Raw genomic sequence first — 54,477 nt, 5'->3', positions numbered from 1 at the left:
GCAGATGAACGAAAAGGCCGGACTCAATTCATTCTGTGAGGACCTGTTGCAGGAGGTTCTTGTAGGGGCCGGTGATGCGGAAGACGGCGGGTTCAAGGTCGATCAGTTCACGCGCATGGTCGCGGACTACCTTATTGAAGCCGGAGAAGTCGAAGATGTAAACGTCTGCTTCTATAAGTCCCGAGGGATGCAGCTCAACGGCTACAACGTAAATCAGGACGAAGATTGTTTAGACATCTTTGTATCTGTGTTTAACCAGCAGACGCCCCCTGTTACTGTCACAAAAGCTCAGTGCGAAGCCGCTTTCAGGCAGGCGGAAACCTGCCTTCGCAAAGGGTTTACAGGCTTCCACATCACCCTCGAAGAGTCGTCGGAAAGCTACGATGCCTTTCAGAGAATCCATGAGCTCAAGGACAGCCTAGTCAGCTGCAGAATTTTCCTGCTGACGGATGGGATCGTTAATCAGGACGCCTTCCATCCGGAAGAGGGTGGCGATATCTCTGTCACGTTTCATGTGTGGGACGCTGCACGCCTGTATCGCCTTGCCAGTTCCGGGAAGAAATGCGAGCCGATTGAAATTAACTTCCCTGAAGAATTTGGCCAGAACATCCCCTGTCTTTCGCTGGCTGATCCAAAATCAGATTACAAAGGCTATCTTGCCGTTATCCCCGGAGAAATTCTTGCCGGTATCTACGAAAAGTACGGCCCACGTCTTCTTGAACGAAACGTCAGATCTTTTTTGCAGGCCAGGGGCAACGTCAATAAAGGGATCAGAAAAACTATTCTTGAGGAGCCTCATCGCTTCTTTGCCTACAATAATGGTGTTTCGGCAACCGCTGATGATATCGAATTCGACGAAGAAAACGGTTGCTCTATTTCAAAGATCCGTAATTTGCAGATCGTGAACGGCGGTCAGACCACCGCCTCTCTTTACTATACGGCCAGAAAAGACAAAGCTGATCTGCAGGGGATTTTTGTTCAGGCAAAAATATCTGTTATCCCTGAAGAGCATCTTGAGCATATCGTTCCGCTCATCTCACGATTCGCCAACAGCCAGAACAAGGTAAACGATGCGGATTTCTACGCTAATGACCCATTCCACGTAGAAATTGAAGGTCTCTCCCGGACAGTGTGGGCCCCTGCAGTTGATGGCTCCAGCAGACAGTCCAAGTGGTTTTACGAGCGGGCAAGAGGGCAGTATCTTGACGCTAAGGCCAGAGAAGGCACCCCAGCCAGAAAACGGCAGTTTGATGCGATGTACCCCACGCGCCAGAAATTTACAAAGACCGACCTGGCGAAATACGAAAATACCTGGATGCAGCTCCCGCACATCGTCAGTCTGGGAGCGCAAAAGAACTTTAATGACTTCGCCATCAGACTGAAGGAGCGCGGACGCGTTGATGTTGACGCTCGATACTTTGAGCACTTGATCGCCAAAGCCATAATGTTCAGCAGAGCTGATCGGATTGTCCGCAATCAGAATTTTGGTGGATACAAGGCAAACATTGTCACATACACAATAGCTTGGATATCCAATTACACAGCCCAGCGTATTGATCTGGACAGTATCTGGAAGAACCAAGATATATCAGTGGCGCTCCACAATACTATACGTGATGTCTCAACAGCTGTTCAACGCGTTATCGTTAGCCCTCCAAACGGCAAGAACGTGACAGAATGGTGTAAACGTAAAGAGTGCTGGGAGAAAGCTAAAGATCTGAAAATCAGCCCTGATCCTGAACTAGAGCAGGAGCTCATTGACGTATCCAGGAGGGTAAATCAAGCGAAGGGGAATCAGGGCGTAAGTGCTCCCAACCAGCAGGAACAAAGCCTGATCGACCAAGTCACTGCCGTACCGGCTGATATATGGTTTCAGATCTCAAAATGGTCAAAGGAAACTGACAATCTTCAACCATGGCAACGAAGCCTTGCTTTTTCGCTTGGGAAGCTGATGAGCCGATCCGGCAACGTCAGTATCAAGCAGGCAAATCATGGCGCCGTCATTCTCGAAGAAGTGCAGCGCCTTGGTTTCAAAATAAAATAAGAACGCTGACTCGATCTTCATATCAAGTTAGTATAAATATCCAATTTATCTTTCACTACTTATATAGCATTTAAAACAGGAATACGTTTCCTTATTTAACATTAAACGGGAAGGTTAGTTTCAGACTTTCAAAAACTCTGAAAACAACCTCCCCTATTTTATTCGCAAGTAATGGTGGCACGGCATTCCCAACTTGAACGTACTGCTGTACCTTACTGCCTTCAAAGAAGTAGTCATCGGGAAATGTTTGAATTCTTGCAGCTTCCCTTACAGTAAAACTTCTGCACTGACCTGGATCGGGGTGTATGAAGTAATGCCCATCTTTACTGATGTGGCTGGTTATAGTACTTGCTGGATGCTCGGCACGCTGAACCTTGAAACGGTCAATAAATGACTTTCTGTTGTTGTGGGCAGGAAGCAAGCCAACCTTTTCAAGCTCATCAAGATCGATCTGTTCTCTGAACTGCTTCTTGCCTTTCGCATACATTTTCCTGACGGCTATTGCATAGCAGGCTGCAAATACATAACGCCCAAGATCTGTATCCATGTGACCTCTAGGATCGCTGTTCAGAAGCTCATAGTCAGGCCACTTTCCGCGACACCAAGTGTTGAGATGTGTTTCAGAGAAACTTTTCGGTGGTGCCTCAACCCATGCGTAACCATTGTTGAAATCGCTGTGCCTCTGAGCCTTGTGAGCAGATTCAAGAATATCTTTGATATCACCGTATAGCTCTGCTCTGTCATTGTCATTGCAACTCATGCACTCATCTATGATTACGCTTATTCTTGATTTTATCGCCTCAGTTTGTTCCGACAAGGCTCGCTGCCATTTGGGACTGTTTTCTTTATCATTCCTTACATGCAAGGGGCGCTTTCTTTCCGGCGTGAACAGTCCCGTAAGGTAACTTCGGTGAGGGGGAATATCACTTATTGCCTCTAATACATCTGTCTTCTTTGACTTTTCCATTTTTATCTGAGAAAGAAGGTCTTTAAGATCTATTTTTCCGATCAGGTCCTTCCTTATTCCCAAAAGAATAACCCGTTCTCTGTGCTGTGGAACGCCATAGTCTGAAGCCTTGATCACAAAGTCTTTTGGATCCAGATTTTCCAATTCTTCAGGACTGCCATTGAAATGACATTTTTCAGCGTCAACCAAAGAACAAATCATATATTGCTTGTCCGAAGTAGGCTGATAATCTGTCCTTGTACTTTTATCAATGGCCTCATGTGGGGAATGCAGATCTTGTACAATCCTCTTCCATACCAGCTCAACATCCCCATTTTCATTTTCAAACTTGGCGGATAGCATGCCCTTTACGTTTTCCATGACGAAAATGGCGGGGCTGGTCCTATCCAGAATTTTCAGATACTCGAGGTATAGCCAGCTTCGGGGATCGTCCATGAGAGTCCACTTCTCACCGGCCGTGCGGATATTATTAACAACGTTGCCTTTTGTCCTTCTGATCCGTCCGACGTTCGAATAGGCCTGGCAAGGCGGTCCACCTATCAAAACAGCATGATTCACACCCTCATGAGATTTTTCATGCTCACTCAATCTGGCACTCAGAGGGCGAAAAAGGATAGTTTCTTCGTCGTTACTGCCACCTAGTTCGATGCACCTGGCTTCTTGAATTGCATGCCATAACGCTTCAAGTATCTCCCGCTTTTCCTTTCCATAGTTTATTGAGTAACAAAAGACCTCCCATTCTTCAGCAAACTCTCGAAGAAGTAAGGCATCCAGTGCAGTTAAACGACCTTCCGAGTCTCTGATCTTCTCCAGCTCAGCGAAGGAATCACAACTCGGGGAAAGTTCCAGTAAACGTCCAAGCAGCATTGCAGGCTCTCTAACCAACCCCTTGTCCTTTGCCTTGACATAGTCCACGTAAACTCTGGGGAGCTGTTTGTGCTTTCTGCCATAAGTGAACCAACGAAGAAAGGCGCGCAATTTTAGAGTTGCACAGGCTGACTCGTCCTTCTCCGCAGACATGACGATCTTGAAAGGGTAGGTCTCCTCGCCCTCGGTCTGGAACGAAGAAAATCCTTCCGCGAGGCCGCCAGGACCGGCAAAAATATCGATGACGGGGATCTGCTGATGCAATCGAGTTACCTACTATATGCTTGCAGCCAGGCGTCTCAGATAGACGCCCGACAAATGATGGTCCAGGATAACGAGATGACTGACGTGCTGTCCAGACAAGAACGCTCAAGACTGATGTCAAAAGTCAAGGGACGTCACACCAAACCGGAGATGATAGTCCGCAAGGCTCTTCACGCAAGAGGATTCAGGTACCGCCTGCACGATAGGAGGATTTTTGGTCACCCGGACCTTCTCCTGCCCAAATACCATGCAGCCGTTTTCGTACACGGCTGCTTTTGGCATCACCATGAGAGGTGTAAGTTTGCTTATATGCCTAAATCCAAAGTCGATTTCTGGCAGGCAAAATTTGTGGCCAATAGAGAAAGAGACCTCAAGGTACAAGCAAGGTTGCTCACCGAAGGCTGGCGTGTACTTGTTATCTGGGAGTGTGCGCTGAAAGATGCCGGACAGCTGGAGGCGTCACTCTTGAGGATTGAGCATTGGCTCAAATCGAAAAGTCTGTACGAAGAGATAGCCTGACGCCAAACGTATAGCCAATGTAGGTAATTGATAGCTCACGATACCCTAGGCGCAAATGAGATCCGTGTCTGTCAGCTTGCCGACTGTGCCAGCAGACAGCCAATCACGCCTAGCCTCAGTTATCTTTACTCTCAAAAGCCCGGCAATGCCGGGCTTTTTTATTGCGCGTCAATCTCAACTCTTTTGCATGTAATCGAGGGTGAGGTTGGAGAGCAGTTTTACCCCCAATTTCATGCCGGCGTCGTCCACATAAAAATCCGGGGTGTGGTGGGAGGGGGCTTTGTCCTCGGGTACGTCCAGGGATTTGCCGCCGACGAACAGGAACAGGCCCGGAACTTTTTCCTGGTAGAACGAAAAGTCCTCGGCGCCGGTTACGGCCTGGGCTTCTTTGACGTGGCCTTCCCCTGCGGTGCGGCTTAAGGTGGGCAGCATCTTGGCCATCAGCGCCGGGTCGTTGTAGGTGATGGGGTAGGAGTCGCCATAGGGCATGGTCAGGGTAGCGGTGGCGCCCATGCTGTCGGCAATGCCTTTGACCTTACGGGCCATGGCTTCATACACCAGCTCTCGCGCCTTGGGGTTGAGGGTGCGCACTGTTCCGGCCAAGTCTACCTCGGCAGGGATGATGTTGGTGCGGTTACCGCCTTTGATCATGCCCACGCTCACCACGGCGCCATTGTCGATGACTTTCACTTCACGGCTGACGATGGTCTGCAGCGCCATCACCATTTGCGCCGAGGTCACCACAGGGTCGACGCTCATCCAGGGGTAGGCGCCATGGGATTGCTTGCCGTGCACCTCGATTTTGAACGGGTCCACCGCCGCCATCACCCCGCCGGCGCGGTATTTGACGGTGCCGATATCGGTCTGGGAATTGATGTGCAGGCCGAATACCACGTCCACGTCGGGGTTCTTCAGTACCCCTTCTTTGACCATCAGCTTGGCGCCGCCCTCTTCACCCACCGGCGCACCTTCTTCGGCGGGCTGGAAGATAAATTTCACCTTGCCCTTAAGCTCGCCCTTCATGGCCACCAGCACCTTGGCGGCGCCCATCAGCATGGCGATATGGGTGTCGTGGCCGCAGGCATGCATCACCGGCACCGCTTCACCGTTGTATTCGCCGGTGACTTCGGAGCGGTACGGCAGGTTGTTCACTTCCTTGACCGGCAGGGCGTCCATGTCGGCGCGAAGGGCCACCACCGGGCCTGGCTTGCCGCTGTCCAGCACCGCCACTACCCCGGTTTTGGCAACGCCGGTTTGCACCTCAAGGCCCAGGCTTTTCAGGTACTTGGCCACATAAGCGGCGGTTTTAAATTCGCGGTTGGACAATTCCGGGTGCTGGTGGAAATGGTGGCGCCACTCCACTACCTGGGACTGAACCTGGTCGGCCAGTTGGTCTACGGAGTTCGCCCAAACGCTGCTGCTGGCCAGCAAGCTGAGTGCAAAAATGCCTTTTGATTTCATTATGTTGTGACCTCTATGCCTGGAAGTGCTGTTCCCAGGCTACTACAGCTTTTCAGGCCCAGCTAACAGGACAGGCCCAAATGCCAGTCCCAAGGGGATAAGCGGTTTGAGATGACAAGCACCATTTCAGGGATCCTCGAAGTGCTATTCCCTTGGCGCGGCCCCTGTGTGACTTTTCCGCAACAATTTAAAAAAACTCAAGGAGCGAGTGATGACCAAAAGCATCATCGCGGCAGTGGGCCGAGGTGGCACCAACCGCAGGGACGACGTCCTGACCGTGCAAACCCTGCTTAACCGCCAGAAGACACCGACCTTCTCGGTACAGTTGAAAGAAGACGGCATGATGGGCCCCAAAACCCTGGCCGCCATAGAGCAATTCCAGCGAACCGTGGTCCATTTGCCGAGGCCGGACGGCCGGGTCGACCGCAACGGCAAGACCCTGGCCGCCTTGAACCGCCAAGCCAGCACCCCAACCAACCCTTCGGCCACCCAGCTGCCGGCCATCAGCCCCCAGACGCCCCTGACCGAGGCCGACTTTGCCGAAGCGGCCAAGGCTTTGGGCGTTGAGGTCGCAGCGGTCAAGGCGGTGGCCCAGGTGGAGAGCCAAGGGGATGCCTTCTTGGCGTCCGGCAAGCCCAAGATACTGTTCGAGGCCCATAAGTTTTCCCGCTTTACCCAGCACCGCTACGACGGCAGCCATCCGTCTATCTCCAGCCGCCACTGGAGCCGGGCCCTCTATAAAGGGGGCGAGAAGGAATACGACCGCCTGAAAGACGCCATGGCCCTTGACCGGGAGGCCGCCTTGAAATCCGCGTCCTGGGGGCGCTTCCAAATCATGGGCTTTAACTACCAGTTGGCAGGGTTCAACTCGGTGGAAGAAATGGTCAAGGCCATGTTTGCTTCAGAAGCAAAACAATTGGCGGCTTTCCTGGCCTTCATCGAAAGTGCCGGCCTGGGCAAGTACCTCAAGACCAAAGATTGGGCCAAGTTTGCCGAGGGCTACAATGGGTCCGGCTACAAGGCCAACCATTACGACACCAAGCTCAAAGACGCTTACCAAAACAGTTTGTAGACGCGAGGATTGACCATGAAATGGGCCTTTGCCACCCTGCTTGCAGCCACCAGCCTGAGCGCCTGCGCCCAGGCACCCAAAACGGATGAGACCGTCTTTTTCAGCTGCAGCCAGCCCAATCAGATCCGCCTGGCCGGCAAGGCCGACGGTTCAGCCTTGACCCTGACCCTGGATGGCAAACTGCTGGCCGACAGTGGCTTTAGCCTGGACGAGTACCATCGCTTTCAAACCCAAAGCTATACGGTCATGGCCGACAAGGGCAGCGACCACTTCGAGCTTTACAGCCAGTACGAGGCAGACATGGCCCCAGCGGTAGACGAAAAGGGCCTGCTGATCCGCCGCCAAGGCCAGCCAGACCAGACCATTGTCTGCACCGACGCCCAAAGCCAGCTAGCCGAGCTGGTGGACAAACTGCCGGCAGCGGCCCAACCCTGAGCCCATGCGCCCTTGCTTCCCAGGCCTTGGTATTTAAAATCAAGGCCTTGGGAACCCACCTTTGCAAGGATTTCGCATGAGCGACCTTATTCGCCCCTCTTTAACCCTGCCCAACGGCGAACAGAAACTGCTGCTGCACTCCTGTTGCGCTCCCTGCTCGGGGGAGGTGATGGAAGCCATACAGGCCGCCGGTATCGACTACACCATCTTCTTCTACAACCCCAATATCCATCCCGAACGTGAGTACCTGCTGCGCAAGGAAGAGAACATCCACTTTGCCCAGCAGCACAATGTGCCCTTCGTTGACGCCGACTACGACACCGACAACTGGTTCGAGCGGGCCCGGGGCATGGAATGGGAACCGGAGCGGGGGGTGCGCTGCACCATGTGTTTCGACATGCGCTTTGAGCGCACCGCCCTTTATGCCCATGAACACGGCTTTAAGGTTATCTCCAGCTCCCTGGGGATTTCCCGCTGGAAGAACATGCAGCAGATCAACGACTGCGGCCACAGGGCTGCGGCCCCCTACCCCGGCATGGCTTACTGGGATTACAACTGGCGCAAAGGAGGCGGTAGCGCCCGCATGGTGGAGATCGCCAAGCGCGAGCGCTTCTATCAGCAGGAATACTGCGGCTGCGTTTATTCCCTGCGCGACACCAACCAGCACCGTAAGGCCCAAGGGCGGGGCATCATCAAGCTGGGGGTGCAGTATTACGGGGATGACGACTAACCCCCGGCGCAGCACAAAAAAAGGGGCCGTCAGGCCCCTTTTTGTTACCAGTTCAAGCTGTAGCTCAATGCGTAGGTACGGCCTCTGCCCTCGTAGCTGAACAGCGCCGGGTTGGACAGGTTGGCGTAAAGGATCTGCGCCCGCTGGCTCCACAGGGTTTCGTAGTCTTCGTTCAACAGGTTCTGCACCCCAAAACGCAGCTCCCCAGCCGGCAGCTGGTAGCCGACACCCAGGTTCAATACGTCGTAGCCTTCCAGGTGCTGGCCCTGGGCATTGTAATTGGCCAGGAACTGCCAGTTCAGGTCGACCCAGGTCTTGTCGCCGCGCCAGCCGCCGTAAAGGGTGGCGCTGTTGGGGCTGGCGGTGCTGGCAGTCAGCTTCTGCCAGTCGCTGCCGGCCTTGGTTTCGCTCTTGAGTACATGGAAGCTGGCCCCGCTGTAATAGCCCTGGTCGAACTGGTAGTCGGCCTTGGCTTCCAGGCCGTAGATGCGGGTTTTGTCGTCGTTGACCTTGACCGCCAGGTTGGTGCGGTCATAGCTGATGGTCTTGTCGGACTGGGAATAGTAGGCCGCCACTTGCAGGTCCAGGCCGCCATCGGACAGGCGCCAGCCCAGTTCCATGGAGTCGGTCTTGATGCCCTTGAGCTTGTTGTCCGCCACCGACACCCCTTGCAGCAGCACCGGGCCGGAGCCGCTCTGGTCGTAGACGCCGTTGCCGTAGTATTTGGCCGGGTCGGGCAGGTCAAAGCCTTCGGAGTAGTTGGCCCACAGCTGTTGGCCGGCGGCCAGTTGGTAAACCAGGCCCAGGTTGCCGGTCCACACGTCGTAGTCGGCCTTGCCGCCGGGTACGGCGTCGGCCTGGGCCTGCATGCCAAGCTGCTGATAGACCCCCAGATCCCCCAGGTACTGCTGCAGGATGGGCACTATGCTGCCCACCTTGTTTTCGATGTTCTGGAAGCGCAGGCCGCCGTTGAGCTTGAGGTTGTCGGTCAGGGCCCATTGGGCCTGGGCGAAGGCGGCCAGGCTGCGGTTGTCGATATCCGGGTAGCGCTTGAGGGTGCGCTCCAGCTGGTAGTCAAGGCCGCCGGAAGCCAGGGCGGCACTGGCGCTGTAGATACGCTGGTTGGCGGTGAAGGACTCCTTCTCCGCATCCACCCCGTAGGTCAGGCGCAGGTTCTGCCAGTCGGACAGCATCACCAGCTTGGCACCCTGGATATCGGTGTCCTGCTGGGAGGCGCCGATCATCGGCAGGGTCTGGCCGAAAGGCCGGTAGGTGCTGGGGAAGGGGAAGAAGCGGATGGCTTCGCTGCGGTCATAGAGCTGCACCATCAGCTGCTGGCCCAGCAGATCGCTGTTGTTGTAGGTCAGGTTGAACTGGTGGCGACGGGTCTGGGGCTGCTTGTCCAGGGACAGGCCCTTGCGTGGTTCGATAACGGACGGGTCACTCAAGCCGGCCAGGTTGGGGCCAAGGTATACGCCGTAGTCGCTGTCCTGCTCGTTGTCGTAGTACTGGCCGGTAAAGCTCAGTTGCTGATGCTCGGCCAGTTGCCATTCCAGTTTGCCCATCAGGTCCAGGGCGTCGCTGAACTGGCTGGAGTTCTGGGTGATGTCTGGCAGCACCAGGTCGCCGTCGGCGTTGTAGAGACCGCCGATTTTCTCGTAGGCCACCGCCAGCCGGCCCTTGAGGCTGTCGGTGCCGCCGCTGATGGACTGGGCCAGCTTCCACTGGTAGTCGTCGGAGGTTTCGAAGCCGCTTTGAACGCTGACCTGGCTTTCCAGGGCCAGCTCCTGGCTGTCGGCAGACTTGGTGATGATGTTGATAATGCCGCCGGTGGCGCCGCCACCGTAAATGGCTGTGGCCCCGGACAGCACCTCGATGCGGGCGATGTTAAAGGGGTCGATGGATTCAAACTGGCGGCTGATACCCCGGGTGGAGTTGAGGGAGACCCCGTCAATCATCACCAGCACGCCACGGCCCCGCATGTTCTGGGCGTAGTTGGTGCGGCTCTGGCTACCGGCATCCAGGCTGGGGATCAACCGGGCCAGGGCGTCTTTGAGGTCACTGCCGGTGTCTATCTTGGCCCGCAAGTCGTCGCCGCTTATCACCCAGACGGTGGCAGCAATGTCGCTGATCTGTTGGGGTGCCCGGCTGGCCGTAACCACCAGGGTCTCGGTGCTGTTGTCGTCAGCCAGGGCCGGCATGGCAAGGGCCAGCGCCAAAGGCGCCAGGGCGAAGGACTTGGGAGAGGTCATTGTCACATCCTGTCAGGAAAAGGGATGCCATCCGGCATCGTCGGTTCGCAATTGCGAATTATTATCAATACTAAAACAGGAAATGCAACTGCTGCGCCCTATGGTGGTAACATAGGGCCATTGTCAGCCAACCCTGAGCCAGCATGCGACGCGGTAACCTCTTTATCCTTTCCGCCCCCAGTGGGGCCGGTAAATCCAGCCTGATTAAGGCCCTGCTCGAGCAGCATGGCCAGGACGGCAGCCTGGCGGTGTCTGTTTCCCACACCACCCGTCAGACCCGCCCCGGTGAAGAGAACGGCGTTCATTACCACTTTGTGGCGGTGGAAGAATTCAAGGCGCTGATCGCCAAGGAAGCCTTCTTCGAGTGGGCCGAGGTGTTCGGCAACTTTTACGGCACCTCCCGCCTGGCGGTGGAAGAGCAGCTGGCCAAGGGCATAGACGTCTTCCTGGATATCGACTGGCAGGGCGCCCGCCAGGTGCGGGAGATGATGCCAGACGCCATCGGCATCTTTATCCTGCCCCCCAGCCGCCAAGAGCTGGAGCGCCGCCTCATTGGCCGTGGCCAGGACAGCAGCGACACCATAGCCCACCGCATGAGCGAGGCGGTGTCGGAGATGTCCCACTACGACGAATACCAGTATTTGCTGGTCAACGACGACTTTGACGACACCCTGGATAAACTGCGCGCCGTGGTGTTGTCGGCCCGCCAGCGGCTGGCCAGCCAGCAGCAGGCCCATAGCGCACTGCTGGACGCCTTATTGGCGGTTAAGTAAACTAGCAGGCTACCTTCGAAAGACCTGTTTTTGCCTGATGGGAGTAATGCATGGCTCGTGTAACTGTTGAAGACGCCGTCGAACAAGTCGGTAACCGTTTTGACCTGGTGCTGCTGGCCGCCCGCCGCGCCCGCCAGATCGCCACTCAGGGTAAAGACGCCCTGGTCGCCCCCGAGAACGACAAGGCCACCGTTATCGCCCTGCGTGAAATCGAAAAAGGCCTGATCGACGTTGCCAAACTGGACGCCGAAGACGCCCGTATGCAAAAAGAGCAGGAAGCTGCCGAGCTGGCCGCTGTTTCCGCCATCGCCAACGGCGGTCTGGAATAAGCCACAAAGCAAGGGGTGGCCGTGTATCTGTTTGAGGGCTTGAAAGCGCGCCTGACCAGCTATCTGGATCAGGAGCAGGTGGAACTCATCAGGCAGGCCTATGTGCTGGCCCGGGACGCCCATGAAGGGCAGGCCCGATCCTCAGGTGAGCCCTACATCACCCACCCCGTTGCGGTGACCGGCATCCTGGCGGACATGCGTCTCGACCACGAGACCCTCTGTGCCGCCCTGATGCACGACACCATAGAGGACACCCCGGTCACCAAGGCCCAGATCGCCGAGCAATTTGGCGACGCCGTGGCCGAACTGGTGGAAGGGGTGTCCAAGCTCGACAAGATCCAGTTCAACTCCAAGGAAGAGGCCCAGGCGGAGAACTTCCGCAAGATGATCATGGCCATGACCCAGGATATCCGGGTCATCCTCATCAAGCTGGCCGACCGCACCCACAATATGCGTACCCTGGGCGCCCTGCGTCCGGACAAAAAGCGCCGTATTGCCAGGGAAACCCTGGAGATCTACGCACCACTGGCCAACCGCCTGGGTATCCACAACATCAAGAACGAGTTGGAGGAACTGGGCTTCGAGGCCCTGCACCCCATGCGCCAGCGGGTATTGCGCGAGTCGGTCAAGCGCGCCACCGGCAACCGCAAGCAGCTTATCGACAATATCAAGGACGCCATCGGCGGCCGCCTCGACGAGCAACATATCCCGGGTCAGGTCAAAGGCCGGGAAAAGCACCTCTACTCCCTGTACAACAAGATGCGTAACAAGGAACTACAGTTCCACGAGGTGATGGACATCATCGCCTTTCGCATCATCGTCAAGGATCTCGACACCTGCTACCGGGTGCTGGGGGCCATGCACAACCTGTACAAACCCAAGCCCGGCCGCTTCAAAGACTACATCGCCATTCCCAAGGCCAACGGTTACCAGTCCCTGCACACCACCCTGGTGGGCCCCCACGGGGTGCCCATCGAGATCCAGGTGCGCACCGACGACATGGACCTGATGGCAGACCGGGGTGTGGCGGCCCACTGGCTGTACAAGAAAGACGGCGAGAATTCCGGCACCACGGCCCAGGTCAGGGCCCGCCGCTGGATGCAAAGCCTGCTGGATTTGCAGCAAAGTGCCGGCAACTCCTTCGAATTTATCGAAAACGTCAAAAGCGACCTGTTCCCGGACGAGATCTACGTCTTCACCCCGGACGGCCGCATCCTGGAACTGCCGGCCGGCGCCACCCCGGTGGACTTTGCCTACGCCGTGCATACCGACGTGGGCCACGGCTGTGTCGGCGCCCGGGTGGACCGCCAGCCCTATCCCCTGTCCATGCCGCTGGAAAACGGCCAGACGGTGGAGGTGATCACCAGCCCCGGCGCCCGCCCCAACGCTGCCTGGCTCAACTTCGTGGTGACCAGCCGCGCGCGGGCCAAAATTCGCTCCCACCTCAAGCTGCTCAAGTCCGAAGAGGCCATCCTCCTCGGCAAGCGCCTGCTCAACCACGCCCTGGGCGGGGTTAAGCTCGACGAACTGCCCAAAGACAAGCTGCAGGCGGTGCTGGAAAGCACCCACAGCGCCAGCCTCGACGAACTGCTGGCCAATATCGGCCTTGGCAATGCCATGAGCATAGTGGTGGCTCGCCGCCTGCAAGACTTGGAAGACGACGGTGCCAAGAAGCCGGGCGCCACCGGGCGCAACAAGCTGCCGATCCGTGGCGCCGAAGGCATGCTGGTGACCTTTGCCCGCTGCTGCCGCCCCATTCCCGGGGACGCCATAGTGGCCCATATGAGCCCCGGCAAGGGCCTGGTAGTGCACCAGGAGTCCTGCGGCAATATCAGCGGCTGGCAGTCCGATCCGGTGCGCTTTATCCCGGTGCAGTGGGAAGAAGGTATAGACGGGGAATTCATCACCGAAGTGCGGGTGGACATCCTCAACCACCAGGGCGCCCTGGCCACCCTGACCTCGGCCATTTCCAGCGCCGGTGCCAGCATCCAGAACCTCAACACCGAGGAACGGGACAGCCGTCTCTACTCCATCTACGTGCAGCTCACCACCCATAACAGGGTGCACCTGGCCCATGTGATACGCCGTATCCGTAAGGTACCGGAAGTGGTGCGTATCGCCAGGGCCAAGCGCGCATGAGCCCGGAACGTTTCGAACGCATCAAGCAGGTGCTGGCCCTGCGCCAGCCGGACCTGACCCTGTGCATGGACCAGGTCCACAAGGGCCATAACCTCAGCGCCGCCGTGCGCACCGCCGACGCCGTGGGTATCCACGAGGTGCACGGCGTCTTCCCGGAAACCGGGGTGAGAATGCGCCCCCACACCGCCGGCGGCAGCCTCAACTGGGTCAAGGTGCATCGCCACCGGACCATCCAGGACGCGGTAGCGGCCTTGCGGGCCCAGGGCATGCAGATAGTGGTGACCAACCTCTCCGAGCAGGCCAAAGACTTTCGCGACATCGACTACACCAAGCCCACGGCGCTGCTGGTGGGCCAGGAACTGCAAGGCATCAGCCAGGAAGCCCTGGACCTGGCCGACCACCAGGTGGTGATCCCCATGCTGGGCATGGTGCAGTCCCTGAACGTGTCGGTGGCCAGCGCCCTTATCCTCTACGAGGCCCAGCGCCAGAGGCAATTGGCCGGCCTTTACCAGCATTGCCGCCTGCCCGAAGTGGAGCAGCAGCGGCTGCTGTTCGAGCGGGGCTACCCCCAGCTGGCCCAGCAGTGCAAACGCAAAGGACTGCCCTACCCCTCTATCGATGCAGCGGGAGGCGTCCAGGCCAGCGACCAGTGGTGGCAGCAGATGCGCACCAGTGGCGACCTGCACCCGGAGCCCTAAATGGCGGCTCCGGACCTCGGCCTTGTTACCCCCATCAGCGCCCTCAAGGGGGTCGGCCCCAAGGTGGCGGAAAAGCTTGAACGCCTGGGCCTGAAGACGGTCCCCGATCTCTGGTTCCACCTGCCGCTGCGCTATGAAGACCGCACCCGCCTCTGCCCTATTGCCGATCTGCTGCCAGGCATGCATATCGGGGTGCTGGCCGAAGTGGTCAAGGCGGAAGTGGTGTTTGGCCGCCGCCGGATGATGGTGGTGACGGTGGCAGACGGTACCGGCTCCGCCACCCTGCGCTTTTTCAACTTTTCCGCCGCCCAGAAGAACAGTTTCAGCCCGGGCAAATGGGTCCGAGCCTTTGGGGAGATCCGCACCGGCAAGGTGCGCCTGGAGATCATCCACCCCGAGTACAAGCTCACCGACGAAGGGGTAACCCCCGAGCTGGAAGAGAGTCTGACCCCCGTCTACCCCACCACCGAAGGGCTGCGCCAGCAGACCTTGCGCGGCATCGTCGAGCAGGGCCTCGACTACCTGCCCGCCACCTTGCAAGAGCTGCTGCCGCCGCTCCTTAACCCCCACCGCTTGCCCCTGGCCGAGGCCCTGCGCCTGGTGCACAGGCCGCCGCCGGACGTGCCCCTTGGGGACCTGGAAGCCGGCAGCCACCCGGCCCAGCAACGGCTGGTGCTGGAAGAGCTGCTGGCCCAGCAATTGTCGCTACTGAAATTGCGCGCCCACCACCAGCACCACCAGGCGGTGGCCATGGACGGCAAAGGGGACTTGGAAGCACGCTTCCTGGCCGCCCTGCCCTACAACCCCACCGGCGCCCAAGACAGGGTGGTGGCCGACATTCACCGGGACCTGGCCCAGCCCAGGCCGATGATGCGGCTGGTGCAAGGGGACGTGGGCGCCGGCAAGACCCTGGTGGCAGCGCTGGCGGCGCTGCGGGCCATCAGCAACGGCTACCAGGTGGCGCTGATGGCCCCCACCGAAATTTTGGCCGAGCAGCATGCCCTTAACTTCAGCCAGTGGCTTGAGCCCCTGGGTATCCGGGTCAGCTGGCTGGCCGGTAAGCTCAAGGCCAAAGCCCGGGCCCAGGCCCTTGCCGATCTGGCCAGCGGCGCCAGCCAACTGGCGGTGGGCACCCATGCCCTGTTCCAAAACGACGTGGACTTTGCCAACCTGGCGCTGGTGATCATCGACGAGCAGCACCGTTTCGGGGTGCACCAGCGGCTGACCCTTAGGGAAAAGGGCCGCCAGGGCGAGCATTACCCCCATCAGCTGATCATGACCGCCACCCCCATTCCCCGCACCCTGGCCATGGCCGCCTATGCCGATTTGGACAGTTCCATCATCGACGAGCTGCCGCCGGGCCGCACCCCGGTCACCACGGTGGCGGTGCCGGACGGCCGCCGCGACCAGGTAATAGCCCGGGTGCGCGACGCCTGCCTGGAAGGGCGCCAAGCCTATTGGGTCTGCACCCTGGTGGAAGAGTCAGAGGTATTGGAAGCCCAGGCCGCCGAGGCCACCGCCCAGGCCCTCAAAGAAGCCTTGCCGCAGCTAAAGGTGGGCTTGGTCCATGGCCGCATGAAGCCGGCCGACAAGCAGCAGGTGATGGCCGCCTTCAAGGCCGGAGAGCTCAACCTGCTGGTGGCCACCACTGTTATCGAGGTAGGGGTAGACGTGCCCAATGCCTCCTTGATGATCATCGAAAACCCCGAACGCCTGGGCCTGGCCCAGCTGCACCAGCTGCGCGGCCGGGTGGGCCGTGGCAGCACCGCATCCCACTGCGTGCTGCTCTACCACGCGCCGCTCTCCCCCACCGCCACTGCCCGGCTGGGGGTGCTGCGGGACTCCAACGACGGCTTTGTCATCGCCCAGCGGGACTTGGAGATTCGTGGCCCAGGTGAACTGCTTGGCACCCGCCAGACCGGGGTGGCGGAGCTGCGTATCGCCGACCTGGTACGGGACGCCCACCTGCTGCCCAAGGTGCAACACGCCGCCCAGCAACTGCTGCGCGGCCACCCCGACCAGGCCGAGGCCCTGTGCCAGCGCTGGCTGGCTGGCCGAGAAGGCTACGCCAACGCCTGATCCATAAAAAAAGCCCCTTGCGGGGCTTTGTTGTTGAGCGCCGTTACTCGCCCTTGTACTGCCAGAGTTTGTCCAGGCAGGCCTGGTTGGTGCAGGCCTTGGGCATGTCGCCGCTCTTGGCCTGTTGGCCCTGGCTCCACAGCAACAAACGGCCGTCCTTGTCGTCCAGCACCTGCTGTTGGTAGAACTCTTGCAGGTCGGCCAGGGTCAGGACCTGCACCGCCGCCACCAACTGTTGGCGCCAGTCGAAAGGCCGGCCATTACCCAAGTAGCTCCAGTAACGATCGGTCTTGTCACCCAGCTGCTTGTCGGCCTGGTTGATGCTGTTGATAAGCCCTGCTTTTTGCTCGTCCAGTTGGGCCGGGGTCATGGCCGCCAGGGTAGCGGTAAAGTCCTTGCTGAAACTGTCCATGTGCTGGCGCAGGGCGAAGGGGTCGGCCACCGGTGATTGCACCAGCAGGAACAGGGCTGGACTGCGGCCCAGGCTGCTATAACCGGCCTGCACTACATAACCCAACTGCTGCTCGGTCCGCAGCTTGCCAAAGAAGGGGGCGCTGAGGATCTGGCCCATCAGGGCGTACCTGGCCTGGCTGGTCGCGTCCTGCTGGTGGCCCTTGTAGATCATCGCCAGCACTGCGTCGTGATGGTCGATATCCAGCTTAAGCCCCAGCTCCTTGCCTGCCGGCAGCTGAGCTAGGTGCATCAGGGGTTTGTCGATACGCTTGGCTTCACGCAGCAGCAGGTTTTCCAGGGACTTGCCCCAACTGGCCACCTCGGCGTCGGTGAGGTTGCCGATGGCCATGGCCCGCAGGTTCAGCTGGTCCGGGTAGTGGGCCACAAAGCCTTGGAACTGGCGGAAGCTGACCTTTTCCAGGGCATCGGCCTTGCTGTCGGCGTCATAGGATTCACGCACCAGGGTGCTGCCCAGCCGCGCCATCACCTGGTTGACTGGCCATTCCTGGTGCAGGTTACGCCAGTTGCGCACCAGGGCGTCCCGGTACTGGTTGAACTTGGCCTGGGTCAGGCCCGGCAAGTGCAGGGCGGTCCAGATCTTGTCTTCCAACAACGGCTGCTTTTCGTCATAGCCGGACAGGCTATAGCTCAGCCCCAAGCTGGTGGCGGACAGGCCGAAATAGAGCCCCGCCTGGCTGGCCGGATAGGCCTCAGACTCCAGAGCTTCGTTGATAAGATCCGCGTAAAGGCTGTTCATGGCGCTTTCGGTCGCCCCCGCCATGGGCCTGGTCAGGCTGACCCGTTTTTCTACCTTGGGCACCCTGAACTCAGGGTCTTGCAGAGCCCAGATGCTCAGCCCCTGCTCCTCCACCACTTTTTTAGGCAAGGGGTGGTTTTCGGCCAGGGCCTTTAGCCGGGGATCCTCGGCCAGGTAGGGGTTGTCCGGCGGCAGCGCCAGGTCGGCCTGGGCCGAGGCCCACTTGTCCTTGAGTTCAGGGCTCAAGGCGCTGACCTTGTAGGGCGCCTGATAACGGGGTTCCACCTTGTCGGTGTTGGCACCGGGCAGCACCACCAACTGGCGCAGGTTATCCGGGGTCAGGCGGGCCAGATAGCCTTGGATGAGCTCTGGCTCAAAGTCCTGGTAAAGGAAACCTGCATCCATCAGGTGCAGCGGCGGCACCTGCTGCAGGTTGCTGGCCAGGTAGTTGGCCAGGCTCAGGGCGCTGGCCTTCTCTTGGAAGCGAAAATCCAGGTTGCCGGCCTTGCGCAGCTCGTCGAAGTAGGCCTCGGTCACCCCCTGGGCCTGAAGTTTGTGGATATAGGCAAAGGTGGCCTGGGTGATGTCATCCAGGTGCTCGGCGCCGGCTTCGGTGAGGTTGAAGTCCAGGTTGAATAGCTCATAGTCGTCGGGCCCGTAATGGTAGGCCGACAAGCTGTCCACCCAGCCTTTGCCCTTCAGCTCGCTATAAAGGGCACCGGGGGCGGCGTTGGACAACATATTGGCGATGTAGTCCAAGGGCTTGGCCAGGAAGTGGGCCTGGCTGTTTGGCACCGGGAACTGCAACGACAAGGTACGCTGATCTTTAAGGGGCGCCTGGTCGATACGCACACCCAGCTGGCTTGGCAGATAGGGGGCGGCGGTGGGCTGCACCGGGTTGGCCTTGCCCTTGGGAATGGCCGCGAAGTACTGGCGGGCATAGGCTTCCAGGCTGTCCAGGTCTTCCTTGCCTACCAGGGCCAGGGTCATGTTGCCGGCATGGTAGTACTTGTCGTGGAAGGCCTTAAGGTCGGCCCAGACCTTGTCACCTGGGCGGTCGGCCAGGGTCTCAAGATCCCCTACCGAAAACTGGGACGCCGGGTTGGCCGGGTTGGCGGTGGCCTTGAGCACCTCATTGATACGGCGGCCATCGTCCTGCTTTTTCAGCTCGAATTCCGAATAGACCGCGTGCTTCTCGCGGTCCACATAAGCCGGATCCAGGCTAGGGGCGATAAAGAACTGGGCGAAACGGTCCAGGGCCGGGGCGAACTGGTCGGGGGCTATGTTGAAGAAGAAGGTGGTATCCACCTGGCCTGTGCCGGCGTTGGAGCTGCCGCCGTGGGTCTCGATGAACTGGCGGTACTCATCTACCTTGGGATACTTGTCGGTGGAGATAAACAGCATGTGCTCCAGAAAGTGCGCCAGGCCCTGGCGATCCTTGGGGTCGGCGGTGTGGCCCACATGGACCACCAGCGACGCCGCCGCCTTGTCTGCGTCCGGGTCGGACGCCAGCACCACTTTCAGGCCGTTATCCAGGGCCAGGTAGCGATAGTGGAGGCTGTCAGCCGGGCTGGTGATGATGGTGCCAGGAGCCGGCTGGGGAGCCGATACCTGCTGGCAACCGGCCAAGGCCAGGCCCAACGCCAGCACCAGGGTAGAGGTGCGCAACAACATGAGGAGTCCCTTTCAATGCAAAAACCCTATGACCATGCCACAGCGGCAAAGGTCCATCCATGGGTAGATTTGTAAAGAAATGCCTGCGATGCAGTCTTTCTCTTTGAAACCGGGAGCCAGCCATGAACCCCACCATAGACCTGATTTGCCAACACACCTCCATCCGCTAGTCCACCGCCGAGCTCCTAGCTCCTGACCAGTTGGCCGCCGAGTCTTTGGGGCTGGGTGGGGTCTCTGTCGGCGGCCTTCGCAACCAGCCCAGTCAGGTGGTGGCACTGCTGGACCTGCCACAACATGTGGCGCCACTTTTCGACATGTATCTTCACCATCCCAATCAGCAGCCCAGCCTGCGCCCGCGCCTGCCTCAAGCCTTGGTGGCCCATGAGAACCAGTACAAAAAGTCGCCAGACGATGCGTTACTCGCTCAATATGACGCCCAGGTGCGTCGCTATTATCAGGAGCGAACCGGCGGTAACAAAGAGACTTCCTGGAGTGAGCAAATTGCTGACACCTTGAAAAAGGAATCCAGACCACACATTCGCTCTTTTCTGGAATCTCAAGGGTTTATCCAGAAATAAGCATGGCGTATTGTTGGGCCTTTGTTATTGCTATGGCCACGGGAGGCCATCGACGGAATAGTGCAAGAGCCCATGGAAGGGTGATGCCGACACAACAAATATGACATTGGCGAAGCCCTGTTTGGCATGAAAGACATTCTCCACATCACCGTTAGCGGCAACAACGGCACCCGCCATCTTGCCTTAACCGTTGAGCGCAGGAAGGCCCTGTTGGCCGCCCTGGCCGGGTTTGTCGTGTTCCTGCTGTTGATGTTCGGCTACATCCGTTTTTTGCAGTGGCAGGCTGATGACGCCGGTACGCGTCTGGCCAAGAACCGCGAAGAACTGGCGACACTGGCCGACGACCTGACCGCTGCCCGAGAAGCCTTTGAACAGGTGGAAGAGCAGCGCCTGCTCCTGGAAACCAGCATCGCCCGCAAGACCGAAGAACTGTCGGCGGCGACCGAACGCCTGGACAACCTCGAAGACAAGCTGGGCTCGGGCATGCCCACCTCGCTTGACGGAGGGGATCTGGCGCACCGACTGGACCTGGCGTCTATCGCCATGAGCAGCCGGGAGGTCACCCTGAACCTGATCCCCAACGGCCATCCGTTGGAATACGCCTATATCAGTTCGGGATTTGGCAAGCGCAAGCATCCGGTCAAGGGCCGGGTCATCGAGCATGCCGGCCTGGACCTGGTGGCCCACAGGGGAACCCCTGTACACGCCACCGCAGACGGGGTGGTGGAACTGGTCAGCCGACGCAAGACGGGCTATGGCAACATGATCTTGGTTAGCCATGCCTTTGGTTTTAAATCTCGTTACGCCCACCTCAAAAGCATCGAGGTGAAACGTGGCGCCTTTGTCCACAAAGGAGACGTTATTGCCTATTCGGGCAATACCGGGACCAGCACCGGCCCTCATCTGCACTATGAGGTCACCTATGCGGGCTTCCCGTTGAATCCCAAGCCTTTTGTGGACTGGCAGCTGGACAACTACGAACAGCTATTTGACTCGGAGAACCAAGTGCCATGGCCATCTTTACTAGCGACAATCGAAAGCCTCAGGACCCTATGGCAACCACCGTTATCGCAGCAGGAACCGTACTCAGTGGCGAGCTTGAGCTCGCCTGCAACCTCCACCTCGACGGACACATCCAAGGAATCGTCCGAGCCGACCAAGCCGTTCGTATTGGCCGAGACGGCCAAGTAAGCGGTGAGATTAAGGCCGAAAGCCTGACCGTAGCCGGCAAAATCGACGGTACCATCCAGGCCAAACTGGTGGAGATCGTCGAGGGCGGCCTTATCGAAGGCACCGTCTACTGCGAAGAGCTCATCATCGGTAAGGGCGGCCGTTTCTTCGGCGAGTCCAAGCCCCTGAAGACCAACATCACCCCGCTCAAATCCGAGACCAAAGACAAGGCCCCGGAAGCCAAGAGCGAGCCGGTCGCGGCCAAGGGTTAAGTCTCAGGTTGGCAGCAGGCCTTTTCCTCGGCCTGCTGCCCCTTCATCTCCTGTTCTTCTTCGGCTTTACACTGGCTGCCGGCCTCCCTCCTCGGCAGCAGGTAGCCTTGCTGTTCCAACAAACCTTTGAAGATGCCGTTAATGGTGTCTAGCAACATTGCTCTGCCCCCTCTATTGGATGCCTCCAGTTTACTGTTTCCCAAAAACTTGATTAGATGGGCAGCAGTCACAGCACTGTTTACCAAAGGAAGGTAATGCATGAGCCTGACCGAGCGTCTGGCCGACATGGCCGTGTTCGCCAGCGTGGTGGACGCCGGCAGCTTCAGCCTGGCCGCAGGCAATCTGGGGCTGTCCAAGGGTGCTGTCAGCAAGGCGGTAAGCCGCCTGGAGGGGCACCTCAAGCTCAAGCTGCTCCATCGCACCACCCGCCAGCTGCGCCTTACCGCAGAGGGGCAAACCTGTTACGACTACTGCCGACAGATACTGCAAAGCGCCAGCGCCGCCGAAGAACACCTGGGCGAGCTGCGCTGCGAACCCCAAGGGCTGGTGCGGATCAGCGCCCCTGTCACCTACGGCAGCCTGCAGGTGGCGCCGCTACTGCCCGAATTGATGGCTCGGCACCCCAAACTGCAACTGGACCTGTCCCTGGACGACCGCCAGGTGGATCTGGTGGCAGAACAGGTGGACATCGCCGTGCGCGGCGGCCCGCTGGCCAGTTCTTCCCTCATTGCCCGGCCCTTGGCGCCGCTCCATATCCGGCTGCTGGCCACCCCGGACTACTTCGCCCGCCACGGCCGCCCCCAGCACCCTGAAGACCTGGGCCGTTGTCGCAACCGCTTCCCCTGCCTGACCTACAGCAGCCGCCCCGGCGACCAGCAATGGCGCTTTTACAAGGGCCAGCAGCACCTGGATGTGAACGTGGCCAGCCGCCTGGCCATGAACAACAACCTGGCCCTGCGCCACTGCCTGATGGCAGGCCTGGGCTTGGCCTACTTGCCCACCTATTCCCTGGCCGAAGAGCTGGCCCAAGGGCAGCTGGAAACGGTATTGGAAGATTTCATGCCCCAGCCTTATCCGGTAAACCTGGTCTATGCCGAGCGGCGTCACCTCAGCACCGCCATAAAGGCCACCCTGGACTTTCTGCAAGACAAGTTGAGCCAGGCAACAAGCTGAATAGAAAAGAAAAAGCGGGGACAAAGGCCTGCTGGCAGCTTAAGGTGGAAACAAGGAGGCAAGATGCTCAACCGCTATTTTCCCGAAGGACTGGCCCTACTTTACGCCCTGCTATTCCTGGCCCTGGGTTGGCAGGTGGCTGACCGCACCGTCTGGTACGCCGAAGTCACGCCCTTGTTGGCCACCTATGCCCTGCTATTGCTGACCGCCAAGGCTTTTCGGTTCTCCAACCTGTCCTACCTGTGTTTCTTCGTACCCCTGCTCTGGCACGCCATAGGCGCCCATTACACCTTTTCCCTGGTACCCCTGGACTGGCTGACTGGCCCCCTGGGCCTGGACCGTAACCCCTATGACCGCATAGGCCACTTCCTGGTAGGCCTGTTTGCGGTGCCCATAGTGGAGCTGCTGCTGCGCCGGCGCCTGTGCGGCCCCTGGCTGGCAGCCCTGTTCGCCTTCTTTGCCATCAGCACAGTGGCAGCGCTCTATGAGGTTATCGAGTGGGCCTATGCAGCCCTGGAGGGGGGAGATGCGGGAATAAGCTTCCTGGGTGCCCAAGGAGACCCCTGGGACGCCCAGAAAGACATGCTGGCCGACATGTTGGGAGCCGCCCTTACTTTGCTGCTTTACCTGGCGAGCGGGACTTACCGTCGATCTGTGCCTTGAGCCTGGCCAACTGGGCCCCTTGCACCTGGTCGACGATGGCGGCCAGCTTTTCCAGGCCACCGGCGGCGTAGCCTGCCACCTGGTAGTGCAGGCTAATAAGGGTCTTGCCGCCGGCAACCGGCTCAAAGCGCCAGGCCATGCCGCCGGTCAATCCCATCATCTGCAAGGGCCCCAGGCCGCCGACCATCCTCAGTTCCTTGCCCGGGTCCACGTAGGTCACCTGCATGTGCAGGGCTTGGCGCTTGCCGTTAGTTTCGCAAAAGCAGCCGCCCACCCGGGGTTCCAGGGTCATCTTGCCGGCGTCGCCGAACCAGCTGTGGTCGCTGTCCCACCACTGGCCTATGGCCAGGAATTGCTCATAGGCCAGCTGCGGAGAGGCCGATATCTGGGCCTCCTGGCGCAGGGCAAAGCCGGTGGCGCTGCTGCTGACAACCTGTGCCTGGGCGCTCGCCCCCAGGCACAGCAGTAAGCCAAGCCAGGCTTTCACTGGCCGCTACCCTTGCTGAGGTAATCCAGGGCCAGGCCGGACAGGGCCCTGACGCCGTTTTCCAAGGCGCTTTCGTTGACCACGAAATAGGGGGAATGGTTGGGGGCCACGTCCGCCAGGGGCTTGCCTTCGGGGGCTACCCCCAGGAAGAAGAACACCCCAGGCACCTGCTGCTGGAAGTAGGAAAAGTCCTCGGCGCCGGTAATGGGCTTGAGGCTGCCCACACCTTTGTCTCCGGCCGCCCAGGCCAGGCTTTGGCCGGCCCAGTCGGTGAGCTTGGCGTCGTTCCAGGTGACGGCGGCGCCGCTGGACACCTCCAGGGTGGCGCTGGCGCCGGACGCCTCGGCCACGTGTTTGACGGTACGCTCCATCCGTTCAATCAAATCGCTGCGCATCTGTTCGTCGAAGGTGCGGATGGTCCCCACCAGCTTGACCTCGTCGGGGATGATGTTAAAGCGGATGCCCCCTTTGACCTGGCCAATGGACACCACCACCGGCGCCTTGGTCACGTCCACCTGCCGCGACGGCAGCAGTTCGATGGCCTCGATCATCGAGCCGGCCACCGTTACCGGATCCACCCCGCGCCAGGGGCTGGAGCCGTGGGTCTGCTGGCCCTTGATGGTGACCTCGAAGCGGTCGGAGGCGGCCATGGTGCCCTCGGGGCGCACGAAGATCTTGCCGGCTTCCATGGGCCAGACGTGCAGGCCGAAGATGGCGTCGGGTTTGGGATCCTTGAACACCCCTTCCTTGAGCATCAGGGCGGCACCCCCTTCTTCACCGGGAGGAGCCCCTTCCTCGGCGGGCTGGAACAGGAAGATGACGGTGCCGGGTATATCCTTGCGCAGCTTGGCCAAAGCCTCGGCGGCTCCCATCAGCATGGCGGTGTGGGCGTCATGGCCGCAGGCATGCATTACTCCCACTTCCTCACCGGCAAAAAGGGCTTTGACCTTGGACGCATAGGGCAGGCCGGTTTTCTCGGCCACCGGCAGGGCGTCCATATCGGCCCGCAGCGCCACCACGGGGCCGGGCTTGCCGCCCTTGAGGATACCCACCACACCGTGGTGGGCGATGCCGGTACGCACTTCCAATCCCAGTTTCTTCAGGTGGGCCGCCACCAGCTGGCTGGTGCGCACTTCACTGTTAGACAGTTCCGGGTGCTGGTGAATGTCCCGGCGCCAGTCGATGACCTTGGGCATCAACTGGTGGATTTGGTTACCAAGGTCGGCCTTGAGATCCTGGGCCTGGCTGGGGGCGGCAAGGGCCGCCAGCAGGGCCAGGGAAATAACAGAGCTGCGCATGGTCATCCTCGTAACAAAAAGGTTAATGCCAGAGTTGTAGCACAGCTGCATTTTTACACCTAGGGCGTGTCTGCGGACGGTGGCTCTGGCGCGTTGGAGCCATGTTGGCGCCGGTACTGGGTGGGGGTGCAGCCGCTGAGGCGGCGAAAGGCGGTGTTGAAGGTGGACTTGGCATTGAAACCCACCTCATAGCAGATGCGGGCCACCGGGGTGTCGGTGCCGGCCAGGGCCTGCTGGGCCGCCTGCACCCGGTATTGGTTGACCCAGTCGTAGAAATGGGCCCCAGAGCACTGGTTGATGGCGGCGGACGCCTGGTGACTGGTCATGCCGCACAGGGCCGCCAATTTCCCCAGCGACAGTTCGTTGTTCCGAAAGGCGCCCTTAGCCAGGGCCTGTTCCAGGTCGGCAAACAACAGGGCCAGGCCCTCGTCCTCCTGGGGCACTGCCAGGGTAACGGCCTTGCCGGGGGCGGCGGCCTTGGGGGCCATGGCGGTGGGCAGCTGGGCATGGCTTAACACCAGGTACAGCAAATAGGCGCTGACCGGGGCCAGGGTATAGGCCACCGACAGGTCCAGGCCCGCCAGCTCACTGAGGAGGATGCGCCCGGTGAGAGAGGCAGCCACCAGCAGCTGTACCCCTTGCAGCTTGGCCAGCCAACTGCCCAGGCGGGACTTTCGGCCCCGGTACCCCTGGCGATGTTGGAGCAGCCAATAGCCGAGGCACAGGGCGGCAATAATGGCCAGGTACTGATTGCCGTAGGGGGTGATCAGGGTCCACTGGTCCTCCCCCAGGCGAGCCTTGAGCATCCAGGCCACCTTTTCGCCCCCCGGCAGGCTCCAGTAAGGCAGGTCCAGCAGCGCCACCAGCAGCGCCGGGCTGGCGTGCAGCAATAAGCGGCGACGGGGTCTGGCCAAGTTGCGCCCCTGCAACGCCTGGATATAGCCGTACAGGCACAGCGGCAGCAGTACCACCAAGGGGTCGATGAGTTTGAGGAAAAACGGCCAATGGGTGAACAGGTCGGTGGCGTGGTAGAGAAATTCCAGGGACTGGAGCACTACCAGGAAGGCCAGCCCCACCAGCCAGGCCGAGGTCAAACGGGTATGGGCACGGTTCACCATCCAGCTCAGGGTGGCGAAGAACAGGACCCCGCTCAGGCAGAGCCCGATCAGCGCTGCTGCGCCTGTTGCGTAATTCATTTTGCTGCTGCACCCCTCTGTGGGAGGTTCGAATGGTTCGAAGCGAACCTTTATTTTCTTTTATTACAGTATTTTATAAGAAAAGGCCGGGTCCATCGACATGTACGACAAACCCCGCGCCGCACCCTTAAATAGGAGGGCTATTCCACCCATAACGACAATAAGCGAGATCTTCCATGCAGCGACATACCAGCCTCATGGCCCTGGGGGCATTGAGTTGCCTCTGGCTGGCCGGTTGCGGCGACAGCAGCGACGACAATAATCCGCCCCTGCCCAGCCAGCGTTTCCAAGCCAACATCACCTACACCAGCCACGGTGTGCCCCATATCCAGGCCACGGATTATGCGGGCCTGGGCTACGGCATCGGCTACGCCCAGGCCAGGGACAACCTCTGTACCCTGTCCGAACAGCTGATGAAACTCAAGGCGCAAAAGACCCGTTACTTCGGCGCCGGCAGCGGCCAGGCCAACCTGTTGTCGGACATCGGCTACCAGGCCCTGGACTACGAGGCCCAGGCCCAGTCCCTTTATGCCAATCTCTCCGCCGACGCCAAGGCGCTGATGGAAGGCTACGCCGCCGGCTTCAACCGCAGCCTGGATGAACGCCAAGGCCCTGAGCAGTATCCCTCGCCCTGCCGTGGCGCCGACTGGGTAACCGCCATCAGCGCCCAAGACCTGCTGGCTTACCAGCTGGATCTGGCCGGCATGGCCAGCGCCCGCAGCTTCCTGCCGGCCATCGCCGCCGCCCAGCCTCCTGAAAGCGGCGCCACCGCCCTTAATGCCCAACTTGACGCCAGCCAGGTCTTTACCGCCGAAGGTATCGGCAGTAACGGCTGGGCCCTGGGCCAGGACAAAATGGCCGACGCCAAGTCCGGCCTGCTGGGCAACCCCCACTTTCCCTGGGACGGGGAGCTGCGCTTTTTCGAGCAGCACCTGACCATTCCCGGCGAGCTGGATGTCACCGGGGTCGGCATGATCGGCCTGCCGGTGGTGGTGATCGGCTTTAACCAGCACCTGGGCTGGACCCACACAGTGTCCCAGTCCAAGCGCTTTACCCTCTACCAGTTGGAGCTGGACCCGCAAAACCCGCTGCGCTACAAGTTCGACGACCAGTACCTGGACATGACCAGCAAGACCCTGACGGTCACCGTCAAGCAGGCGGACGGTTCTCTGGTGGAGGTGCCCCGCACCGTCTATTTCAGCCGCTTCGGGCCCGTGGTAGACCTGTCGTCCCTGTCCCCGGCCCTGGGCTGGACCCAGGCCAGCGCCATCAGCTTCCGTGACGCCAACGCCGGCAATATCCGCATGCTCGAGCAGTGGCTGGCCATGGACAAGGCACAAAGCCGCGACGCCTTCTTCGGCGCCTTTGCCGACCACCAGGGCCTGCCCTGGGTCAACACCCTGATGGTGGCCGACGACGGCAGCGCCTCCTACATGGACGGCACCCAGGTGCCCCAGCTGGGCGCCCAGGCCGAAGGCTATTGGGCCGCCGCCTCCCAAAGCCCACAGCTGGCCCCCATCTGGCAGGACGGCGCCGGTTCGGTGTTGTTGCCGGGCAACAGCGCCGCCTATGACTGGGTCGACAGCGGCGACGCCGGTGCCCCTGGCCTGGTGCCATTTAGCAAGGCGCCCCAGGCAACCCGTCAGGACTACCTGTTCAATGCCAACTCCAGCCACTGGCTGGCCAACCTGGACGCCCCCCTGGAAGGCTACAGCCTGATGTACGGCCCGGAGCGCACTGTGCGCAGCCCCCGCACCCGCTACAACGCCCAGCTGATCTCCGGCACCGGCGAAGTGAACCTGGCCGGCAGCGACGGCCGCTTCAGCCTGGCCGAACTGCAAAGGGTGCTGACCCACAACAGCTCTCTCTTTGCCGGCAGCTTCCGTAACGCCCTGGTCAGCCGTTGCAGCCAGTACCCCAGCATCCAGGTGGACGGTAGCCCCTTCGACCTGACCCCGGCCTGCACCGCCCTGGCCAACTGGGACGGCACCTACAACCTCGACAGCACCGGCGCCCAGGTGATGCGTGAGTTCCTGGCCGCCTTCAGGGTGTCCGGCCACCGCACCCTGGCCGACAGCCTCTTTGCCGAGCCCTTCGACCCGGCCCGCGCCGCCTTTACCCCGGCCGGCCTGGCCCCCATGCCGAGCCTGGACCCCAACGAGGACCCGGTGCTGCAAGCTCTGGCGGCCGCCGCCAAGCGCCTCAACGGCGCCGGTATCGCCCTGGACGCGCCCCTGAGGGACCTGCAATACGTGCTGAAGGCCACCGGCAAGGCCGCCATCCCGGTAACCGGCGCCAACGCCTATGAAGGGGTCTTCAACATGGCCGAAACCAAGGTGCCGTCCCGCTCCACCTCGGACCTGGCCATAAACCTGGTGGGCAGCCCCAGGGCCGACTCGCCCCTGACCAGCCTGGACGAAGACGGCAGCGGCGCCACCGAGCGTTACCGCATCAACTACGGCTCCAGTTTCGTGATGGCCCTGGCCTTCGGCGAGCAAGGCCCCCAGGCCCAGATGTTCCTGAGCTACAGCCAGGCCCATGACCCCGAGTCGCCGTTTTTCGACGACCAGACCCAGGCCTACAGCCAGCTGGCCTGGCGGCCCATGCTGTTCAGCGCCGACCAGGTGGCGGCCGAGGCCGTGGAAACCCTGGATATCAGCGGCAACTGACGCTGCCCCAAGCCGCCCAAGGGCGGCTTTTTCTTGTCTCTTTGCGGCAAAACACCTTTGAAAACAGTTTGTCGCTACTTCATTACCGCTCATCGCGGGCATTTGGTCACAGTTTGGCAACATTTGCCTTTCACCTGGATAACCTGGCGCATAGAGTGCGTGCGACGGCCAGGCTTTCACCCCATAAGAAGGGCCGCCCGTCTCCCCCAACAAACACCAATACGGGTATCGCATATGACTTTCCGCCAATCCAAGCTGCTGTGGAGCATCCAGGCTGCGCTGCTGGCTACCAGCTCCCTGGCCTTTGCTGCCGACAACACCGAAGACGACGATGACGCCAAACTGGAAAAAATCCTGGTGACCGCGCAAAAGCGGGTGGAAAACGCCCAGGAAGTGCCGGTGTCCATCACCGCCCTCAAGGGTGACGCCCTCCAGGCCCTGGCCGCCGCCGGCCAGGACGTGCGTTTCATGTCGGCCCGGGTGCCCAGCCTGACCATAGAGTCTTCCTTCGGTCGTACCTTCCCGCGCTTTTATATCCGCGGCCTGGGTAATACCGACTTCGACCTTAACGCCTCCCAGCCGGTGTCGCTGATCTTCGACGACGTGGTGCAGGAAAACCCCATCCTCAAAGGCTTCCCGGTGTTCGACACCGACCGGGTGGAAGTGCTGCGCGGGCCCCAAGGGTCCTTGTTTGGCCGCAACACCACCGCCGGTATCGTCAAGTTCGACTCCAAAAAGCCCAGCCAGGCCTTTGACGGCTACCTGAGCGCCTCCTACGGCACCTACGACACCATCAACCTGGAAGGGGCCGTAGGCGGCGCCCTCACCGACACCCTGTCGGCGCGGCTGTCGCTGCTGGACCAGCGCCGGGACGACTGGGTGGATAACAAGGCTCCCGGCTTTGAAAAAAATGATCAGCTGGAGGGCTACCACGACCAGGCCGGCCGCCTGCAACTGCTGTGGGAACCCAGCGAGGATTTCAGCGCCCTGTTCAACGCCCACTTCCGGGAGCTGGACGGCACCCCCAGGGTGTTCAGGGCCAACATCGTCAAGGTCGGCAGTGATGACTTCGTGGACGGCTTCGACCGCGACACCGTCTACCAGGACGCAGCCGCCCGTGCCACCCAGGATCTGTCCAGCCGCGGCGGCAGCATCAAGCTCGAATACAACCTGGGGGACTACACCCTAACCTCTATCACCGGCTACGAGAGTGCCGAGGTGTTCTCCCGGGGCGATATCGATGGCGGCTATGGCGCCTCTTACCTGCCCACCATGGGCCCGGGCTTTATCCCCTTTACCTCCGAGTCCGCCGACGGCCTGCCCGACCACAGCCAATGGACCCAGGAGCTGCGCCTGTCCAGCAACGAGCTGGGGGCCCTGGACTACCAGCTAGGGTTGTTCTATTTCGACGAGTCCTTGAATATCGACAGCTTCAACTATGACGGTAACGGCGTCGAAAATGGCTACGCCTACCAGGAACAGGACGCCAAGTCCTGGGCGGTATTCGGCTCCGCCGATTACGACCTCAGTGACGACTTCAAGGTCATCGCCGGCCTGCGTTACAGCCACGACAAGAAGGATTACGTGGCACAGCGGCTGCTGTCACCGAACTCGGCAGACGGTGTCGGCCCCACAGCGCGCCTCCATGCCAACCCCTCCGACTCCCAGTTGAGCTGGGATCTGAGCGGTGTCTACAGCCTAAATGACGACATCAACTTCTACGGCCGCCTGGCCAAGGGTTACCGGGCACCGTCCATCCAGGGCCGCTTGCTGTTTGGCGATGAGATCACCGTGGCCGACTCCGAAACCCTGCACAGCATCGAATTCGGGGTCAAAGCCGACGTGCTGGACAACAGGGGCAGGGTCAACTTCGCCACCTTCTACTACCAGGTGGACGACCAGCAGCTGACCGCCGTCGGCGGCGGCGCCAACTTCAACCGCATCATCAACGCCGACAAGTCGGTGGGTTACGGCTTCGAGCTGGACAGCCAGTTTGCGGTGACCCGTAACCTGCTGCTCACCGCCGGGGTCAGCTACAACAACACCGAGATCCAAGACGACGATCTGGCCATCGACGCCTGCCACAGCGGCTGTACCGTCACCGATCCCCTGAACAGCGACGGCCTGGCGCTGATCGACGGCAACGCCCTGCCCCATGCCCCCAAGTGGATTGCCAATATCACCGCCAGCTACAGCTACCCCCTGGCCCAAGGGGAACTGTTCGTCTACACCGACTGGGCCTACCGCTCCAAGATCTCCTTCTTCCTCTATGAGTCCCGGGAATACCAGGACAAATACCTGCTGGAAGGGGGCCTGCGGGCCGGCTACCGCTGGAGCAGCGGCGACAGAGACTACGAAGTGGCGGCCTACGGGCGCAATATCACCAACGACGAGAGCCGTACCGGTGGTATCGACTTCAACAACCTGACCGGCTTCGTCAACGACCCGCGCATCGTCGGTGTCGAATTCAAAGCCAGCTTCTTCTAAGGCCAATCCATGAAAAAGCCCCGCCGATGCGGGGCTTTTTATTGGCCCTTTTGCAGGGCGTCGAAATAGTGCACCAGCTCGTCCATAAAGCGGCGGCTGCGCTGCGGCAGGTAGTCGCGGCTGGGGTATAGCAGCTGGATATCGGCGCCGCCGTCCACGCCCTTTTTCTCAAAATCCAGGGCGCAGTCGTCCAGCACCGTTACCAGGCGGCCGGCGGCGAGGTCGGCGGCCACGTCCCAGTAAGATTTCATGGCAATACCGGCCCCTTCCACGGCCCAGCGCCGCACCAGGGCGCCGTCGCTGGCCAGGCGCGCCGGGGTGATGGGCACCGACACCGGGCCGCCAGGGCTGTTGAAGTGCCAGGTGGCCAGGGGCTCGGCGCTACGCACCATCACCAGGCAACGATGCTGGCGAAGGTCGTCCGGGTGGCGGGGGGTGCCCTGTGTTGCCAGGTAGGCCGGGGCCGCGCACAGCACCCGGCGGCTGCGGGCCAGGCGGCGGCTGATAAGACGGCTGTCGCCCGGCAGGCCATAGCGGACACCGAGATCAAAGCCGTCTTCGATGATGTTGACCAGGCCATCCCCCAGGTGCAGATAAACGCTGACCCCAGGGTGGCGCTGCTGAAAGCGGTCCAGCAGCGGCGCAATGTGCTGCTGGCCAAGGTCGGCGGTGGTGGTCACCCGCAGCTGGCCGCTCAGGGCCTGGCTGGCGCTCACCAGCCGCGACTCGGTTTCGTCGATGGCGTCTAGCACCCGCACACAGTCTTCAAAAAAGCGCCGCCCCTCGTCGGTGAGGGTAATGCGGCGGGTGGAGCGGATCAGCAGCCGCACCCCGTAGCGGTCTTCCAGGCCTTTGATGCGGGCGCTCATGCTGGCAGGGGACAAGCCCACTTCCCGGCCGGCTGCTGCCAAGCCCTTGTTTTTTACCACCCTCACGAAGAGGTCCATATCGCCAAGCTTGTCCATACTCTTTAGCTTTTCTGAAGATTGATTTCATATTGGCGCCAATTGTTCAGGTCAGCAACAGAACTTAGCCTGTGGGCAACACCATTTTTGGAGCCCATCATGAGCCTATCCACGCTGTTTACACCGCTCGACAAAAGGGCGCTACGTCTGCCCAGTCGTATTGTCATGGCCCCCATGACCCGTGCCCGCTCGGCCCAACCGGGGGACATTCCCACCGCCCTGATGGCCCAATACTATGCCCAGCGGGCCTCCGCCGGGCTGATAGTGACCGAGGCCTCGCAAATCTCGCCCCAGGGTAAGGGCTATTCCTTTACCCCCGGTATTTACAGCCAGGCGCAAATTGCCGGCTGGCAACTGGTTACCCGCGCCGTGCATGAGGCCGGTGGCCGCATCTTCTTGCAGCTGTGGCATGTGGGGCGGATGTCCCACGGTTCGCTGCACCCGGACGGCAAGCCGGTGGCGCCGTCGGCCATCGCGCCGCAATCCCAGGTGTGGATAGTGGGGGACGATGGCGAGGGCCGGATGCTGGACTGCCCCGAGCCTCGGGCCCTTGGCACCGATGAGGTGGCGCAGGTGGTGGCCGATTACCGCCAGGCCGCTTTGAATGCCATAGAAGCCGGCTTTGACGGCGTCGAGGTACACGGCGGCAACGGCTATCTGGTGGACCAGTTCCTGCGGCGCAGCTCCAACCACCGCCAGGACCAATACGGTGGCCCCTTGGAAAACCGCATCCGCTTTGCCCGGGAAGTGGTTGAAGCCATCAGCGGCGCCATAGGCCCGGAGCGCACCGCCATCCGCCTGGCGCCCTTTATCACCCAAAGGGGCATGGACGACCCAGAGGCTATCGACGCCATCCTGGCCCTGGGCCACGCCTTCGACAAGCTGGGCATCGCCTACATGCACCTGGCAGAAGCCGACTGGGACGACGCTCCTACCGTCTCTGAAGATTTTCGCCACGCCTTTCGCGCCGCCTTCAGTGGCCCGGTGATTGTGGCCGGTAACTACAGCGCCGAGTCGGGCGCCGCCTTGATAGAAAGCGGCTTGGTGGATCTGGTGGCCTTTGGCCGCAAGTTCATCGCCAACCCCGACTTGCCAGCCAGGCTCCAGCAAGGCCAGCCCCTGGCCGAGGTAACAGATCCCAGCACGCTGTTTGGCGGTGACGCCAGGGGTTACACCGATTACCCGGCCCTGGGTACCGGTAACCTTGAGGGCACCCATCATGGCCGGTAAAGCCCTGGCGCTGGCATCCCTTGCCGCCTTGGCTCTCTCCTCTGGGGCCCTGGCTGCCGAGGAACTAGTCAAGCCACAGCAACTGATGGTGGACAGCAGCCTGCCCAAAGCGGTGGCAGACGCAGCAGTGCTGGCGGCGCGGCGCTACGACACCTTCTGGGCCACCGGCGACAAAACCTTGGCCCTTAAAACCCTGGCCCCTGATTTTATGGACCGCACCCTGCCCCCACACCGGGCGCAGGGCATAGCCGGGCCCTTGGCCGCCTCGCAAGGGTTTCGCCAGGCTGTGCCTGACCTAAACTGCACCGTCGAGCAGATGCTGGTAGTGGCAGACCGGGTGGTGGCGCACCTTCACTTTACCGGCCATTTCTCCGGCCAGTTCAACGGGGTGCAGGGTAAAGGCCAAGCCATTGATTTTATTGCTACCGATATCTACCGGGTGGCAGATGGCGTTATCAAAGAGAACTGGCATATCGAGGACAACCTCACCCTCCTGACCCAGATGGAGGTGGTGAAGTGGTGCAAAGCCCCGCTGATGCGGGGCTTTTTTATTGCCGGTACTGCTTGATCTGCTGGCTCAAAAAGTCTTTCAAGGCCACCACCGCCGGGGTGATGGAGAGCCGGTGCGGGCATACCAGGTAAAGGGGGGTCGGCTCGGTGGGCCAGCCTTCCAGCAAGGGTTTGAGGCGGCCGGCGGCGATGTCGGCGCTGACATCCAAGGCCGATTTATAGGCGATGCCCTGGCCGCTGATGGCCCAGCGGCGCACACACTCGGCGTCGTCACTGACCCTGTTGCCGCTGACCTTGACCTTGTCGCTGCCAAACAGCCATTGCTCGTACACCCTGTCTCCCAGCACAAAGCGCAGGCAGTTGTGATCTTTGAGCTCGGCCGGGTTCTGGGGGGCGCCATGGCGGGCAATGTAGGCCGGCGAGGCCACCAGCAGGCGCTTATTGCTGGTATCCAAGGGCAGCGCCACCAGGCTGGAGTCTTCCGGCACCCCGTAACGCAACGCCACGTCTACCGGTTGGCGAAACAAGTCGCTGATGCGGTCACTGACCCTGAGCCGCAGCTTAAGGGCCGGGTGGCGGGCCATAAAGGCGTCGAGCCAGCCCAGCAGCAGGTTGCGGCCCAGATCGGAGGGCATGGACAGGGTTAATTCCCCCGCCACCTGTTGGCGGCCACGGCTCAGCTCTTGCTGGCCTTGCTGCAAGGCCGCCAGGGCCGCCTTGGCATGCACCAGATAATGGGAGCCCTCCGGGGTGGGCCGCAGGCTGCGGGTCGAGCGCACTAAAAGTCGCAGGCCAAGGGCATCTTCCAGCCGTTTGACGGCGGCGCTGGCCACCGCCGGGGTGATGTCCAGCTCCCGCGCTGCCGCCGACAAGCTGCCTTGCTCGGCGGCCAGTACCAGCACTTGCAGGTCGTCCAATCGCACCATGATTTTCAAATTCCAGGCGAAACTGTTACCGAGTTTACCCGCTTTTTTAAGAAAAACCCCTTAGGCATGCTGGGGACACTTACCGCCACAGGAACCTACCCCATGAAAGCCATTGCCTTTACCCAAAGCCTGCCCATCAGCGATGCCAACGCCCTGCAAGAGATGGAGCTGCCAATGCCCGCCCCCGGCCCCCATGATATTCGGGTGGCCGTCAGCGCCGTGTCGGTTAACCCGGTGGACGTAAAAGTGCGCGCCGGCGCGCAGCCAGAGCCCGGCGAGCCGCGCATCCTCGGTTTTGACGCCGTGGGCGTGGTCGATGCCATCGGTAGCCGGGTCACGCGCTTTAAAGCCGGTGACCGGGTCTGGTACGCCGGCGACATCACCCGCCCCGGCTCCAATGCCGAGTTTCAGCTGGTGGACGAGCGCATTGCCGCCCTCGCCCCCCAAAATCTTGGTGACGGCGAAGCCGCAGCCATGCCCCTGACCGCCATTACCGCCTGGGAGCTGCTGTTTGACCGCCTGGAGCTTGATAAGCGCGACACCCTGGGCAAAACCCTGCTGGTGGTCGGCGCGGCCGGCGGCGTGGGCTCGATTTTGGTGCAGCTGGCCAAGACCCTTACCGGGCTCACCGTGATTGGCACCGCCTCGCGGCCGCAAAGCCAAGAGTGGGTGTTGTCGCTGGGGGCCGACGCCGTTATCGACCACCGCCAGCCCCTGGACCAAGCCCTGCAAGCCGCCGGCTTCGAGCAGGTGGATTTTGTGGTGAGCCTTAACCAGACCGACCATCACTTCGACGCCATCATCGAGGCCCTCAAACCCCAGGGTAAGCTGGCGCTTATTGACGACCCCGAGCTGATTGACGTGCGCAAGCTCAAGCGCAAAAGCCTGTCGCTGCACTGGGAACTGATGTTTACCCGCCCCATGTTTGCAACCGATGACCTACAAAGGCAGCACCAGCTGCTGACCCAGGTGGCCGCCATGGTGGATAAAGGCCAGTTGCAGACCACCCTGGCCGAGGTTTTGGGTACCATCAGTGCCACAAACCTTAAAAAGGCCCACGCCCTTATCGAAAGCAACGCCACTATCGGCAAGCTGGTCCTGGCCGGTTTTGGCGACTGACCCCACAGGGCCTGTTCCTTGAGCATTCAGCCGTGGCCCAGGTCCGTGGCAGCTATAAAAAAGCCCGCGCCAGCGGGCTTTGCCGTTATACCGCCTGGCCGGCGGCCCAGCCCGAGCTCCAGGCCCACTGGAAGTTGTAGCCCCCCAGCCAGCCGGTCACGTCCATCACTTCGCCGATAAAGTAGAGGCCGGGTACGTCCTTGGCTTCAAAGGTCTTGGAAGACAGCTGGTCGGTATCCACCCCTCCCAGGGTCACTTCGGCGGTGCGGTAGCCTTCGGTGCCGTTGGGATGGACCCGGAATTGCGCCAGGGCGCTGACCAGCTTTTTCATACGCCCGGCATCCAGGGCTTTTAGCGGTAAATCCCCTTCTATCGCCCCATGTTCGGCGAGGATCTCCACCAACCGCTTGGGCAGTAGCCGGGCCAGGGCCGTTTTCAGGGCCTGGTTGGGGTGTTTGGCCGCCATCTGGCCAAGGGCCTGCTCCAGATCCAGGTCCGGCAGCAGGTTGAGGGTGACGTCTTGCCCCGGCTGCCAGAAACTGGAGATCTGCAAGATGGCCGGGCCCGACAGGCCCCTGTGGGTAAAGAGCAGGGCTTCCTTGAACAGGGTGCCGTCCTCGCTGCGGGCCGACACCGGCAGGGACACCCCGGCCAGGTCCACAAAGCGGTCCAGGTCGGGCTTGTCCAGGGTAAAGGGCACCAGGCCGGCCCGGGTGGGCAGTACCTTGAGGCCAAATTGCTGGGCTATCTGGTAGCCAAGGGGAGTGGCGCACAGCTTGGGCATGGACAGGCCGCCACAGGCCACCACCAGGCTTTCACAACTGATGGCCTCGCCGTTGGCCTTGAGGCTGAAACCGCTGGCGGTCTTGGCGATATCGCTGACCTGGCTTTTCAGCCGCACCGTAACCCCGGCCCAGTCGCACTCGGTGAGCAGCAGCTGCACTATGTCCTTGGCCGAGTCGTCGCAAAACAGCTGGCCCAAGGTCTTTTCGTGATAGGCGATGCCGTGGCGGTCCACCAGCTCGATAAAATCGTGCTGGCTAAAACGGGCCAGGGCTGATTTCACGAAGTGGGGGTTGCGGCACAGGTAGTTGGCCGGGCTGGCATGGAGGTTGGTGAAGTTACAGCGGCCACCGCCGCTGATCAGGATCTTCTTGCCCGCCTGTTTGGCATGATCCAGCACCAGTACCTTGCGGCCCCGGTAACCGGCCTGGGCGGCGCACATCAAACCGGCGGCGCCGGCGCCAATGATCACAACGTCAAACTGGGCCATGGGCTCCCCTCTCATTCAGGGGCGCTAGTCTACACAAGCCGGGGCCATAAAAAACCACCTCTTGGAGGTGGTTTTTTCGACAGGTCCAGTGCTTGAGACCTTAGGCGCTGAGCTGGGCGACGGCGGCTTCCAGTTCGGCAGCCACTTGGGCATTGGTCACCTGGCCGGTGGCCATGTCGAAGTTGTCGAAGAAGCTGGGTACCGACACCGCTGCCTTGACGTTGCCACCGAAGAAAGGGGCAGAGGCCTGGGCTGCCGCCAGCACCGACTTGGCGCCACCCGGGCCGGGGGACGTGGCCAGGTAAAGAGCCGGTTTTTCCTGGAACAGGTTGCGCTCGATACGGGTGGCCCAGTCAAAGAGGTTCTTGTAGGCGGCCGGGTAGTGACCATTGTGCTCGGCGTAGGAGATCACGAAGGCGTCGGCCTGGGCCAGATCGGCCAGGAATTGCTTGGCCCCTTCGGCCTGGCCAATTTCCTTTTCCAGGTCCTGGCTGAACATGGGCACGTCATAGTCGCGGATATCCAACACCTTGACCTCGGCGTTTGCGACTAGACCGGCAGTGTAGGTGGCCAGGGCTTTGTTGATGGAAGCGGCGCTGTTGCTGGCACCGAAGGCAATGATTTTCATGGTAGTGACTCGCTAAGCTGTCTGAGATAGTCCTAAGCTATCGTTCTGAAACGGCCACGACAATGGCAAAAAAGCCTTTAATACGTTCGATTTTATGAAATAAAAGACCGGCCAGCTGGCCGGTCTTTTCATCAGGATTGGGCGGGTGCTCCGGCCCCTGGGTCCGGCCGGCCAATCCCCTCCGGCAGGGACTCGATGTGCAGGGTTTGGGTTGGGAAGGCACAGTCCGCCCCCAGTTCGTGGATGATGTTGATGATTTTCAGCATCACGTCCTGTTTCACCTGGTGGTACTCGGCCCAGACCGTGGTCTTGGTAAAGGTGTAGATAAAAAAATCCAGGCTGGAGGGGCCAAAGGCGTTGAAGTTCACCATCAGCGTCCGGTTCTGGTCGATATCCGGGTGCTGTTGCAGCATCTCCTTCACTTTCGCCACCACTTCGCCCATTTTACCGGCATCCTGGTAACGGATACCTATGGTCTCGTTGATGCGGCGGTTGAGCATCCTTGAGGGGTTTTCCACCGAGATCTGGGTAAACACCGAGTTGGGCACGTACAGGGGCCGCTGGTCGAAGGTGCGGATCTGGGTTACCCGAAAGCCGATGCGCTCCACTGTGCCTTCGATTTGCCGGTCGGGGCTGCGGATCCAGTCCCCCACCTTGAACGGCTTGTCGAAGTAGACCACCAGGGACCCGAAGAAGTTGGCCAGCAGATCCTTGGCGGCCATACCCACCACCAGGCCGCCGACGCCGCCCAGGGCCAGGATACCGGAGATGTTGACCCCCAGGCTCTGGAACACCGTCAGCAGGAAGATGACGATGATGGTGGCCTTGAGCAGCTTGCCCACCGCCTGCACCGTGGTGACGTCGCGGCCACGGTGCACGAACTCCTTCTCGCCGCCGTTGGTCAGGCGCCAGGCACTCCAGGCCAGCAGGCACTCCATCAGCACCTGACGCAGGGTCGGCAGGTACTGGGCCAGCTCGGAATCGATACGGCTGGCCACGGTCTCGGCGACCATGGACACACCCACCAGCAGGATCAGCCAGTTGATGGGCCCATTGAGGCTGTCCCAGAGCATGTCGTCCCAGGTGGAGGCGGAGCGGTTGACCAGCCCCAGCAGGCGCTTGGCCAAAATCCGCCATAGCAGGGTAACCAGCAGGGTCAGGGTGATGATCACCAGCACATCCACCAGCCAGCCTTCGCCTAGCCACTGGGTCATGGCGCCATAGAGGCTGCGCCACCAGGATTGCAATTGAGCCATCAGAGTGCCGCCAGTACCACTTCGGCCTTGGAGCCTTCAAAGGTCTTGGGAGGCTCGACGTTAAGCAGGGTGACGGTGCCGTCTTCCACCACCATGGCGTAGCGGCGGGAACGGATACCGCCGAAGGCGCCGGTGTCCATGTCCAGGCCAAGAGCCTGGGTGAAGCTGGCGTCGCCGTCGCCCCACATGGCGATGGCCTCCGCGTTTTGGGCCTTGCCCCAGGCGTCCATCACGAAAGCGTCGTTCACCGACAGGCAGACGATGGCGTCCACGCCCTTGGCCTGGAACTGGTCCGCCAGCACCACGTAACCGGGCAGGTGGGCTTCGGAACAGGTGGGGGTAAAGGCACCTGGTACCGCAAACAGCACCACTTTTTTGCCGGCGAAGAAGGCCTGGGTCTGCACCTCGACGGTTTGGCCGTCGACGCGTTGCTGCACGCCGGCAGCGGGGATCTTGTCACCTACCTGGATCATGGGTTTCTCCTTAACATGAAATTGAGTCCAGCCTACCCCAGGCCCCACCTGGCTGCCAGCGCGGCGCCCATGTCATTCAGTCGGCACCGCCATTGCCATTTGCCAAGCGCAACATTGCAATTACAATTGCAACATAAATATTAAGAGTCCACCGGATGGCTTCGTTCCTGTCACGTCTGCGCCTCGGCCTATGGCTTATCGCCCTGCCTTTGCTGCTGGGGGTTCTTTGCTATCTGTGCTGGCGGCCCACCACCCTGTTTGAGATCTGGTTGGCAGGGCACTGGCCCACCTTAGGCGCGGCCTTGGCCGATTTACGCCACCAACTGGCCCTACCCTGGTTGCCCCTGCTCAGCCCCAGCCTGGCGGATTTCTGCTGGGCCTTTGCCCTGGCCGCCACCTTGGTGCTGCTGGGCCAGCACCGCCCCTGGCTCGCGCTGCTGGTGGCCGCCAGCGCCGAACTGGCGCAAAGGCCGGGCTGGCTGCCCGGCACCTTTGACTGGCTGGACCTGGCCGCCCTGCTGTTGGCGGTGCTGCTGGCACACCCCCTATCCCTGTACCTGATGGAGCTATCCCATGAACCTATGGAAAACCCTGGCATCCCTGTGCGCTAGCGCGCTCTTCGTCCTGTTGGCGGCCGGCTCGGCCAGCGAGCCCGCCGTTTACGACACCACCAACTGGGCCCCGGTGAAAGTGCCCGGCGGTGTGGTGGCCAACCGGGATCTGAAGATCGTCGCCGAAGACGGCAGCTTCACCCTGGAAGGAGGCAAGCGCTTTACCACCCCCTTTGACATCTACGGCTGGAAAAACAGCACCGCCTTTGCCAGCGACGACAAGCTGTTGGAAAACTACAACAACGCCCTGGCCAATGGCGCCCGCAAGGTCCGTATCTACCAGCAGGGCCTGAGCGAACCCCTGTATGGGGTGCTGCTGTTCAACCAGGGTATCGCCAGTGCCCACGGCCCCGGCGCCCGCTCCTACATGGTGCAGGTTCCCGAAGACAAGCTGGCGGCGGCCCGCAACGGCGTCACCTCGGTGGCCTTCGAGCGTATGTACTGGACCGCCTCCTGGAGCAGCGGCTCCAAGAGCGAAAAACACTGGTACGGCTGGGCCCTGTGGATATCCGCCTACCCCTTCTGAGGACAAGCCATGAAGCCATTGCATTTGGCCCTGGCCAGCCTATTGCTGGCCGGGGCGGCCCAGGCCGAGCCCAAGCTTCGCATCGGCAAGCACTGGTTTGCCATTCCCAGCAGCTGCGTCCCTTCCCGCAGCCTTGGCGCCCGGCAGGATGAAAGGGGCTTTGGGGCCAGCGAGGACAAACGGGGGTTTGGCAGCGGTGCCGATCAGCGGGACCTGGGTGCCAACAGCGACCAGCGGGCCTTTGGCAGCGGCGCCGACAAAAGGGCCTTCGGAGACGACGCGGACAAACGGGGTTTTGGCGCCGACACCGCTGACCGCGCCTTTGGCGACGACGCCGGCAAACGGGGCTTTGGCAGCGAAGCGGACAAGCGGGAACTGGGCAGCGAGGCGGATAAAAGAGGCTTTGGCAGCGCCGCCGATGGCCGCGCCCTTGGCAGCGATGCCGACCAACGCGCCTTGGGCAGCGACGCCGACCAGCGCGGCTTCGGCGCCGACCAACAGGTACTCAAATGTGAAAAGCTCAAGGACGACAGCGGCTTTTACCTGATCGCCGTCAGCCCCCAGGCCGAGGTGGCCCTGGCCTCCCCCCTCAATGGCGAAGTGCGTTGGGACGGCAGCCGCTGGCTGGTGTTGACCGACGATCTGAGCCTGAACCTCAAATAGGGTAGATATCGAAGCGGTTCTTCTTGGTAGGCACCGAGGAGGCCGGCTTCACCCCCGCCAAAGGCTCGGCATAGTCGGGCCTTTTTACCACCACCTTGTACTTGGCAGCGGCTTTGGCGGCCGCCAGCAGGGCGTCGGCATCGAGATCCGCTCCCACCAGGGTCTGGAAGATGCGCATCTCCTTTTTCACCAGGGCCGACTTTTCCCGGTGCGGGTACATGGGGTCCAGGTAAACCACGTCCGCCTGCAAGGCCGGCAACAACTCCACGGAAGGACCATGATGCAAGGTCATGCGCCCGATGATGTCGGCCACCTCGCTGTCTTTGGCCCGTTCCAGGCCATCCGCCAGCAGCGCCGCCACCGCCGGGTGGCGCTCCACCAGGGTCACGGTGCAGCCCAGGGTGGCCAGCACGAAGGCGTCCCGCCCCAGGCCGGCGGTGCCGTCGATCACCGAGGGGTTGGCACCCTTCTTCAGGCCCACCGCCTTGGCGATGGCCTGGCCCCGGCCACCCCCGAACTTGCGCCGGTGCGCCGCCGCCCCCTCCACAAAGTCGACAAAGATGGCCCCCAGCTTGGGTTCGTCGGTTTTACGCAGTTCCAGGCGGGCCTCGGTTAGCACCAGCACACAGGGAGCGTCGCCAAGGTCGCGGCCAAAGCCGTAGCGCTGGCGCAGCTGCTCGGCGTGGGGCTCACGTTCAGGACTCTCGCAGATAAGGGGCACGGCCATGGTCTTCTCCTACTGGGCCGGGCAAGTCTACTGCCCTGCCCGCCTGGCCACAACGGGATCAATCAATAAATAAACCATTAGCTTTACAAAGCTAGCAAAGCACGCCAAATTAAATAAAGTAATCACTATAGAAAGTGAGCGGCGCCATGACAGCACCCGACCTTGAGCACCAGAGCATTACTGTGCCTGACCTCAACGCGACCCTGGATACCCTGCTAGCGCTGCAGGTGACAGAGGGCCTGAGGCTGGAGCAGATCCAAAACATCGACCACGACCCGGCCCAGCGCCCCTGTTATTACTGAGGCCAAGCCAAGGAGTGCCCATGAACCTCAACCAAGTCACCCTGCCGGTCCGCGATCTTGCCCAAGCCAACCGTTTCTACCTGGCCCTTGGCTTTACCCAGATCGTCGACAGCCCCCATTACGCCCGCTTCGCCTGCCCCCAGGGAGAGGCCAGTTTTTCACTGGTGGAGCACAGCACGCCCTGCGCCAATGGCGCCGTCATCTATTTTGAATGCGTGGTTCTGGATGCCCAGGTGGCACAGCTGAAAGCCAAGGGCATCGCCTTTGAACAAGACCCTGAAGACAAACCCTACCTGTGGCGAGAAGCGGTATTGCAGGACCCATCCGGTAACAGGATCAAACTGTTCTGGGCCGGCGACAACCGGCTCAATCCCCCCTGGCGGGTCAATATCCAAGGCCCGCAATAGCCTGCCCTGCTAGCGAAAAGGAGCGTCAATGAACACCATCACCCTGCTGGGCAGTGCCCGAGGCAACGGCTACACCGCCACCCTGGCCGAAGCCATCGGCTTTCGCGTCCTGAACCTAAATGACTACCTGATCCGCCCCTTCGACTACAGGGGCAACGGTACCGGCGACGATTTCCTGCCGCTGATGGACAAACTCTTGCAGTACGACCGTATCCTGCTGGCCAGCCCTTTGTACTGGTACAGCATGAGCGGCCAGATGAAAGTCTTTTTGGACCGTATCACCGACCTGCTGACCCATCACAAAACCATGGGGCGTCGGTTAAGAGGCAAGGCGGCCGGGGTGATCGCCAGCGGCGGTGCCCAGGTGCCGCCGCCCTGCTTTGAAGAGCCCTTCCGGCTGACCTTCGGCTACCTGGGCATGGACTACCAGGGCATGAGCTACCTGGACACCAGCCAGGGGCTGGATGACGCGGTGTTGGCCAAGGTGGCCGCCAACCACCCCTTCAGGGACGACTATGCCTTGGCCAGCAGCGGGAACTGGGCAAAGGCGACGCCGGCATGACCGGTGCGCATAAAGTTGCGGATATTGCCGTGGTCGCTGCCATCGGGGTTACCCAGCACCTCGTCACGGTAGTAATGGCCGAACAGGGCCAGGGTCTGGTCCTTGTCCAACGCAAGGTACTGACCAAGGGCCAGCAGTTTGCATGAACCGTTGTTCTGGCCAGCGGCGTTTTGCAGCTCACCGTTTGCAAAGGCGGTGGCGGTAAAGCTGAACTGGGCATCCACCAGGGCGATGACATCGGCAAAGTCGATGTGGCCGGGGTCCTGTTCCAGGGCCCTTTTCAGGTCATCCAAAGACGTAAAAGACATGTGCGGTTCCTCAAGGGAGCAGGCCCTTAATTGGGCCTGTTGTCCCCCACCGAAAAGCCGATGGTTTGGCTGATTTCGTTAAAGCTGCGGCCCGACTCGCCCTGCCAGGCGTTGAATGCGTCTTGGATGGCGGCCAGGGATCTTTGGCTGCCGGCGCTGCCGTCGAAGATGGCGCAGTGCTTGAGGTAGTGCTCCACGTCTTGGCTCAGCAGGAAGCAGTCCAATCCCACCCGACGCAATGCCACAGGGCCGGTATTGCCCCCCAGGCGGCTGCCGTGTTTTTTCAGGTACTGCCACAGGCCCACCAGGTTGTCCTTGGGCCAGGCCCGAAGCCAGTTGGCGGCGCTGCCGTGCTGTTCGGCCAGGTCCGCCAGCATTTGGGCGTTCTGGCGTATGGTCATCACTTTGGTGGCGTTGCGGATAATGCGTGGGTCCTGGGATTTTTGCTCCCAGACCTCATCCGGTAGCAGTAGCATTTTCTCGATATCGAAACCGAAGAACACCGCCTCGAAGTCCGGCCATTTCTGCTCCACCACCCGCCAGACAAAGCCGCTCTGGAAAATCTGCTTGGTAAAAGCCGCCAGCAGCCGGTCATCGGTCAGGTCAGCCAGGTCGCCAAAGTGAGCCGGTGGCCGCAGCAGGGCTTCAAGGGCGGCGTCGCCGCCCTTACGCGCCGCCGCCCGGGCCCAGATCTTTTGAAAGGGCTCACGCATCAGGCAGCGATCCCACTGTGGCGCAGCAGCGGCTCCACCGACGGCTCGCGGCCACGAAAGGCCTTGAACAGGGCCATGGGTTCCTTGGCGCCCCCTTGGCTGAGGATGCAGTCCAGGAAGGCCTGGCCGGTCTGGGCGTTAAATACCCCTTCTTCCTCGAAGCGACCGAAGGCGTCGGCGCTCAGCACCTCGGCCCATTTGTAGGAGTAGTAACCCGCCGCATAGCCGCCAGCAAAGATGTGGCTAAAGCCGTGCTGGAAGCGGTTGTAGGCCGGGGGCTTGCTGACCGCCACCTGGGCGCGCACCTGGTCCAGCACGGCCTGGATATGGGCGCCCTGGGCCGGGTCGAATTCCTTGTGCAGGCGAAAATCGAACAGGGCAAATTCCAGCTGCCGCAGCATCTGCATAGCGCTTTGGAAATTTCGGGCCGCCAGCAGGTTGTCCAGCAGGGCCTGGGGCAGGGGTTCGCCGCTGTCCACGTGGCCGGAGATGATGGCCAGGGCCTCGGGGGCCCAGCACCAGTTTTCCAGGAACTGGCTGGGCAGCTCGACGGCGTCCCAGGGCACGCCGTTGATACCGGCTACCTCGGCCACCTCGATACGGGTCAGCATGTGGTGCAGGCCATGGCCGAACTCGTGGAACAGGGTGATCACCTCGTCGTGGGTGAACAGGGCCGGCTTGCCCCCCACCGGGCGGGAGAAGTTACAGGTGAGGTAGGCCACCGGCTTTTGGCGAGAGCCGTCCGGCAGGTGGCGGCTGCCCCGGCAGTCGTCCATCCAGGCGCCGCCCCTTTTGCCTTCACGGGCGTACAGGTCCAGGTAGAAGCTGCCCAGGTGCTGGCCGCCCTTGTGGATCTCGAAAAAGCGCACTTCCGGGTGGTAGAGATCCAGGCCCTTGCGCTCCTGGATGTCGATACCGAACAGCTTGTGCACCACGGCGAACAAGCCGGGCACCACTTTGGTCTCGGGGAAGTAGGGTTTGAGCTTCTCGTCGCTGACCGCGTAGCGGGCTTCCTTGAGCTGTTCGGCGTAGAAGGCTTGGTCCCAGGACTGGAAGTCGTCACAGCCCTTGGCGGCGGCAAAGCGCTTGAGTTCGTCCAGGTCGGCCTGGCCCTGGGCCTGGGAGCGGCGGGCCAGATCCCCCAAAAAGCCCAGCACCTGGTCGGTGCTTTCGGCCATTTTGGTGGCCAGGCTCAGTTCGGCATAGTTGCCAAAACCCAGCAGTTGGGCCAGCTCATGGCGCAGGGCCAGGGTTTCGTCCATCAGGGCGCTGTTGTCGAACTGCGGGTCCCCCTGGTCGGAGGCGCGGGTGCAGTAGGCCTGGTACATCTCTTCACGCAGGGCACGGTCCTGGGCGTAGGTCATCACCGCCAGGTAGACGGGGATGTCCAGGGTCAGCAGCCAGCCGTCCTTACCCTTACCCTGGGCAATCTCCGCCAGCATGGCTTTGGCATCCTCCGGCAGGCCGGCCAGGGCCGCTTCCTCGGTGACGTGCTTTTGCCAGGCTTGGGTGGCGTCCAGCAGGTTGTTGGAATATTTGGAGCCCAGCTCCGACAGCCGGCTTTTGATCTCGCCGAAGCGGGCTTTTTGCTGCGCCGGCAGATCGACACCGGACAGGTGGAAGTCGCGCAGGGTGTTGTTGATGGCCTTTTGCTGGGCCTCGGTGAGGACGGCAAAGGCGGGGCTGTCCGCCAGCTTCTTGTAAGCGGCAAAGAGGCCCTGATGCTGGCCGACCCAGGTGGAGAACTCGCTGAGCAGCGGCAGGCAGGACTCGTAGGCGGCGCGCCACTGGGGGTTGCTCATCACCGAATTGAGGTGGGACACCGGCGACCAGGCCTTGGCCAGGCGGTCGTTGGTTTCTTCCAGGGGCTCAATCAGGCTCTGCCAGCTGGGTTCGGCGGTGCTGGCCACTACGGTTTCCACGGCCTGGCGGCAATCGGCCAGCAGTACTTCTATGGCGGGCTTGATGTGCTCGGCCTTGATGGCACTGAAAGGGGGGAGGACGGCGTTGTCCAGCAGCGGGTTCGACATGATGATTTCTCTTGCTCCTAATCCTGTGAAGATTGGGCCAGGGCCGAGGAAATCAAGGTCAAGGGGGCGCAGGTCCCCCTTAGAGTTTCTCGAAATCCTTCTTCAGCTGGAATTCGCTGTCGGTGACGATACGTTCCAGTGCCGCCACCCGCGCCTTCAGCTCGGCCAGTTCCTGGTCCAGTTTGGGATCTGCCTTGGGGGTGGCATGCCGGTGCTGCATCCAGGCTTTGACAAGCCCGGCCGCCAGGCTGGCCACCACGACTACGGTAATAAAGGTAAAGACGTTCATCCGTGCCTCCTTAAAGGGTTGGAGCCTACTTTACCTCAGTTTAAAAAAACCATGACAAATCGACATAAATCTTTACGCTTTCACCGGCGTGCGCATGGTGACGAATTCCTCGGCGGCGGTGGGGTGGATGCCGATGGTGGCGTCGAACACCGCCTTGGTGGCGCCGGCCTTGAGGGCCACCGCAAAGCCTTGGGTGATCTCCCCGGCCTCGGCCCCCACCATGTGCAGGCCCAGCACCCGGTCTGAGGCCTTGTCCACCACCAGCTTCATCAGGGTGCGTTCCTGGCTGCCCGACAGGGTGTGCTTAAGGGCCCGGAATTCGGACTTGAAAATCACCACTTCCCCGTACTTGGCCCGGGCCTCGGCTTCGGTGAGGCCGACGGTACCGATATTGGGGTGGGTGAAGACGGCGGTGGGGATGTGTTCATAGTCCATGGTGCGGCTGGCGTCCCCAAACAGCTGGTTGACCAGGGTCATGGCTTCGGCCAGGGCCACCGGAGTCAGCTGGAAGCGGTCTATCACGTCCCCCAGGGCATAGATGCTGGGCACGCTGGTCTGGAAGCGTTCATCCACCTTGATGGCACCGGCGTCGTTGAGGGCCACACCGGCCGCCTCCAGGCCCAGGTTCTGGGTGCGGGGCACCCGGCCCGTGGCAAAGAGCACCTGGTCTACTTCCAGCTGCTCGCCGTCTTCCAGCTGCAGCAGCAGGCCGGTGGTGGTTTTCTCGATGGCGGTGACATTGTTGTTGAAGCGGAACTCGATGCCGTCTTTGGCCATCTCGCTGGTGACGAAACTGCGCACGTCCTGATCAAAGCCCCGCAGCAGTTGGTCGCGGCGGTAGATCTGCACCACCTGGCTGCCCAGGCCCTTGAAGATGGAGGCAAATTCGGAGGCGATATAGCCGCCCCCCACTACCGCCAGGCGCTGGGGAAAGCTGGCCAGGTCGAAGATCTCGTTAGAGGTGATGGCGTGTTCCTTGCCGGCGATGTCCGGCACGAAGGGCCAGCCACCCACAGCTACCAGGATGCGCTCGGCACTGATGTCGGTGCCGGCCACGGTCACGGTGTGAGCACCTTTGATGGTGGCAAAGTCGCGGTAAACGGTGACCTTGGCGCCGTCCATCAGGCCGTCGTAGATGCCGTTGAGGCGGCTTATTTCCTTGGCTCTGTTGGCCTTGAGCTGTTGCCAGTCAAAGCCCGGGCGCTCGGATTGCCAGCCAAAGCCCCTGGCCTCTTCAAAACCGTGGCCGTACTCGGCGGCATAGGCATAGAGCTTCTTGGGGATACAGCCCAGGTTGACGCAGGTACCGCCCATGGCACTGCCTTCGGCCACGGCCACCCGCGCACCGGTGGCCGCCGCCATGCGGCTGGCCCTGACACCGCCAGAGCCGGCGCCGATAACGAAAAGGTCGTATTGGTACTGAGACATTTGCTGCTCCCCTGGGCCGGCCTTACCGGCTTGCTGTGCGTCTAAGGGCCCATTATGCCCAAAGCCACCAGCCTTGGCTGCCTTTGCCTTAGATTGCGTTAATCGCTACCATCTGCGCTCCGCCACCAGGAGTCGTTGTAGATGGACAAGGACGTAAGTTTCCGGCCGAGCCGCAGGCCCAGGTTCGATAATTCTGAACTCACCAAGACTGGCTTCTGGGTAGGGCAGGTCTTCATGCTGATCGCCACCGTCATGGGGGTCTACCTGGCGGCCCAGCAAGGGCTGGCCCAGGCCATTGCCTTCGACGATCTCGACGACCAGCAGAACAACTATTACCTGCGCCGCTCCCTGCACGACGAACTGGCCGACAACATCCAGGTGATCCGCGATTACACCGCCACCCTGGAGAAGGAAAAGCCCTACCACCTGGACCGCTACCACCCGCAGCTGCAGTTCTACGTGTGGGACGCCATGCGCTACAACCCCAATACCTTGCAGACCCCCAGCCAGTTCCTGTCCGGGGTGCGCCGCTATTATGCCGAGATCCAGGACATCATCAGCAAGGGTGAGCAGCGTACCTACGGCGTCCATTTCTACATCAACCTGCTCAGGGAAAAGACCGACGCCGTCGAAAAGAGCACCCTCAAGGACATGGCTGACGACATAGGTCAGCTCAAGCTGGACCTGAAAAAAGCCGGTGTGGACGTAGACTGATGACCCTCAAAGCCTGCCCCCATTGCCGCACCCAGTCCCTGCAACCCACCCGTTATCATGGCGAAGAAGTGGATCTGTGCCGCCTCTGTGGCGGCCTTTGGTTTGAAAAAGGCGAACTGGACCAGGCCCTGGCCGCCGCCGACGACGACTACGAACAGGTGGAGGTGGAAAGCCACCTGGGCAGCCACCTGGGCCGTACCGAGCTGCCTTGCCCCGACTGCGGCAAGGCCATGGACAGGTATCATCTGCTGCCCGGCTATGAAGTGGAAGTGGAGGCCTGCACCCAGGGCCACGGCCTGTGGATAGAAAAGCACGAACTGGCCGAAACCCACAACGCCAGCCAGCTGCACCAGCATTTGCAGTCCCTTAACGCCAAACTCAGTTGGAAAAGCTGGGTGTTCCAGTTCCTGACCCAGATGCCGGTGGAATACAACATCAAGCCCAAGACCCGGCCTTGGGTGACTTGGCTGCTGGTGCTGGTCAACTCGCTGCTCTTTGTTGCCGGCATCTATTCTCCCGATGTGGCGGAGTTGCTCTACGGCGAAGCCTTGATCCCCAACGAAATAAGCCACGGCGAGCACTTGAGCGCCCTGGTCAGCAGCCAGTTCCTGCACGGTAGCTGGCTGCACCTGCTGGGCAACATGTATTTCCTGTGGTTGACCGGCGACAACCTGGAGGATGCCCTGGGCCATTGGCGCTTCTTGGGCCTATACCTGTTGTGTGGCCTGGTGGCCGCCCTGGCCCAGGCTGGTATAGAGCCCGATTCCAGCATTCCGGTCATTGGCGCCTCAGGGGCCATAGCCGGCCTCTTCGGCATGTACCTGCTGTGGTTCCGTCATGCCAGCCTGACCTTCATGCTGGTGATTTTCCAGAAGAAGCTGCCACCCTGGGGCTTTTTCCTGATCTGGGTAGGCATCAATGTCTTTGGCATGGCCACCGGCAGCCAGGGCGTGGCCTACATGGCCCACCTGGGTGGTTTGGCCTGCGGCCTGCTGCTGGGCTGGAGCCTTTATGGCTGGGTCCGTAAGCGCTACCCGGTACTGGCTGCCTTGGCTCACCCCAAGTTGATGATCAATCGCTGATAAAAAAGCCGGGCATTGCCCGGCTTTTTTCAAGGTGCCAACTGGGGCTGGGGGCCAGGGCTGCTCGCCAGCCTGGCCAGCAACAGGGTTCTGTCTTTTGCCTCATAACGGCTGACCTGGGCCTGGCGCAGGTCCAGCTTCTGCCCCGTTTCACGCTCCAGCAAACGGCTGATGCCTTCCAGGCTGGGGTCATCCATTTTCAGTACCCTGGGGCCTGTGGCGGCGGTGCCGGGCAGGTAAATAGTGCCGTGATAAAAATCGACCCCGAAGGCCACCAGGCCCGGGATCAGAAACAGCAGCAGGCCGGCAGCGTCAAAAATGGCCACGGCCGGATCGATGCGCCCACCCTTTTGGCCCTGGCGCTCCGGGTGCAGCAGCAAGCCACAACCAGACAGCTGCACCGTCAACAACCCCACCAGGCAAAGCTTGCCCATGGCTGCAGGTTTCATTGGCCCCCCTTGGCTCCGTAGAGCTGTTCAGCCCTGTTGAACATCACCCAGGACGTCAGTATGTATTTGTCCCCCGACAAGGGGGCATTGCCCCTGTGGGTGTGGGTAAAGCCGGCCGGTGCTATCACCATGCGCCCTTTCTTGGGCTGGACCCTATGGCGCTGGTAGAAGAACTCGGTTTCACCGCCCTCTTCCACATCATTAAGGTAATACATCCACAGCAGCACTCGGTGCAGGGGCTCATTGTGGGGCGCTTGGGGGAAGACCTCCGAGTGCCAATGGGGATAGCCCCCCAGCTGCTGCTCGTAGTGCTGCATATTGATATAGCCGCAGCGATAAAAATGCTGCACCAGGGCGTCCAGGTTGGGTTGCCCTACCTCCCGGTAATTGCCCGGGGTCAGGGTAACCGCTTCCCCGGTTTCGGGGTGCAGTACCTGGGGTGACACGGCCCCCATCAGCAGCATGAAGTGCTTGTCCAGGTAGTTACGGATGTGGGGGTAGGTCTGGGTCAATATGGCCTGGTGCATGTCACGCCAATGAGGGTAACGGTCCAGGGTAATGTCCCTGCTGCGCTTCTTGCTCTGGTCTACCCCGGCCCCGGTCTGCCCCGGCGCCACCGCCGGCTCTTCGGCAAAACGAGCCAGCAAGGCATCACATAGGGCATCGGGCAGGGCATTGTCGATAACGTCGATAAATTGCATAGATGTTAATTTTTTGTCCTTCCTGGCCTTACCTTGCCTGGGGCCGGGGCAAAAGAAAAGCAAAAGGCGGCCTGGGGCCACCTTTCGTTTAGGACGAGCTTCAGTCGCAGGTCTTGGGTGCTACCTTCCACACTACAGGCTCCCAGAAGCCGTCTTTGAAGGTGTCGAAACGCTTCTCGGGAATGAACTTGGCTGCCATGTAGTAGACGGTGTTGGCTTCCACCTGCAGCTTGATGGGCTTGGCCATTTGCAGTCCACCGCCACGGCGGGTCAGGCGAAAGTCCTGGATCAGCTCATGGAGTTCGATGCTATGTTCCCCCGGGGTCAGCTTGAAGGTGTCACGGGTCCGCAATACCCCCTCCCCGTCAATCTTGTTTACATAGGCAGGGTAGAGATCCCGGGCCTGGGGTGGGGTGAAGAACACCGAGACCCGGCCACAGCTTCCCTGGGCGGTCGCTTCTTTGGGTTCGGACGAGTTGGGTTGGATCTCCAGGCGCCAGGCCGGCATCACCTGCACGTGCACCTTGCTCGACAAGGTCAGCTTGTCATCCCCCCGGCTTACCAACACATTGATGAAATCCCCTTCGTCCAGGTCATTCAGCTGTGCCAGTACTTCTTTCAAGTCCCGGCGCTCGGTGAGCTTGCCGTTGATGGAGAGGATCTTGTCCTGCTTCTTCACCCCCATCAGGGCGGCGTCGGACCCTGGGGTCAAGGCCATCACTTGGAAGTCTTTGTTCAGGACAGCGCCCCAGTCGTAGTAACGGCGAGACGGCTCTTCCAGGATACGGTGTTTGAGGTTGCCGTCTTCGGCTGCCATCACCGCCGCCCGCGCTTTTTCACGGGCCAGTTGCTCGTTGTCATCGGCGGCCTGGACTGTCGGCACCAGGGCCAGCAAGGCCAGCGCTACTAGGCTCTTGTTCATTTGGTCTCCCTATGGCCTTTGGCCATGTCCAGTGTCAGTTGCTGACGTGCCTGCCAGAGCCGGTCCAATTCGGCCGGGGACGCGTCGTTCAAATAGGCCAGTTGCAGTTGCCTGTCCTGGGCCTGGAGTTCGTAAGGGCCGGCTTCATTAGCCAGGGGCGCTTCGGTCCTTGGCAGCATCACCACGGCTGCCAACACCAGGGCCGCAGCCGTGCCCAGCCAGGGCCAATAGCGGCGCCGGGCAGGGCTCGCCGCCGCAATGTTTTGCCACAAAACCGGGTCAGGATCCGGCGGGGCCAACAGGCCAAGCCGCTGCTTGAGCTCGGCTTCAAATCGTTGTTCAGCTTGCATCTTGCCAACCTCGCTTCTGGGCACCCTGGGCCAACTTGGCCAGGGCCCGCCGGTAACGCTGCCGTACCGCTGCTTCTTTCATTGCAAAGAGCCCGGCCAGTTCGCTGTGCTCGTAGCCCTCTACCGCATGTAGCCAAACCAGGCTGCGGTCCAGTTGCCCCAAGGTCAGCAGCAGGGCTTCCACATCGGCCAGGCTGGCCAAGGCCTGGGTGCCGCCGTCCCAATCCGGTACCAGGAACTCATCGTCCAGGGGCTGGGCCTTTTTCTGGCGGCGCAGCCTGTCCAGGGCCAGGTTAACCGTCAGGGCCTTGAGCCAGGCGCCAAAGCGCTGAGGCTCCTGCAGGTTGGCCAACTGGGCAAAGGCTTTGATAAAAGCGTCCTGCACCAGGTCCTTTGCCTCTTCCCCGTTACTCATCATGGCCATGGCCAGTCGCATTACAGGGCCGTAGAACTGCTGGTACAACTGATGCTGGGCATGCCGCTGGCCCTTTATGGCATCGAGTAGCGTCCTGATGTCGACGGTCTGGGCAAAGCCGGTGGCCACATTGTCCCCCTGTGTTTGCATCTAAGACGAAAGGCCCTCGGGATCTGTGACAACGAAAGTAGAGGATTTGCCAATACTTGGCAGAAAAGGTCACACTGGCAAGGACTTGATGGCCCCTTGGGGCAGGAGCGGCAATGGAAGCAACCCTGACGTACCTATACCACCACCCCTGGTTGATGATGGCGCTGATCGCCCTGACCAGCCTGGGATTGGCCCTGACCCTGATGGCCTGGTTGGCACTGATGACCACCGCCCTTGGTCGCCGCCAATGGGCTTGGGGGCTGGGCATACTGGTGCTCTACCTGCCGGTGGCCCCGGTCTTTGCCTGGCGCTATCCCGCCCTGAATCCCTGGGCTAACCGCCTGTGCTGGGTAGGGCTGCTGTTGATGCTGCCAGTATTGGTGTTGCAGCTGTGGATGCTGTGGCCATAAAGCATAGGGTGTGCCGCCGGGAACAGTTGCGCCAGTTTTGACCCAGCGGAATGGAAAGCCGATCGCAGTTTTTCAAAAAAGGCCGCAAGCAACCGGCAAGGAACCCCGCACTGCCTAGACTTTAGCCGCCCCGCCTCAGGGGCATGGATTGTCTAGAACAAGGAGTTCCTCATGAGCAAGAAGCACGAGAACAACGTCACTCTGGACGCAGCTGACTTCCAAATCGTCAACTACGTCCCCAACTCCCTGGTGATCACCTCCGGCCAGGATGGCGACCAGCCCGCTTCCATTACCCACAAGGCTCCCAAATGGTTGCTGTCCATTAACTGCGGCCGCAAGAGCAGCAGCCAGGTGGCTTCACAATGGGTTAAAGATACCGGGGGCGCCAAGAACAGTTATGCCCCTGACGGGGGTGGCAGCCCGCCGCCGAGCGAGCTCAACTTCTTCTACGCCGTTGACGTCACCACCTACAGCGGTGCCAAGACCCGGCTTTACCTGGGCCAAGGCAACCACGGCCTGACCAATAACTGGTGGGTAGGTGGTCAGGATGTAGTGGCCATCGACAATAAGGCGGTATTGGCCGTTGGCAGCGGCGACAGCCGCGAGGACTTCAGCCTCAGTGGCAACCACGAGACCATCGTCTTTAAGAAAAGCTAAGGCTAAGCCGTTAGTCAGTGCGGTCTAAGGGCCGCATTTTTATTGGCGCCCTTAAGCCCGGAATTTGCCAAATCGGATTAACTATCTGATTTTAAGCAGATAACTGCGTTTAGGCGATCACAAGCATGGCAGTGTACAGCAAGACTGCCGGCCCTTTTCCGAGGCTTTAAACGCA

55 protein-coding genes and 1 pseudogene (1 of these 56 only partly in view) are annotated in these 54,477 nt (G+C 60.9%); 31 read left to right on the top strand and 25 right to left on the bottom strand.

Annotation, left to right across the window (positions count from 1 at the left end; genetic code table 11):
• A protein-coding gene (locus B3C1_RS19210) for a PD-(D/E)XK motif protein (protein ID WP_192813332.1) crosses the window boundary here: on the top strand, positions 1 to 8 show its end. The gene continues 1,018 nt to the left of window position 1, outside the view; only the last 8 of its 1,026 coding nucleotides appear in the window; its start codon lies off the left edge, out of view; its stop codon occupies positions 6 to 8.
• Positions 5 to 2,044: an AIPR family protein gene (locus B3C1_RS01515; RefSeq protein WP_008482433.1), complete on the top strand. Its 2,040-nt coding sequence runs from the start codon at positions 5 to 7 to the stop codon at positions 2,042 to 2,044. Before B3C1_RS19210 ends, B3C1_RS01515 begins: the two co-directional genes overlap by 4 nt.
• Before the next feature lie 91 nt (positions 2,045 to 2,135).
• Here B3C1_RS01515 and B3C1_RS01510 read toward each other — a convergent pair whose 3' ends face one another.
• Positions 2,136 to 4,142, bottom strand: coding sequence for a DNA cytosine methyltransferase (locus tag B3C1_RS01510; protein ID WP_008482432.1), 2,007 nt, complete (start codon positions 4,140 to 4,142; stop codon positions 2,136 to 2,138).
• A 75-nt stretch (positions 4,143 to 4,217) separates the two neighbouring features.
• Between B3C1_RS01510 and B3C1_RS01505 the strand changes: the two genes are divergently transcribed.
• Entirely contained in the window at positions 4,218 to 4,661 is a 444-nt protein-coding gene (locus B3C1_RS01505; protein WP_035480829.1) for a very short patch repair endonuclease, read from the top strand.
• A gap of 174 nt (positions 4,662 to 4,835) precedes the next feature.
• On the opposite strand, the gene B3C1_RS01500 is transcribed toward B3C1_RS01505, so the two are convergent.
• Positions 4,836 to 6,122, bottom strand: a complete 1,287-nt coding sequence (locus B3C1_RS01500; RefSeq protein ID WP_008482430.1) for an amidohydrolase — start codon at positions 6,120 to 6,122, stop codon at positions 4,836 to 4,838.
• Positions 6,123 to 6,333: 211 nt separating this feature from the next.
• On the opposite strand from B3C1_RS01500, the gene B3C1_RS01495 reads away from it, so the two are divergent.
• The 3 genes from B3C1_RS01495 to B3C1_RS01485 all read left to right on the top strand — a co-directional run bounded on the left by B3C1_RS01495 (position 6,334) and on the right by B3C1_RS01485 (position 8,359).
• Positions 6,334 to 7,194, top strand: coding sequence for an N-acetylmuramidase domain-containing protein (locus B3C1_RS01495; protein WP_008482429.1), 861 nt, complete (start codon positions 6,334 to 6,336; stop codon positions 7,192 to 7,194).
• Positions 7,195 to 7,209: 15 nt separating this feature from the next.
• Positions 7,210 to 7,629, top strand: a complete 420-nt coding sequence (locus B3C1_RS01490) for a hypothetical protein (RefSeq protein ID WP_008482428.1) — start codon at positions 7,210 to 7,212, stop codon at positions 7,627 to 7,629.
• Between the two features lie 76 nt (positions 7,630 to 7,705).
• Positions 7,706 to 8,359, top strand: a complete 654-nt coding sequence (locus B3C1_RS01485) for an epoxyqueuosine reductase QueH (RefSeq protein WP_008482427.1) — start codon at positions 7,706 to 7,708, stop codon at positions 8,357 to 8,359.
• Positions 8,360 to 8,403: 44 nt separating this feature from the next.
• On the opposite strand, the gene B3C1_RS01480 is transcribed toward B3C1_RS01485, so the two are convergent.
• Positions 8,404 to 10,611 (bottom strand): TonB-dependent receptor, encoded by a 2,208-nt coding sequence (locus tag B3C1_RS01480; protein WP_008482426.1) that lies wholly within the window; start codon positions 10,609 to 10,611, stop codon positions 8,404 to 8,406.
• A gap of 143 nt (positions 10,612 to 10,754) precedes the next feature.
• Here B3C1_RS01480 and gmk point away from each other — a divergent pair, with 143 nt between their 5' ends.
• Genes gmk through recG form a run of 5 tightly spaced genes read left to right on the top strand, consistent with a single transcriptional unit; the run spans position 10,755 to position 16,629 of the window.
• Positions 10,755 to 11,384, top strand: a complete 630-nt coding sequence (gmk, locus tag B3C1_RS01475) for a guanylate kinase (RefSeq protein ID WP_008482423.1) — start codon at positions 10,755 to 10,757, stop codon at positions 11,382 to 11,384.
• Positions 11,385 to 11,434: 50 nt separating this feature from the next.
• On the top strand, positions 11,435 to 11,713 hold the full coding sequence (rpoZ, locus tag B3C1_RS01470) for a DNA-directed RNA polymerase subunit omega (RefSeq protein ID WP_008482422.1): 279 nt from the start codon (positions 11,435 to 11,437) through the stop codon (positions 11,711 to 11,713).
• A gap of 21 nt (positions 11,714 to 11,734) precedes the next feature.
• Positions 11,735 to 13,852, top strand: a complete 2,118-nt coding sequence (spoT, locus tag B3C1_RS01465) for a bifunctional GTP diphosphokinase/guanosine-3',5'-bis pyrophosphate 3'-pyrophosphohydrolase (RefSeq protein ID WP_008482421.1) — start codon at positions 11,735 to 11,737, stop codon at positions 13,850 to 13,852.
• Positions 13,849 to 14,550 carry a tRNA (guanosine(18)-2'-O)-methyltransferase TrmH gene (gene trmH, locus B3C1_RS01460; RefSeq protein ID WP_008482420.1) on the top strand — a complete coding sequence of 234 codons (702 nt, stop codon included), beginning with the start codon at positions 13,849 to 13,851 and terminating at the stop codon, positions 14,548 to 14,550. The genes spoT and trmH overlap by 4 nt, the downstream gene beginning before the upstream one ends.
• Entirely contained in the window at positions 14,551 to 16,629 is a 2,079-nt protein-coding gene (recG, locus tag B3C1_RS01455; RefSeq protein WP_008482419.1) for an ATP-dependent DNA helicase RecG, read from the top strand.
• Between the two features lie 43 nt (positions 16,630 to 16,672).
• Here recG and B3C1_RS01450 read toward each other — a convergent pair whose 3' ends face one another.
• Positions 16,673 to 19,513 (bottom strand): insulinase family protein, encoded by a 2,841-nt coding sequence (locus B3C1_RS01450; protein WP_008482418.1) that lies wholly within the window; start codon positions 19,511 to 19,513, stop codon positions 16,673 to 16,675.
• 200 nt (positions 19,514 to 19,713) lie between these two features.
• On the opposite strand from B3C1_RS01450, the gene B3C1_RS20080 reads away from it, so the two are divergent.
• The 3 genes and pseudogenes from B3C1_RS20080 to B3C1_RS20520 all read left to right on the top strand — a co-directional run bounded on the left by B3C1_RS20080 (position 19,714) and on the right by B3C1_RS20520 (position 21,533).
• Positions 19,714 to 20,091, top strand: a complete 378-nt coding sequence (locus tag B3C1_RS20080) for a nitroreductase family protein (RefSeq protein ID WP_192813331.1) — start codon at positions 19,714 to 19,716, stop codon at positions 20,089 to 20,091.
• Positions 20,092 to 20,217: 126 nt separating this feature from the next.
• A pseudogene (locus B3C1_RS20785) lies at positions 20,218 to 21,024 on the top strand (peptidoglycan DD-metalloendopeptidase family protein); the annotation flags it as partial.
• A 77-nt stretch (positions 21,025 to 21,101) separates the two neighbouring features.
• On the top strand, positions 21,102 to 21,533 hold the full coding sequence (locus tag B3C1_RS20520) for a polymer-forming cytoskeletal protein (RefSeq protein ID WP_083858230.1): 432 nt from the start codon (positions 21,102 to 21,104) through the stop codon (positions 21,531 to 21,533).
• Here B3C1_RS20520 and B3C1_RS20410 read toward each other — a convergent pair.
• Positions 21,530 to 21,691, bottom strand: a complete 162-nt coding sequence (locus tag B3C1_RS20410) for a hypothetical protein (RefSeq protein WP_192813330.1) — start codon at positions 21,689 to 21,691, stop codon at positions 21,530 to 21,532. The two genes, B3C1_RS20520 and B3C1_RS20410, sit on opposite strands and share 4 nt — an antisense overlap.
• Positions 21,692 to 21,791: 100 nt before the next feature.
• Between B3C1_RS20410 and B3C1_RS01430 the strand changes: the two genes are divergently transcribed.
• Positions 21,792 to 22,706, top strand: coding sequence for a LysR family transcriptional regulator (locus B3C1_RS01430; protein ID WP_008482410.1), 915 nt, complete (start codon positions 21,792 to 21,794; stop codon positions 22,704 to 22,706).
• 63 nt (positions 22,707 to 22,769) lie between these two features.
• Entirely contained in the window at positions 22,770 to 23,369 is a 600-nt protein-coding gene (locus B3C1_RS01425) for a DUF2238 domain-containing protein (RefSeq protein ID WP_008482409.1), read from the top strand.
• Here the strand turns inward: B3C1_RS01425 and B3C1_RS01420 are convergent.
• Genes B3C1_RS01420 through B3C1_RS20710 form a run of 3 tightly spaced genes read right to left on the bottom strand, consistent with a single transcriptional unit; the run spans position 23,317 to position 26,350 of the window.
• Complete coding sequence (locus B3C1_RS01420; RefSeq protein ID WP_008482408.1) at positions 23,317 to 23,856, bottom strand: SRPBCC family protein; 540 nt, start codon at positions 23,854 to 23,856, stop codon at positions 23,317 to 23,319. The two genes, B3C1_RS01425 and B3C1_RS01420, sit on opposite strands and share 53 nt — an antisense overlap.
• Positions 23,853 to 25,154: an amidohydrolase gene (locus B3C1_RS01415; RefSeq protein ID WP_008482407.1), complete on the bottom strand. Its 1,302-nt coding sequence runs from the start codon at positions 25,152 to 25,154 to the stop codon at positions 23,853 to 23,855. The genes B3C1_RS01420 and B3C1_RS01415 overlap by 4 nt, the downstream gene beginning before the upstream one ends.
• Before the next feature lie 59 nt (positions 25,155 to 25,213).
• Positions 25,214 to 26,350: a helix-turn-helix domain-containing protein gene (locus tag B3C1_RS20710; RefSeq protein WP_008482406.1), complete on the bottom strand. Its 1,137-nt coding sequence runs from the start codon at positions 26,348 to 26,350 to the stop codon at positions 25,214 to 25,216.
• Positions 26,351 to 26,526: 176 nt separating this feature from the next.
• On the opposite strand from B3C1_RS20710, the gene B3C1_RS01405 reads away from it, so the two are divergent.
• Together B3C1_RS01405 and B3C1_RS01400 are read left to right on the top strand one after the other, a co-directional pair.
• The gene (locus B3C1_RS01405) at positions 26,527 to 29,019 is read left to right on the top strand and encodes a penicillin acylase family protein (protein WP_008482405.1); all 2,493 of its coding nucleotides are present in this window, start codon (positions 26,527 to 26,529) and stop codon (positions 29,017 to 29,019) included.
• Positions 29,020 to 29,253: 234 nt separating this feature from the next.
• Positions 29,254 to 31,506: a TonB-dependent receptor gene (locus tag B3C1_RS01400; RefSeq protein WP_008482403.1), complete on the top strand. Its 2,253-nt coding sequence runs from the start codon at positions 29,254 to 29,256 to the stop codon at positions 31,504 to 31,506.
• 38 nt (positions 31,507 to 31,544) lie between these two features.
• Here the strand turns inward: B3C1_RS01400 and B3C1_RS01395 are convergent, their stop codons facing one another.
• Positions 31,545 to 32,453, bottom strand: a complete 909-nt coding sequence (locus B3C1_RS01395) for a LysR family transcriptional regulator (RefSeq protein ID WP_336391100.1) — start codon at positions 32,451 to 32,453, stop codon at positions 31,545 to 31,547.
• Between the two features lie 117 nt (positions 32,454 to 32,570).
• Here B3C1_RS01395 and B3C1_RS01390 point away from each other — a divergent pair, with 117 nt between their 5' ends.
• A complete protein-coding gene (locus B3C1_RS01390; protein ID WP_051012864.1) occupies positions 32,571 to 33,701 on the top strand; it encodes an alkene reductase in 1,131 nt (376 codons plus the stop codon).
• On the top strand, positions 33,691 to 34,269 hold the full coding sequence (locus B3C1_RS01385) for an ester cyclase (RefSeq protein WP_008482400.1): 579 nt from the start codon (positions 33,691 to 33,693) through the stop codon (positions 34,267 to 34,269). The genes B3C1_RS01390 and B3C1_RS01385 overlap by 11 nt, the downstream gene beginning before the upstream one ends.
• Here B3C1_RS01385 and B3C1_RS01380 read toward each other — a convergent pair.
• Complete coding sequence (locus B3C1_RS01380) at positions 34,250 to 35,137, bottom strand: LysR family transcriptional regulator (RefSeq protein ID WP_008482399.1); 888 nt, start codon at positions 35,135 to 35,137, stop codon at positions 34,250 to 34,252. The genes B3C1_RS01385 and B3C1_RS01380 overlap by 20 nt on opposite strands.
• Positions 35,138 to 35,239: 102 nt before the next feature.
• Here B3C1_RS01380 and B3C1_RS01375 point away from each other — a divergent pair, with 102 nt between their 5' ends.
• Positions 35,240 to 36,256 (top strand): zinc-binding alcohol dehydrogenase family protein, encoded by a 1,017-nt coding sequence (locus B3C1_RS01375; protein WP_008482398.1) that lies wholly within the window; start codon positions 35,240 to 35,242, stop codon positions 36,254 to 36,256.
• Between the two features lie 85 nt (positions 36,257 to 36,341).
• On the opposite strand, the gene B3C1_RS01370 is transcribed toward B3C1_RS01375, so the two are convergent.
• From B3C1_RS01370 to B3C1_RS01355, 4 genes are all read right to left on the bottom strand, one after another.
• Positions 36,342 to 37,529, bottom strand: coding sequence for a BaiN/RdsA family NAD(P)/FAD-dependent oxidoreductase (locus B3C1_RS01370; protein ID WP_008482397.1), 1,188 nt, complete (start codon positions 37,527 to 37,529; stop codon positions 36,342 to 36,344).
• Between the two features lie 100 nt (positions 37,530 to 37,629).
• Entirely contained in the window at positions 37,630 to 38,157 is a 528-nt protein-coding gene (locus B3C1_RS01365; protein WP_008482395.1) for an NADPH-dependent FMN reductase, read from the bottom strand.
• Positions 38,158 to 38,288: 131 nt separating this feature from the next.
• Complete coding sequence (locus tag B3C1_RS01360; RefSeq protein WP_008482393.1) at positions 38,289 to 39,413, bottom strand: mechanosensitive ion channel family protein; 1,125 nt, start codon at positions 39,411 to 39,413, stop codon at positions 38,289 to 38,291.
• Positions 39,413 to 39,886, bottom strand: a complete 474-nt coding sequence (locus B3C1_RS01355) for a peroxiredoxin (protein WP_008482392.1) — start codon at positions 39,884 to 39,886, stop codon at positions 39,413 to 39,415. Before B3C1_RS01355 ends, B3C1_RS01360 begins: the two co-directional genes overlap by 1 nt.
• 155 nt (positions 39,887 to 40,041) lie before the next feature.
• Between B3C1_RS01355 and B3C1_RS01350 the strand changes: the two genes are divergently transcribed.
• The 3 genes from B3C1_RS01350 to B3C1_RS01340 are packed head-to-tail and all read left to right on the top strand — an operon-like array spanning position 40,042 to position 41,686.
• Complete coding sequence (locus B3C1_RS01350; protein WP_008482391.1) at positions 40,042 to 40,497, top strand: hypothetical protein; 456 nt, start codon at positions 40,042 to 40,044, stop codon at positions 40,495 to 40,497.
• Complete coding sequence (locus tag B3C1_RS01345) at positions 40,460 to 41,023, top strand: hypothetical protein (RefSeq protein WP_008482390.1); 564 nt, start codon at positions 40,460 to 40,462, stop codon at positions 41,021 to 41,023. Before B3C1_RS01350 ends, B3C1_RS01345 begins: the two co-directional genes overlap by 38 nt.
• 9 nt (positions 41,024 to 41,032) lie before the next feature.
• Complete coding sequence (locus B3C1_RS01340; protein ID WP_008482389.1) at positions 41,033 to 41,686, top strand: hypothetical protein; 654 nt, start codon at positions 41,033 to 41,035, stop codon at positions 41,684 to 41,686.
• Here B3C1_RS01340 and B3C1_RS01335 read toward each other — a convergent pair.
• Complete coding sequence (locus tag B3C1_RS01335) at positions 41,679 to 42,413, bottom strand: class I SAM-dependent methyltransferase (RefSeq protein WP_008482388.1); 735 nt, start codon at positions 42,411 to 42,413, stop codon at positions 41,679 to 41,681. The genes B3C1_RS01340 and B3C1_RS01335 overlap by 8 nt on opposite strands.
• 146 nt (positions 42,414 to 42,559) lie before the next feature.
• Between B3C1_RS01335 and B3C1_RS20070 the strand changes: the two genes are divergently transcribed.
• Genes B3C1_RS20070 through B3C1_RS01325 form a run of 3 tightly spaced genes read left to right on the top strand, consistent with a single transcriptional unit; the run spans position 42,560 to position 43,684 of the window.
• Positions 42,560 to 42,715, top strand: coding sequence for a hypothetical protein (locus B3C1_RS20070; protein WP_156804417.1), 156 nt, complete (start codon positions 42,560 to 42,562; stop codon positions 42,713 to 42,715).
• Positions 42,716 to 42,735: 20 nt separating this feature from the next.
• Positions 42,736 to 43,122, top strand: a complete 387-nt coding sequence (locus tag B3C1_RS01330) for a VOC family protein (protein ID WP_008482387.1) — start codon at positions 42,736 to 42,738, stop codon at positions 43,120 to 43,122.
• A gap of 28 nt (positions 43,123 to 43,150) precedes the next feature.
• On the top strand, positions 43,151 to 43,684 hold the full coding sequence (locus B3C1_RS01325) for a flavodoxin family protein (RefSeq protein WP_008482385.1): 534 nt from the start codon (positions 43,151 to 43,153) through the stop codon (positions 43,682 to 43,684).
• Here B3C1_RS01325 and B3C1_RS01320 read toward each other — a convergent pair.
• The 5 genes from B3C1_RS01320 to gorA form a co-directional block, all read right to left on the bottom strand.
• Positions 43,636 to 43,992 (bottom strand): HopJ type III effector protein, encoded by a 357-nt coding sequence (locus tag B3C1_RS01320; RefSeq protein ID WP_008482384.1) that lies wholly within the window; start codon positions 43,990 to 43,992, stop codon positions 43,636 to 43,638. The genes B3C1_RS01325 and B3C1_RS01320 overlap by 49 nt on opposite strands.
• A gap of 26 nt (positions 43,993 to 44,018) precedes the next feature.
• A complete protein-coding gene (locus tag B3C1_RS01315; protein ID WP_008482383.1) occupies positions 44,019 to 44,705 on the bottom strand; it encodes a DNA-3-methyladenine glycosylase I in 687 nt (228 codons plus the stop codon).
• Positions 44,705 to 46,735, bottom strand: coding sequence for an oligopeptidase A (gene prlC / locus B3C1_RS01310; RefSeq protein WP_008482382.1), 2,031 nt, complete (start codon positions 46,733 to 46,735; stop codon positions 44,705 to 44,707). Before prlC ends, B3C1_RS01315 begins: the two co-directional genes overlap by 1 nt.
• A 79-nt stretch (positions 46,736 to 46,814) precedes the next feature.
• Positions 46,815 to 47,024: a hypothetical protein gene (locus tag B3C1_RS01305; RefSeq protein WP_008482381.1), complete on the bottom strand. Its 210-nt coding sequence runs from the start codon at positions 47,022 to 47,024 to the stop codon at positions 46,815 to 46,817.
• A 72-nt stretch (positions 47,025 to 47,096) separates the two neighbouring features.
• The gene (gorA, locus tag B3C1_RS01300; RefSeq protein ID WP_008482380.1) at positions 47,097 to 48,452 is read right to left on the bottom strand and encodes a glutathione-disulfide reductase; all 1,356 of its coding nucleotides are present in this window, start codon (positions 48,450 to 48,452) and stop codon (positions 47,097 to 47,099) included.
• Between the two features lie 141 nt (positions 48,453 to 48,593).
• Here gorA and B3C1_RS01295 point away from each other — a divergent pair, with 141 nt between their 5' ends.
• Positions 48,594 to 49,166: a hypothetical protein gene (locus B3C1_RS01295; RefSeq protein ID WP_008482378.1), complete on the top strand. Its 573-nt coding sequence runs from the start codon at positions 48,594 to 48,596 to the stop codon at positions 49,164 to 49,166.
• A complete protein-coding gene (locus B3C1_RS01290) occupies positions 49,166 to 50,248 on the top strand; it encodes a rhomboid family intramembrane serine protease (protein WP_008482376.1) in 1,083 nt (360 codons plus the stop codon). The genes B3C1_RS01295 and B3C1_RS01290 overlap by 1 nt, the downstream gene beginning before the upstream one ends.
• A 29-nt stretch (positions 50,249 to 50,277) precedes the next feature.
• Here the strand turns inward: B3C1_RS01290 and B3C1_RS20510 are convergent, their stop codons facing one another.
• From B3C1_RS20510 to B3C1_RS01265, 5 genes are all read right to left on the bottom strand, one after another.
• The gene (locus B3C1_RS20510; RefSeq protein WP_008482375.1) at positions 50,278 to 50,697 is read right to left on the bottom strand and encodes a hypothetical protein; all 420 of its coding nucleotides are present in this window, start codon (positions 50,695 to 50,697) and stop codon (positions 50,278 to 50,280) included.
• On the bottom strand, positions 50,694 to 51,398 hold the full coding sequence (locus B3C1_RS01280) for a 2OG-Fe(II) oxygenase (RefSeq protein ID WP_008482374.1): 705 nt from the start codon (positions 51,396 to 51,398) through the stop codon (positions 50,694 to 50,696). The genes B3C1_RS20510 and B3C1_RS01280 overlap by 4 nt, the downstream gene beginning before the upstream one ends.
• Positions 51,399 to 51,498: 100 nt before the next feature.
• The gene (locus B3C1_RS01275) at positions 51,499 to 52,320 is read right to left on the bottom strand and encodes a PDZ domain-containing protein (protein WP_008482373.1); all 822 of its coding nucleotides are present in this window, start codon (positions 52,318 to 52,320) and stop codon (positions 51,499 to 51,501) included.
• Positions 52,317 to 52,670 carry a hypothetical protein gene (locus B3C1_RS01270; protein ID WP_008482372.1) on the bottom strand — a complete coding sequence of 118 codons (354 nt, stop codon included), beginning with the start codon at positions 52,668 to 52,670 and terminating at the stop codon, positions 52,317 to 52,319. Before B3C1_RS01270 ends, B3C1_RS01275 begins: the two co-directional genes overlap by 4 nt.
• On the bottom strand, positions 52,660 to 53,235 hold the full coding sequence (locus tag B3C1_RS01265; protein WP_008482371.1) for an RNA polymerase sigma factor: 576 nt from the start codon (positions 53,233 to 53,235) through the stop codon (positions 52,660 to 52,662). Before B3C1_RS01265 ends, B3C1_RS01270 begins: the two co-directional genes overlap by 11 nt.
• Before the next feature lie 113 nt (positions 53,236 to 53,348).
• On the opposite strand from B3C1_RS01265, the gene B3C1_RS01260 reads away from it, so the two are divergent.
• Both B3C1_RS01260 and B3C1_RS01255 read left to right on the top strand, forming a co-directional pair.
• Complete coding sequence (locus B3C1_RS01260) at positions 53,349 to 53,645, top strand: hypothetical protein (RefSeq protein ID WP_008482370.1); 297 nt, start codon at positions 53,349 to 53,351, stop codon at positions 53,643 to 53,645.
• Between the two features lie 171 nt (positions 53,646 to 53,816).
• Positions 53,817 to 54,302 carry a hypothetical protein gene (locus tag B3C1_RS01255; RefSeq protein WP_008482367.1) on the top strand — a complete coding sequence of 162 codons (486 nt, stop codon included), beginning with the start codon at positions 53,817 to 53,819 and terminating at the stop codon, positions 54,300 to 54,302.
• Positions 54,303 to 54,477 lie beyond the last annotated feature (175 nt).

It is taken from the genome of Gallaecimonas xiamenensis 3-C-1, from assembly GCF_000299915.1.
Lineage (GTDB): Bacteria > Pseudomonadota > Gammaproteobacteria > Enterobacterales > Gallaecimonadaceae > Gallaecimonas > Gallaecimonas xiamenensis.
Note: the sequence above shows the minus strand (reverse complement) of the source record. Positions and strands in the feature narration are given on the sequence as shown.

What these genes read in the sequence shown, in the direction of transcription:
- B3C1_RS01355 (WP_008482392.1), bottom strand. Translation starts at nt 39,886, where the DNA reads ATGATCCAGGTAGGTGACAAGATCCCCGCTGCCGGCGTGCAGCAACGC.
- B3C1_RS01505 (WP_035480829.1), top strand. Translation starts at nt 4,218, where the DNA reads ATGACTGACGTGCTGTCCAGACAAGAACGCTCAAGACTGATGTCAAAA.
- B3C1_RS01485 (WP_008482427.1), top strand. Translation starts at nt 7,706, where the DNA reads ATGAGCGACCTTATTCGCCCCTCTTTAACCCTGCCCAACGGCGAACAG.
- B3C1_RS01290 (WP_008482376.1), top strand. Translation starts at nt 49,166, where the DNA reads ATGACCCTCAAAGCCTGCCCCCATTGCCGCACCCAGTCCCTGCAACCC.
- B3C1_RS01275 (WP_008482373.1), bottom strand. Translation starts at nt 52,320, where the DNA reads ATGAACAAGAGCCTAGTAGCGCTGGCCTTGCTGGCCCTGGTGCCGACA.
- B3C1_RS01260 (WP_008482370.1), top strand. Translation starts at nt 53,349, where the DNA reads ATGGAAGCAACCCTGACGTACCTATACCACCACCCCTGGTTGATGATG.
- B3C1_RS01375 (WP_008482398.1), top strand. Translation starts at nt 35,240, where the DNA reads ATGAAAGCCATTGCCTTTACCCAAAGCCTGCCCATCAGCGATGCCAAC.
- B3C1_RS01370 (WP_008482397.1), bottom strand. Translation starts at nt 37,529, where the DNA reads ATGGCCCAGTTTGACGTTGTGATCATTGGCGCCGGCGCCGCCGGTTTG.
- B3C1_RS01495 (WP_008482429.1), top strand. Translation starts at nt 6,334, where the DNA reads ATGACCAAAAGCATCATCGCGGCAGTGGGCCGAGGTGGCACCAACCGC.
- B3C1_RS01335 (WP_008482388.1), bottom strand. Translation starts at nt 42,413, where the DNA reads ATGGCCGTGCCCCTTATCTGCGAGAGTCCTGAACGTGAGCCCCACGCC.
- B3C1_RS01405 (WP_008482405.1), top strand. Translation starts at nt 26,527, where the DNA reads ATGCAGCGACATACCAGCCTCATGGCCCTGGGGGCATTGAGTTGCCTC.
- B3C1_RS01320 (WP_008482384.1), bottom strand. Translation starts at nt 43,992, where the DNA reads ATGTCTTTTACGTCTTTGGATGACCTGAAAAGGGCCCTGGAACAGGAC.
- prlC (WP_008482382.1), bottom strand. Translation starts at nt 46,735, where the DNA reads ATGTCGAACCCGCTGCTGGACAACGCCGTCCTCCCCCCTTTCAGTGCC.
- B3C1_RS20510 (WP_008482375.1), bottom strand. Translation starts at nt 50,697, where the DNA reads ATGAAACCTGCAGCCATGGGCAAGCTTTGCCTGGTGGGGTTGTTGACG.
- B3C1_RS01425 (WP_008482409.1), top strand. Translation starts at nt 22,770, where the DNA reads ATGCTCAACCGCTATTTTCCCGAAGGACTGGCCCTACTTTACGCCCTG.
- B3C1_RS01400 (WP_008482403.1), top strand. Translation starts at nt 29,254, where the DNA reads ATGACTTTCCGCCAATCCAAGCTGCTGTGGAGCATCCAGGCTGCGCTG.
- recG (WP_008482419.1), top strand. Translation starts at nt 14,551, where the DNA reads ATGGCGGCTCCGGACCTCGGCCTTGTTACCCCCATCAGCGCCCTCAAG.
- B3C1_RS20710 (WP_008482406.1), bottom strand. Translation starts at nt 26,350, where the DNA reads ATGAATTACGCAACAGGCGCAGCAGCGCTGATCGGGCTCTGCCTGAGC.
- rpoZ (WP_008482422.1), top strand. Translation starts at nt 11,435, where the DNA reads ATGGCTCGTGTAACTGTTGAAGACGCCGTCGAACAAGTCGGTAACCGT.
- B3C1_RS01325 (WP_008482385.1), top strand. Translation starts at nt 43,151, where the DNA reads ATGAACACCATCACCCTGCTGGGCAGTGCCCGAGGCAACGGCTACACC.
- B3C1_RS01430 (WP_008482410.1), top strand. Translation starts at nt 21,792, where the DNA reads ATGAGCCTGACCGAGCGTCTGGCCGACATGGCCGTGTTCGCCAGCGTG.
- B3C1_RS01385 (WP_008482400.1), top strand. Translation starts at nt 33,691, where the DNA reads ATGGCCGGTAAAGCCCTGGCGCTGGCATCCCTTGCCGCCTTGGCTCTC.
- B3C1_RS01345 (WP_008482390.1), top strand. Translation starts at nt 40,460, where the DNA reads ATGAACCTATGGAAAACCCTGGCATCCCTGTGCGCTAGCGCGCTCTTC.
- B3C1_RS01255 (WP_008482367.1), top strand. Translation starts at nt 53,817, where the DNA reads ATGAGCAAGAAGCACGAGAACAACGTCACTCTGGACGCAGCTGACTTC.
- B3C1_RS20070 (WP_156804417.1), top strand. Translation starts at nt 42,560, where the DNA reads ATGACAGCACCCGACCTTGAGCACCAGAGCATTACTGTGCCTGACCTC.
- B3C1_RS01315 (WP_008482383.1), bottom strand. Translation starts at nt 44,705, where the DNA reads ATGCGTGAGCCCTTTCAAAAGATCTGGGCCCGGGCGGCGGCGCGTAAG.
- B3C1_RS01450 (WP_008482418.1), bottom strand. Translation starts at nt 19,513, where the DNA reads ATGTTGTTGCGCACCTCTACCCTGGTGCTGGCGTTGGGCCTGGCCTTG.
- B3C1_RS01270 (WP_008482372.1), bottom strand. Translation starts at nt 52,670, where the DNA reads ATGCAAGCTGAACAACGATTTGAAGCCGAGCTCAAGCAGCGGCTTGGC.
- B3C1_RS01280 (WP_008482374.1), bottom strand. Translation starts at nt 51,398, where the DNA reads ATGCAATTTATCGACGTTATCGACAATGCCCTGCCCGATGCCCTATGT.
- B3C1_RS20520 (WP_083858230.1), top strand. Translation starts at nt 21,102, where the DNA reads ATGGCCATCTTTACTAGCGACAATCGAAAGCCTCAGGACCCTATGGCA.
- B3C1_RS01265 (WP_008482371.1), bottom strand. Translation starts at nt 53,235, where the DNA reads ATGCAAACACAGGGGGACAATGTGGCCACCGGCTTTGCCCAGACCGTC.
- B3C1_RS01415 (WP_008482407.1), bottom strand. Translation starts at nt 25,154, where the DNA reads ATGCGCAGCTCTGTTATTTCCCTGGCCCTGCTGGCGGCCCTTGCCGCC.
- B3C1_RS20410 (WP_192813330.1), bottom strand. Translation starts at nt 21,691, where the DNA reads ATGTTGCTAGACACCATTAACGGCATCTTCAAAGGTTTGTTGGAACAG.
- B3C1_RS01500 (WP_008482430.1), bottom strand. Translation starts at nt 6,122, where the DNA reads ATGAAATCAAAAGGCATTTTTGCACTCAGCTTGCTGGCCAGCAGCAGC.
- trmH (WP_008482420.1), top strand. Translation starts at nt 13,849, where the DNA reads ATGAGCCCGGAACGTTTCGAACGCATCAAGCAGGTGCTGGCCCTGCGC.
- B3C1_RS01395 (WP_336391100.1), bottom strand. Translation starts at nt 32,453, where the DNA reads ATGGACCTCTTCGTGAGGGTGGTAAAAAACAAGGGCTTGGCAGCAGCC.
- B3C1_RS01340 (WP_008482389.1), top strand. Translation starts at nt 41,033, where the DNA reads ATGAAGCCATTGCATTTGGCCCTGGCCAGCCTATTGCTGGCCGGGGCG.
- B3C1_RS01365 (WP_008482395.1), bottom strand. Translation starts at nt 38,157, where the DNA reads ATGAAAATCATTGCCTTCGGTGCCAGCAACAGCGCCGCTTCCATCAAC.
- B3C1_RS01480 (WP_008482426.1), bottom strand. Translation starts at nt 10,611, where the DNA reads ATGACCTCTCCCAAGTCCTTCGCCCTGGCGCCTTTGGCGCTGGCCCTT.
- B3C1_RS01380 (WP_008482399.1), bottom strand. Translation starts at nt 35,137, where the DNA reads ATGGTGCGATTGGACGACCTGCAAGTGCTGGTACTGGCCGCCGAGCAA.
- B3C1_RS01360 (WP_008482393.1), bottom strand. Translation starts at nt 39,413, where the DNA reads ATGGCTCAATTGCAATCCTGGTGGCGCAGCCTCTATGGCGCCATGACC.
- B3C1_RS01490 (WP_008482428.1), top strand. Translation starts at nt 7,210, where the DNA reads ATGAAATGGGCCTTTGCCACCCTGCTTGCAGCCACCAGCCTGAGCGCC.
- B3C1_RS01350 (WP_008482391.1), top strand. Translation starts at nt 40,042, where the DNA reads ATGGCTTCGTTCCTGTCACGTCTGCGCCTCGGCCTATGGCTTATCGCC.
- B3C1_RS01305 (WP_008482381.1), bottom strand. Translation starts at nt 47,024, where the DNA reads ATGAACGTCTTTACCTTTATTACCGTAGTCGTGGTGGCCAGCCTGGCG.
- B3C1_RS01330 (WP_008482387.1), top strand. Translation starts at nt 42,736, where the DNA reads ATGAACCTCAACCAAGTCACCCTGCCGGTCCGCGATCTTGCCCAAGCC.
- gmk (WP_008482423.1), top strand. Translation starts at nt 10,755, where the DNA reads ATGCGACGCGGTAACCTCTTTATCCTTTCCGCCCCCAGTGGGGCCGGT.
- gorA (WP_008482380.1), bottom strand. Translation starts at nt 48,452, where the DNA reads ATGTCTCAGTACCAATACGACCTTTTCGTTATCGGCGCCGGCTCTGGC.
- B3C1_RS01515 (WP_008482433.1), top strand. Translation starts at nt 5, where the DNA reads ATGAACGAAAAGGCCGGACTCAATTCATTCTGTGAGGACCTGTTGCAG.
- B3C1_RS01390 (WP_051012864.1), top strand. Translation starts at nt 32,571, where the DNA reads ATGAGCCTATCCACGCTGTTTACACCGCTCGACAAAAGGGCGCTACGT.
- B3C1_RS01295 (WP_008482378.1), top strand. Translation starts at nt 48,594, where the DNA reads ATGGACAAGGACGTAAGTTTCCGGCCGAGCCGCAGGCCCAGGTTCGAT.